Below are 56,156 nucleotides of genomic sequence, written 5' to 3' on the forward strand. Positions count from 1 at the left end.
GCGCTCGTCGGCGGTGGCCTTGCGCTTCTCGGCCTCCCGCAGCGCGCGCCGCGCGGCCTTCAATGCCGCGCCGGTGCCTGCGAGCTGCTGCCGGGCGTCCTCGGAGTTCGCGCGCTGCTGCTGCAGCACAGCCGGTTCGGGGACGTTCTCGAGCTTCTTCTTCAGCCGCCGCTCGGCGAGCTGCAGTTCGGTGAGCCGCTCCTCGTAGCTCTCCAGTTTCGTCTGGAGCGCGACCACGGCGGCCTGCGCATCCCGGAACTCCACTGTGGCCGTACGGGAGGCCTCTTCGGCCTGGTGCATCGATTCCGACAGGTCGTGCTCGGGCACGTCCTCGACCGGGCGGTCGCAGACCGGGCACTCGTCGCCCACTTCGAGCCCGGCCCTGAGGGTTCCGGCGAGTTCGGCCATGCGGATCTTGTGGAGCACCGCGTGCTGGATCTCGACCTCTTCCGAGGCGGCCTCTTCGAGCTCCTTGGCCTCGGCGAACTGGTCGCGCAGCTCCTCGGTGAGCTCCAGGCCGGTCTTGAGCTTCGACTCGGTCTCGCCGAGTTCGGCCCAGGCCTTGAGGTCCCGTTCGAGCTTCGCCAGGTCGAGACCGTCCAGTTCAGACCGCAGCCGCTCGTCCTCGGCCTCGGTGGCCTCGACCTCGGCGCCCTTCTCGGCGACGGCGGCCGAAGCGGCGGCGACCTGCGCGGCGATGTCCGCGACCCCGGACGGCTGCTTGATGTACGTGAGCGAGGCGAGGTTCGCCTCCGCCTCGGTGAGCCTGCGCCGGGCCGTCTCGACGGCCGCCGCGAGCCCGTCGAGCGCGTTCGACTTGTCCCGCACCGGCTCCGAGAGCTTCTCCAGGCGCTCGACGCGTTCGGCGGCGTGCCCGATCTGCTCCTCGGTGACCGGCGCGATGCCCGCCAGCTGCGTCTCGTACGCCTGCCGCTTCGCGTCGGCGTCGACGAACCGGGTGCGGGCGCGCTGCTGGATCGCGCGGTAGACGCTGTGGCCGAGCAGGTTCTCCAGGATGTTCCGCCGGTCAGCCGAGGACGCGCGCAGGAACTCCGCGAACTCGCCCTGCGGCAGCAGCACGCACTTGGTGAACTGCTCGAACGGCAGGCCGATGATCCGCTCGGCGGCGGCGTTGACCTCGTTCGGGCTGCCGCCCAAGGCCTTGCCGAGCCCTTCGACCAGCTCGGTGTCCTCGGCCGGGTTCACGCCCTCCGGCAGCTGCTCCAATGCGGCCGTGGTGGTCTTGACCTTGCCGTTGCGGTCGCGCCGCAGAATCCGGGTCGCCACGTAGTGCTGGCCCGCCGCGCCGAACACCAGCCGCACCCGTCCCTCCACAGCGGACGGCGCGAGGGAGTTCTGCGTGGCCGACTTCGGCCAGCGCGGCGTCCTGCCGTACAGCGCGAAGCAGATCGCGTCGAGCACCGTGGACTTGCCCGCGCCGGTGGGCCCGGTGAGCGCGAAGAACTCCGCGTCGGTGAAGTCGAAGGTCTCGCTCCCGGTGTAGGAGCCGAAGCCCTGGAGGTCCAGTCGGACGGGCCGCATCAGGCCTCCTCGGTGACGGTCTGGGTGTCTTCGTAGAGCTCGGCGAACAGCTTCGTGACGGCGGGGTCGTCGTGCTGATGCTCGTGGAGGTACGCGGTGAAGAGGTCGCCGGGGCTGCGCCCGGAGCGCCGCTCGCGCGGTTTCGCGTCCTCGGCGCGCATGACCGGGTCGATGTGGATCTGGACGGCGCGCGGGAAGAGGTCGGCGACCTCGCCGCGCAGGCCGGCGCGGGCGGGCTCGGTGACGAAGACCCGCAGCCATGCCCGTTCGTCCACTTTGGCGCTGGCGAGCTGTTCGAGGGTGCCACGCACGGTCTGCAGCGGCACGGCGGCGGTGAGCGGGACGGTGCGGGTGCGGGCGGGCACGCCGGGCGCGACGTCGACGATCGCGACGCTCGGGGTGTGGTCCTCTTCGCCGAAGTCGACGGCGAGCGGGCCGCCGGAGTAGCGGATCGGGCAGGGCCCCTGGATTGCTTGCGCCTTGTGTAGGTGTCCTAGGGCCACATAGGAAGTGGTGGGCGGGAAGATCGCGGCGGGCACGGCGTAGTCGGCCACGGTGTGGACCTCCCGCTCGCCGCCGCCTACTTTCCCGCCGACGACGGTGAGGTGCCCGGTGAAGAGGTTCACGGTGTCGGCGGTGAAGTCGTGCGTGAGCGCGGAGACGAGGCGGCGCAGGTGGTCGGCGTAGTTCGCCTCGGCCCCGGCCGCGCCGAGCTCGAACAGCTCGGCGGCGCGCACGGCGTGCCGCTGGGCGATGAACGGGAGCGCGGCGCAGCGCCAGCGCTCGCCGCTTTCCGTGGTGCCGGTGACGAGGTGGTCGGAGGCCTTCCCGAGCGACCCGCGCAGGTGGATTCCGGCGGCGTGCGCCCAGTGCCGAAGGGCCTCAAGGGCTTTGCCGTTGTCGTGGTTCCCGGCGATGACGACGACCTCGGCGCCGGTGCCGCGCAGCGCGGACAGCGCCGAGAACAGCAGCCGCTGCGACTCGGCCGAAGGCGAGGCGGTGTCGAAGAGGTCCCCGGCGACGATCACCAGGTCGACCGCCTCTTCCCGCGCCACGTCGACCATCTGCTTGAAGACGGCGCGCTGCTCGTCGAGGCGCGAGCGTCCCTTCATGGTGACGCCGACGTGCCAGTCGGACGTGTGGAGAATCCGCAAGGCCTGCTCCTCTGTGTCCTTGAAAGTCGGTGCGGTGCTGTGGACCCGTGTCTAGAACGGGATGTCGTCTTCGTCGTCCCCGGCGAGGTCGAACGGGTCGACCTTCGCGGTGGGGGACATGGCGCGGCCGGACCGCGCGGTGGGGGCCGGGGCGGACCCGGCCTCGGCGGGGCGGGTGGCCCAGGCGGGGAACGGGAAGTTCACCACCAGCGGGACCGGGAGTTCGGGCTGGGCCACGAACATGGTGCCGGGCTTGGCCATGAGCACGCGCATGCGCTGCGCCTGCGTCAGGAACCCGTACTCGGGGCGCGTGGCCTCGGCGGCGTCGAGGCGGCCGACCACCCGGATAGCGGAGTTCGACGCGATGCGCCGCTCCACTTCGGACGCGGTCTGCTGGGCGCCGATGAGGATGACCCCGAGGGAGCGTCCGCGCTCGGCGATGTCGAGCAGGATGTCCTTGATCGGGCTGGTGCCCTCGCGCGGCGCGTACTTGTTGAGCTCGTCGAGGACCACGAACTGGAGCGGCCTGGCCGTGCCGGCCTTCTCCTTGCGCTCGAACTCGGTGCGGAGCACGACGCCGACGACGAAGCGCTGCGCCCGGTCGGGCAGGTTGTGCAGGTCCACGACGGTGACCTGGGCTTCGGAGGTGAGCACGGCGCCCTTGGGCGGCAGGTCGCCGCGGATGAGCCGCCCGATGTCGCGCCCGGAGGCGATGAGGCGGCGGATGAACGCGTTCACGGTGCCGAGGCCGATCGCCGACCCGGCCCACTCGGTGCGGGTCTCGTCGTCGGAGAGGCGCTCGCAGATGAGGTCGACGAGGTCGCGGTAGCTCGTGAGCAGCTGCCCGTCGACACTGATGGCGCCGTTGTCCTTGGGTCGGGCCTCCTTGCGGAGCCGGGCGGCGACCTGGTGGACGACCATCGTGTACTGCTGGCGGTCGTCGTCGCCGTCGGCGAACACGAACGGCAGCAGGCTGAGCTGGCAGAACTCGGCGAGGGTCCAGTAGAACGCGTCGACACCCGTGGACCGGCACGCCACGTCCGGGACGCCGTTGGAGTCGCCTTCGCGCGGCGGCGCGAGCACTTCCACGGACTTGAACGCGCCCGGTTCCATGCCCAGGCGCCGGTACGAGTCGCGCACGGTCTCGTCGATCTTCGTGTTGTCGTGGTCGAGGAGCAGCAGGTCCTCGCCCTTGACGTTGAAGATGAGCGCCTTCGTGTTCGCGGCCTCGGCGCCGAGCGCGCCGGAGTGCAGGAGCGAGTAGAGCATCCACGTCGCGAACGAGGTCTTCGTGGCCACACCCGAGATACCGGAGATGGAGACGTGCGCGCCCCTGGTGCCGTCGAGGAAGTCGGGGTTGAGGAACACCGGCTGGCCGTCGCGCGAGAACCCGAGGGGCACTTGGCGGGCCATGCCGTCGAAGTACAGGGCCCGGTCGCGGTCCTCGCCGGAGGCGCGCTGGACCTCGGCGCCGGGGCGCGGCGGCACGAACACCTCGGGTTCGACGCGGGTCACGGTGACCTCGGCGGCCTCCTGCACCTGCGCGGGGAGCAGGCCCCCGGCGATGTCGAACACGTCCGAGTCGAACTGGGCGCCTTCGTGGCGCGAGCGCACGGCGGTGACGACGCCGGAGATGCGGACCGTGCCGACCCCGGGCACCTGCCGCTCGGTGGTGAGCACGTCGTCGAGCTGGGCGTACGCGTCGGGGCCGACGCCGACCCAGAACGCCAGGGGCGTCGCGTCCTCAGTGCCGAGCACGCGGCCGACCGATTCACTCATCGGTTGATCCTCGCAGATAGCGCAGGATGAGGTTCCCCCCGGCTTCGAGGACGTGTCGCAGCTCCAGGGGCCTGGCCTCCGGGGACGCGGGGCCCTCGGCGATGCGCACGGGACCGGCCCCGACCAGGAGCGGCGAGAGCGTCAGGTCGAGTTCGTCGGCGAGGTCGGCGGCGATGAGGTCGCCGAAGACGCGCGGCCCGCCCTCGCACAGGATCTGCCGCAGCCCGCGCTCCCGCAATGCCGCGATCGCGGCGGCGTAGTCGACTTCGCCGGTGCCGACCGCGATCACGTCCGCGACCTTCCGGAACGGCCCGACCTGCGCTTCAGGCAGGTCGGCCGGGACGACGAGGACCGGGCGCCGCGGCGCGAGCGTGAAGATCCCCATGTCCGGGTCGAGCCCGGCGAGGCTGCGCGAGACGACCGCCATCACGGGCACCTCCGGCAGGCCCTGGGCCTTGCGCCAGGCCATCCGGTCGGGGGAGAGGACCAGCGGCCCGTACCCTTCCGCCGCCACCGTCCCGGACCCGGTCAGGAGCACGTCGCAGCGCGCCCGCAGGACCTTGAACACGCGCTTGTCCTCTTCACCCGAAAGGGGACCGGACAGGCCCTCCAGGGTCGCCGCGCCGTCGGCGCTGGCGACGAAGTTGACCCGCAGCCAGTCGGGGGCGGGCGGCGCGTACGCCGCGTAGACCTCGTCGTCGGTCAGTTCATCGAGTTTTCGGTACCGCACCTCTGCCACGGCTGAAAGGTAGCCCACGGCCCCGACAACCGGCCCGGTGGACGCTCAGTCGCCGAGGACGCGTTCCAGGTACGGGTTCGAGAAGCGCCTGTCGGGGTCGACTTCCTTTCGCACCGCGAGGAAGTCGTCGAAGTGCTCGTAGCGCTCGCCCAGGCGCTCGGCGTCGAGCGAGTGCATCTTGCCCCAGTGGGGGCGCCCGTCCGCGGCGTCGAAGATCGCCGCGCAGTCCTTGAAGTACGCCTCGTGGTCGTGCCGGTGGTACTGGTGCACCGCCACATAGGCGGTCCGGCGCCCCTGCGCGGTCGAGAGCCAGATGTCGTCGGCGGCCGCGAACCGCACCTCCACGGGGAACGACACGAGGTGCCTTTCGCGCTCTACGGTCGCGTGCAGCTCCCGCAGCACGTCGGGCAGTACCTCGCGCGGCAGCGCGTACTCCATCTCGCGGAACACGACCGAGCGCGGGGACGCGAAGACCCGGTGCGACACGTCCGTGTACTCCCGGGCGCTCCACACCCGCCCGGCGATCCGGTTGAGGCCCGGCACCATGCCGGGGAAGCGCGCCCCGACCCGGTTGCTCGCCTCGAACAGGGTGTTCTCGGTGAAGCCCTCGCTCCACCAGTACGACAGGCGGCTGGGTGCGCGGCTCGGCTCGGACATCGCGTACCGGTTGTTGCGTTTCGTCAGCGTCCTGGAGGTGTGCGGGAACCAGTAGAACTCGAAGTGGTCGTTCTCGGACACCAGCTCGTCGAGGTTGTCGAGCACGGTGTCGAGCCGCTCGGGCTTCTCGACGGCCTTCAGCCGGAACGCCGGGACGCACTGCAGCGTCACCTCCGCGATGACCCCGAGCGCCCCGAGCCCGAGCCGCGCGGCCGCGAACAACTCCGGCCGCTCGAACTCCGTACACTGTACGATCGAGCCGTCTGCAAGAACGAGCTTCAATCCCTTGACCTGCCAAGCGAACCCCCGGTACCGGTCCCCGGTGCCGTGCGTCCCCGTCGAGATCGCCCCCGAGATCGTCTGCCGGTCGATGTCGCCCATGTTCTCCAGCGCCAGCCCGTGCGCGTCGAGGACCTCGTTCAGCCGCCACAGCGGCATGCCCGCCTCCACGGTCACCAGGCCCGACCGCTGGTCGACCTCCACGACCTGGTCGAGACCGCCCATGTCGACCTGCACGCCGTCGGCGACCGCGATCCCGCTGAACGAGTGCCCGGCCCCGACCGCCTTCACGCGCAGCCCGTCCGAGGCCGCTGCGGTGACCGCCGCGGCCAGCTCCTCGGCGCCCGCGGGCCTGACGGTGCGGGCGGGGTCGGCGCTCTCGGTGCCCGACCAGTTCTGCCAGATCGAGGTTCCCACGGCAGCTCCCATAGCTACTCCGGTTGAATGTGAGGCGAACTTCACGGTAGCTTTCATCTAACCCCAATTGAGCTGCCGAAGGGAAGTCGGATGGGCTACCAGCGAGTTACCGGGGTCGATGCCCCCGCCGCACTCGAACACCGGTTCGCCGAGCTGGGCCGCGCCACCGCCGGGCTCCAGCCGCCGTTCGCGGTCGTCGACCTGAACGCCTTCGACACCAACGCGGCGATCCTGCGCCGCAACGCCATAGGGAAACCCCTGCGCCTCGCCAGCAAATCCCTGCGCTGCCGCACCCTCATGCGCAGAGCACTCAATCAGCCCGGCTTCAAGGGCATCCTCGGCTTCACCCTGCCCGAAGCACTATGGCTCGCACAGGAATTCGACGACATCGTCGTCGCGTATCCGACAGCCGACACCGACGCCCTCCGCGCCCTCGCCGCCGACGACGAGCTCGCCCGCCGCATCACCCTCATGGTCGACTCCGTCGAGCACCTCGACTTCCTGCGCCGCCACATCGAGCCCGACCCGAACCGGACCCTGCGGGTCTGCCTCGAACTCGACGTCTCCCTCGAACTCCTCGGCGGCCGCATCCACATCGGCGCCCACCGCTCCCCGGTCCGCACCCCCGAGCACGCCCTCGACATGGCCCACGAGATCGACAAGCGGCCCGGCGTCGACCTCGTCGGCATCATGGCCTACGAAGGCCAGATCGCGGGCGTCCAGGACGCCTACTCCGCCGCCGCCCTCAAATACCCGCTCGTGCGGCTCATGCAGCGCGTCTCCCGCCTCGAACTCGCCGAACGCCGCGCCGAGGCCGTCGCCGCCGTCCGCAGCGTCGCCGACCTCGAGTTCGTCAACGGCGGCGGCACCGGCTCGGTCGTCTCGACCGCCGCCGACCCCTCCGTCACCGAGATCGCCGCGGGATCGGGCCTCTACTCGCCCGCGCTCTTCGACGGCTACCGCTCGATCCGGCCCATCCCCGCCGCGTTCTTCGCCCTGCCCGTCGTCCGCCGCCCCCGCCCCGGCATCGTCACCGCCCTCGGCGGCGGCTGGGTCGCCTCCGGCGTCCCCGGCCCCGACCGCCTCCCCAAACCGACCTTCCCGGCAGGTATGCGCTTCTCCAAGACCGAAGGCGCAGGCGAGGTCCAGACCCCGCTCAAGGGCCGCGTCGCCGACGGCCTCGCCATCGGCGACCGCGTCTGGATGCGCCACGCCAAAGCCGGTGAACTCGCCGAACGCGTCAACACCCTCTACCTCGTCCGCGGCGGCGAACTCGTCGACGAGGTCCCCACCTACCGCGGCGAAGGCCACGCCTTCGCCTGACACACAACGCGAAAGGGCCCGGCGGGAAATCCGCCGGGCCCTTGCTCATCTTGGATCAGTCGTCGCCGCGGCCGTTGCCGCGGTTGTTCTCACCGGGCTCGCACAGCCCCAAGAACTCCGACATCGCGTCGCACGTCTCCTGCCCCGGCGGCGGCGTCGCAGCGACGCACTTCGTATCGCCCGGGTTCGCAACGCAGTACGCGCTGCTCGCGTCGATCATCCCCTGGTCGTTCAGGATGTCGTCCACGATCGCGCTGCCCGCGTGCGAAGACGCCTCCGTCCAGTTCTGCGACTCGTACCCCTCGGACTCGATCGCGCCGTTCATGAACTGGATCCACACCGGGTAGCTCAGCTTCGAACCGTAGACGCCGTCAGTGCCGCCGTCCTTGTTCAGCAGCGGCGCCGACTCCGCGGTCGCGTTGCCCACCCACGCGGCGATGCTCAGCTGCGGGATCGCGCCCACATACCAGGTGTGCGCGTTCGCGTCCCCGTACTCGTCGGCCGCCTGCCACGTACCGGTCTTACCGGTGAGCTGGCGGCCCCCGTCGATCGTGTCGCCCTCACCGGTGATCGTCGAACCCACCCACTGCAGGTTCTGCGCGATCGTCGAGTCCAGCGCCTGGTACGACTCCAGCTTCCGCTGCTCCGGGACCGGGTTCCCGTCGCGGTCGTACACCGCCTCGACGTAGTGCATCTCGTTGTAGACGCCGTCGGCCGCGATCGTCGCGTACACGCTCGCCATGTACGCCACCGAAGTCGGGTACTGGCCGAAGCTGATGTGGTAGTAGAACGGCGAGTTCTTCGAGCTCAGGTCCAGCGGCGTCTTGATCGGCGTCACCTTGTCGGACTCGTAGCCGTCGAGCGAGGCGTCCGTGTCGATGTTGCCCGTGACCGGGTCGGTCACGAACGAGCCGTCGTCGTTCTCGATGATGCCGTGGCGCGAGTACGTGATCGCCCCCTCGCTGTCGCGGTAGAACCGGTACGTGACCTCCTGGCCGTCCTCGGTCTGGGTCATCTGACGCATGCCCATGTTGACCGCGGTCTCCAGGATCGCCGTCGCGCCCCACTTCTCGGCGATCGCGTACATCGGCGTGTTCTTCGACTGCCGCACCGCCTCAGTGAGGGTCATGTGGTCCGCGCCGCCAGTGTTCGACCCCGAGTTCGAGATCGTCGGGTCGTCGAATGTCTCCAAGGAGTCGAACTCGCGCGGCGACTCCGCGTTCCACCACGAGTCGATCGAAGCGCCGTTCTCGATCGCCGTAGCCGCCGTGACCATCTTGAACGTGGACGACGGCGGGTGCGGGTTCTCCAGGCCGGCCTTGTCGATACCGAGGCCGTTGTCGCCGCCGTAGTAGCCCAGGACCCGGCCGGTGCCCGGCTCGACCGCGACGACCGCGCTGGCCATCGACTTGTTGTAGTCGTGGAGCGCCGCGTTGTCGTTGCTGTTGACGAACTCGAAGTAGCCGTCCTCGTTCACGTACTCGGCGGCGGCAGCGGCGTTCTCCTCGGTGACGACCGCGCCGTTGTCGTCGATGAGCTCGTCGTTCTCGTTCCTCTGCCGTTCGAGGTCGCCGCGCGAGGCGGTGCTCACGGCCGCGGCCTGGACGTCGGGGTCGAGGGTCAGCTCGACGGTGTAGCCGCCGGTGTTCTCTTCCTTGCCGTAGAACTCTTCCTGGCTGAGGCCGTAGCGGCTCTCCAGCTCGGCCCAGATGTAGCCGTCGGTCGGGTTGGTGATGAAGCCGGTGGTGGTGTCGTGGCCCCACGTGCCCGGGTTCTGCAGCGCTTCGAGGGTCTCGGGCATCCCGGCGTCGAGGTCCGCCTGGACCTTGGCGAGTTCGTCGGCGTTGAGGTCCTCGGTAAGCGTGAGCAGCGTGTTCATGCCGTGCGTCCAGCGGTCGAGCGGCGCGGTGCTGCCCTCCTCGGCGACCCGCGGGTCGAACGAGCCGTCACCGGCCTTGACCTGCATGACGAGCATCATGCCCTCGCCCCAGGACAGCTCCTCGACCTTCTTGCCGAACCAGACCTCGGCGGCGGCCTCGATGCCGTAGGAACCGCGGCCGTAGAAGTTGAGGTTGAGGTAGTGGAGCAGGATCGTCTGCTTGGAGTTGTCCTGCTCCAGCTTCATGGCCATGACGGCCTCGCGGGCCTTGCGGCCGTAGGTGAGGTCGTCGCGGATGTCGGAGACCATGCCCGCGTACTGCTGGCTGATGGTCGAGGCGCCCTGCGTGTCGCCGCCCTTGAGGTTGTTGACCAGCGCGCGCATGGTGCCCTTGTAGTCGACGCCCTCGTGCTCGAAGTAGTCCTTGTCCTCCAAGGCGAGCAGGGACCAGACGACCGAGTTCGGCAGCTGCTCGTACTCGTCCACGAGCTTGCGCGTGTACTCGCCGTACCCGGCGATCGGGGTCTCGCTGCCGGCGAGCGTGAAGGTGGTGGACTCGCCGAACTTGAGGTCCTCGGGGGCGGGGACGTTCTGGAAGAACCAGGACCCGGCCACGGTGATCGCGCCGAGGAACATCAGGCACACCATGATGAGCGCCGCGTAGACGCGGCGGCGGCGCACCGACATGCGCTTCTTCTTGCGGCCCTTCTTCGCGGCACCGGGGACCGGCTTGGGCTTGGCGGCGCTGACGACCGACGCGCGCCCCATGTTGCCGCCGCCCGCGACGGAAGGCTGGCCTACCGGCGGGCCGCCCATCGGCGGGCCTGCCGGGGAGCCGCCCATCGGGGGGCCGACCGGGGGTCGCATCGGCGGACCCATCGGCGGGCCTGCAGGGGGACCGGCCTGGTGGCGCGGGGCAGGGTGCTGAAAGTCGCTCATGCTCAACCATCCACGAGTTGTGAGGTGCCGATCCGCGGCGTGTGGCCTGCGACCGGCTTCGGCGAGCGCTGCTGAGGAGCAGTAAGGCTGGCGCCCGCAGAACTTTGGATGTTAGCGGACCACGCCCGGTAGGCGAGGGGTGCTCGGTTTCGCGGGTGAGGAAGGCCGCTTAACGACCACCTTAGACCTCCACTGCCACCACGCGACCGGCATGCCGGTGACGAACCGGCACACACCGTCACGACCCGGATGCGACTACTTCGCGACGCCGCGCGCGGCCTGCCTCCCCGAGAACAGGCACCCGCCCAGGAACGTCCCCTCCAGCGACCGGTACCCGTGCATCCCGCCCCCGCCGAACCCCGCCGCCTCACCGGCCGCGTACAGCCCCGGCAGCGGCTCCCCGTCGGCCCTCAGGACCCGCCCGTCCAGGTCGGTCTGCAAGCCGCCCAACGTCTTCCGCGTCAGCAGGTTCAGCCGCACCCCGATGAGCGGCCCGGCCTTCGGATCGAGCAGCCGGTGCGGCGACGCGACCCGGATGAGCTTGTCGCCTCGGTAATTCCTGGCCCCTCTCAAGGCCGTGACCTGCAGGTCCTTCGTGAACTTGTTGTCCATCTCGGCGTCCCGCGCCTCCACGGCCGCCCGCACGGTCTCGTAATCGAGCAGGCCCTCGCCGGTGATCCCGTTCATCTTCGCGACCAGCTCCGGCAGCGTCGCCGCCACGGCGAAGTCCGCACCGTGCTTCTTGAACGCCTCCACAGGCCCCGGCGCGCCCGGCAGCACCCGCTTGAGCAGCAGCTTGATGTCCTTGCCCGTCAGATCCGGGTTCTGCTCGGACCCGGAGAGCGCGAACTCCTTCTCCAGGATCTTCTGCGTGAGCACGAACCACGTGTACTCGTGGCCCGTGGTCATGATGTGCTCCAGCGTGCCCAGCGTGTCGAACCCGGGGAACAGCGGCGCGGGGAGCCGCTTCCCGGTCGCGTCCAGCCACAGCGACGACGGCCCCGGGAGAATCCGGATGCCGTGGTGCGGCCAGATCGGGTCCCAGTTCTCGATGCCCTCGGTGTAATGCCACATCCGGTCGCGGTTGATCAGGTTCGCCCCGGCCTCCTCGGCGATCCCGAGCATCCGCCCGTCCACGTGCGCCGGCACGCCCGAGATGAGCCGCTTGGGCGCCTTCCCCAGCCGCTCCGGCCAGTTCTGCCGCACGAGGTCGAAGTTCCCGCCGATCCCACCCGACGTAACGACGACCGCCTCAGCGCTGATCGCGAACTCGCCAAGAGGCTCCCGAGTGGTCGCCACCCCGCGCTTGGACCCGTCAGGAGAAAGCAGCGTCCCGGACACCCCGGTCACGACACCATCGGTCACGGTCAGCTCATCAACCCGATGCCGGAACTTGAGCTGCACCTTCCCCTCATGGGCGGCCTGCCGGACCCGCCGCGCGAACGGCTCCACGATCCCCGGCCCGGTGCCCCACGTGATGTGGAAGCGCGGCACCGAGTTCCCGTGGCCCTGCGCCGTATAGCCCCCGCGCTCGGCCCACCCGACGACCGGGAAGAACCGGACCCCCAAGGCGTGCAGCCAGGCCCGCTTCTCCCCGGACGCGAAGTCCACGTACGCCTCGGCCCACTTCCGCGGCCACTCGTCCTCGGGCCGGTCGAACCCGGCCGTCCCGAGCCAGTCCTGCCACGCGAGGTCGTGGGAGTCCTTGATCCCCATCCGCCGCTGCTCGGGCGAGTCGACCAGGAACAGCCCCCCGAACGACCAGAACGCCTGGCCCCCGAGCGACTGCTCGCCCTCCTGCTCCAGCACGGTCACGCTCTTCCCGAGCCTGACCAGCTCCGCAGCAGCGGCCAACCCGGCCAACCCCGCACCGACCACGATGACGTCACTGTCCATCGCCCGAGCCTCCCCAGCAGCAGTTCCGACGCCTACTGGCGCGTAGCGTCAATATGCCAGTACCGCGACCTGCGGTCAACTGACTGGAGACTTCTCCTTCAGGACCCCCTGATGCGGCATCCGCCAAGCCGCGGCAAGCGTCGAAGGCCGCAGGTTCTCCGCCCCGCCGAAGAACTCGCAGAACTTCATGATGAGAGGGTCCCACCCGACCGGGTCCACATAGTCCGTCCCCGGCACGAGCAACCCCTCCTCGATATGCGCCCGGACAACCCGAACCTCGAAAGCAGTAGCGGTCCCTCCGAACCCATGAGCAGCCTCAACCACGCACTCCAGCTGAATAGGACTCTCCAGAACCCGAGGCGCCCCGACAACCTCCGACGGCTGCGGAGTCAACCCGGCAGCAGAGAACTTGTCGGCCTCAAACCGATACCCCTTGGCCACCTTCGTATCCGGCACCGGGTTAGCCCCGGTCAAAGGAGCAAGCAAATCCACGGCATCCACGAGGTCCGCGGGAACCATGTTCAGGACACACTCCCGCTCCCGCAGCATGTTCTCCGTCGTCTTCGACCGGTTCCCCATCCCCAACATCGCCGACTGCCCCAACCACCACGCCGAAGACATCGGCGCCACATTCCCCGACCCGTCAGCATTCCGACTGCTGATGAGCACCACCGGAGTCCCGAAGTACAGCACCTTCAGATCCGCCTTCACATGCATGACAACCCCTCTCAACCAACCTGACCCACCCAACTAAACCCGCCCCACCCCCACCCAAGCTGGCCAAAAACCGACCTCGCATTCACGAACCCCCGCAACGGTGTCAGCCGCATAGACTGAAACCCCTCTTTGTGCCCACCCCCGCGAGGTGACGACATCCCATGACCGAAGTACCAGAGTTCGAACTCGGCCGGGTCTACGGCCGCGACGAAATCTTCGACAACTGGGGAGGCTCTCGCTACAGCGGGATCGTGCACTCCAGGAAGACCCCAAACGTCATGATCTTCTCCGATCCCCTCAAAGGCGAACCGTACGGTTACATCGATAACCTTGATCTCTACGACGATGTCGGCCCGCTCGTCCTCTACACCGGAGAAGGCCGTGTTGGCGACCAGAAGCTGACGAACGGAAATGCCGCAATCCTCAACCATCACGAGGACGGTCGAGCAATCCGACTCTTTGAGGCAGTTGGCTACGCGAATGGTTCGGGTGGTGCGCGGCTCCACAAGTACCTCGGTGAATACGAGGTAGATCTGCCGACAACGCACGATTTCTCAAGTGCGCCCGATGAGAACGGTGACCTCAGGAAGGTCATCGTCTTCCAGCTACGGCCGGTCGGGTCGACGGCAGAGCCGTCGGTCGAAGAAAAGCTGGTGCTGCCTGGCATCACCTACATCGACTTCCATGCCACCGCGGAGGTCGACCCGGCCGAGCCGGTCGTGAGCAAACTTGTCGAGCCCGAGAGCAACATCGCTTCCATCATCGTGCGCAGAGCAATCGAGCAGACCGAGGTTCGACGGAGGGAAGCGGATCTGGTCGATCGATTTCGAGCCACGCTCGAGTCGAATGGCCACGAGGTCAAGCGGTGCAAGATCTCCATCACAGAACTACGCACCGTGTTGCTGAGCGATCTTTTCGACGTCTCCGACAACATCCTCTACGAGGCCAAAGGGCGAGCCGACCGAAACTCAGTTCGGCTGGCGATCGGGCAACTTCTCGACTACCAGCGCCACATCGATCCCAAGCCTTCAGCCCTTGCGGTTCTACTTCCAGAGCCTCCGCAGGAAGACCTGCGGGGCTTGATCGAGTCCGTTGGAATCGAGCTGGTCTACGAAGAAGACGGACAGTTCGTGGGCTGGCCGGTGGCCGGGAGCTAGCTATGTCTTGTCGCCCACCCATCATGCTACTGTCGGGTAACTTGTTGGGTGGGTGATCGCGCCCGCGGGACTTCGGTGGTGCTTTGATGAACCTCTACTTCCGGTTGCTGCTGCTGTGGATGCGTTCGCGGCGGCGGGGGGCGATTGGGTTGTGGGATACGGCTGCGACTCCCTTCAGGGTTGTGCCGACGGACCTTGATCCGTTCGGGCATATGACCAACAGCCGGTACCTGACGATCATGGACGTGGGACGGATCGATCTGATGATGCGATCCGGGTTCTGGTCGAAGATGAAGGAAAAGGGCTGGTACCCGGTCGTGGCCGGGCAGACCATCACCTACAAGAAGTCGTTGCAGCCGTGGCAGCGGTTCGAGCTCCGGACGAGGGTGCTCGGGTTCGACGAGCGGTGGGGTTACACCGAGCAGACCTTCTGTGTCGGTGATGTGGTGTACGCCCAGGCCTTCGTGCGGACCCGGTTCCTGAAGCGGTCCGGGGGATCGGTTGAGCACGATGAGCTGGAGAAGGTCGCTGGAGGATTCCCGATCGATCGGGAAGTTCCCGAGTGGTTGGTGGAGCTGACGGCCGCGACCCGGATCGGCGATTCGGCGAAGTAGGCGGCGGCCGTTGTTGTCGGAACTGCACGCCCTCGCCGAAGGCTTGACCCTCAGGTAACCAGAGCTCATAACGTGGTCGCCATGAGTCACCGCGAACTGCTCAGCATCGGCGAGTTTTCCGTCAAGACGGGCCTGTCGATTCCGGCGCTGCGCCACTACGACGAGGTCGGACTGTTGCGACCGGCCCGAGTCGACCCCGGCACGGGATATCGGCGTTACCGGGTCGACCAAGCGCCGCAAGCGAAGCTGATCCGCCACCTGCGTTCGGTGGACCTACCCATCGACCAGATCCGTACGGCACTCGCCGACCAGAGCGGGCAGGAGACTGCAGCAGTGCTGCATCTGCACCGTGAACGAATCCTGAAGCGGGCTCATGCCATCGCACAGCTGGCTGACGCTGTCGGCCGGCACTTTGCAGAAGGGACTGAAATGAATATCGTCAAGGAGGACCGGGTGGTCCAGGTGACGGTTCCGGCGCGGAACTTCGACAAAACAGTCAGGTTCTACACGGAGGCCTTCGGCCTCGAATACGACCAGAGCATCTCCTCGTTCCAGTTCGGCGCGTGGGAGACGGACTCGTTCTTCCTGCTGACGCTCGACCGGTCGGCGGGAACGACTACGGATGGCGGGGTGAACCCTGCGAAGTTCGGCTTCTACGTCGATGACTTGGACGCCGCGCACGCGGCCGCGATCAGCGCGGGCGCCACGCTCGTCCAGCCGCCCGAGGAGTCCGACTACGCCCCTCGGCGTTGCGTGATCGAAGACCCCAGCTCCAACCAGATCTCGCTCTACCAGCGCTGACCCATTGCTCTGGAGGAAGATTGATCCCCTTCCTCCAGAGTCCTAGCGCCCTGGTGGCAGTGACCGCGGGGGAGTGCCAGGGCTTGGCGGGCTAGGCGATGGCTGTTCCGGTGGTGGCGACGGGTCGGGTGGCGAGGGTGCTTCGATCGGAGCCGGGATCGGGAGTTCCCATGCGGCATGGCGGAACTGGGTGATCAGGTGGTCTGTAGCTGACTCGATCTCCTCGCGGCGGAGCCGGTCTTCGAGACGGTTCGACGCGATGCGGGAGAGTATGAGGATGTTCAGCGCGGTCTCGCGGAGCAGGTGATTGAGCGGGATTCGCTTGCGGGCTCCTGCGAGCGCGGTAATGGATTCGGCGAGGTTGTCGAGTTCGGGTGCTGAGGTTGGTGCGGACATCGATGCCTCCAGTTGTTGTGAAGTTGTCGGGGCGAAGCGCCTCGTTGCAAAAAGTGTAGAGGTGACCACCGACAGTTTCTTTGCTCGAGCCGCGAGCAGGGTGCGAATCGAAGGACTTGGGGCGGCCGCGCCCGGGACCCACCATCGCGGGCGCGGCCAGTCGGTGCCGGGCGCTTGCTGCCTGGGAGGAGCGCGCTCGGCGGCACCGATTCGGGTTAGGTCCTTGTGGGTGGGTGTTGGATTTGATATGTGCCGCAAGGGAACTTGATCGGGCAGCGGTAGTGCTTGCTGCAGGTCTGGCACCAGGGAGGCGTGCCGCCGTCTGACTTGTGTTCGCCGGGGACCGGGGTCGGGGTCGTGTTTGGAGATGGGTTCATCGCCCGGCCCGCCAGTTCTGGTAGAGGGCGAAGACGGTTTGGCGGAGGACTTCGCGGAGTTCGGGGGTCGGGAAGCGCCAGCGGGATTCCGACACGAGGTGGAGGTTGGGGGAGTTGGTGTCGGGTCCGGTGAGGACTCCGAGGTAGTCGGAGAGTTCGCCTGGCGCGATCCGGAAGCACATCACGGAGCCCCAGTCGGGGTCCAGGATGCAGCGGACACGGGTTGAGCCGACGAGGGCAATGCCGATCTCAAGTTCCTGGGCCACAGGCGAAGGTGGTTTCTTATGATCGACGCTCGGGTACTGCATGTTGCCTCCGGTTCGCTCAAGCCATTGGTCTGGCACCTGCGATGCATCGAAGGTAGGCCGGGTCGTATTGCCGGATCAATAGCAAAACCCCAGGTGGCGGCCTGGCTGTGAAGTATCGCGGCGTTGTACGCCATGCGCGCATGGCGCGGTGTCGCGCCAGGATGCCATGTGGAATGCCGCGCGTTGTGGAGGTTTTACAGTTCGCGATTTTTGTGATACTTGTTCGATGGCAACAGGAACGGCGCTACGCCGACAGGTGGGGCGCGAGACTGAGAAGCTACGTCTCGCAGCCCAGATTCCCGTAACTGATTCGCGCATCGTGCGGATTGTCGGATCGACTCGCACGTATCAACGGTTCGCCAACGGCCACAAGACGGGTCTGACCTTTCCGGTAATCGGAGCCCTCGCCCGGCTATTCAATGCTCCGATCGAGAAGCAGGCCGAGCTGGAGCGGTTGTGGGACCTGGTTGACGAGACCTCATGGCTGCAGTCGATCGATGCGATGACGAAGTCCGGTTTCCACGCCTACATCGAGTTGGAGCGACTTGCCAGCCGAATCGACTCGAACGAGACGATGTTCGTGCATGGCCTGCTGCAGCGCGAGAGCTACATGCGCATGCTGTTCGAGCGGAATAGGAGTCTTTCGCCCGCAGACATCGAGGAACGAGTAGAACGGCGGCTTCAGCGTCAGAAGGGCTTCGAGAGCCGGGGCGCTTCGGTGACCCTGAACGTGGTTATGGGGGAGGGCGTCCTGCGCTCGGGATGTCCCGAAGATCAGTTGGAGTACCTCGTCGAGAAGGATTCCGAGCCGCACATCACCGTGAGCTACGTGCCCTTCGAGGTCGGGCCAGTGCTGGGCTTGGATGTTCCGTTCCACGTACTATCCTTCACCGAGGATGACGACCCGGACCTCGCCTACTTCGACGCTCCTGATGGTGCTCGCTATATCGAGCTGCCCAGAGCGGTCGCCGAGTTCCGCGCGGCGGTTGATGGCGGCCGCTCGCTAGCGAGGTCGATTAAGGAGATCAAGCTATGAGGCAGAGCAAATGGCGGAAATCCAGTCGCAGCGGTGGGGATGACAACGCCTGTGTTGAGGCGCGTACAGGCGAGACGGGTTTCCAGGTTCGGGACAGCAAGCTTGGCGAGGATTCCCCGATTTTCGAGCTAGCGGCGCTTGACTTCACCGGTCTGCTCCGCGCAGCTGAGCGGTCCTAGCGGTGTAAAGCCCGTGGGGCGGAAGGCTTTGCCTTCCGCCCCACGGGCTTCTGTCTGTTTAGACCCTTGCCAGGATTTCTCCGTGGGGGATCATCAGCCAGCTTTCGCGATCCCTGGCCCAGGCCTTCCAGGCCTCCGAGATGGCTTCCAGCTCCTCCTGCGTCGCGTGGTTGCCGCCAACTGCTTGCTTCGCGAAATCTGAGTGCAGGGCTCGGTCAGCCCACAGGGTGCCCCACCAGTTTCGGTCCTGCTCGTTGCTGAAGGTCCAGGTGGTCGAGGTGGCCTGGACCGACTTCTCTTCGAAGCCGGCTCTCAGCGCCCAGGCCTTCAACATGCGACCCGCATCCGGCTCGCCCCCGCCAGCCCGAGCAACCTCTTCGTAGAGATCCAGCCACTTGCTCAGGCCCTCGGACTCCGGGAACCACGTAAACGCCCGATAGTCGCTGTCGCGCACCGCGACTACGCCACCAGGCTTGGTTACCCGTCGCATCTCTCTCAAGGCCTGGACTGGGTCGCCCACATGCTGGAGAACCTGATGTGCATGCACCACATCGAAGCTGTCATCCGCGTACTCGAGGCCATGAACATCCGCGACCCCGAAGGTCATGTTCGTGATGCCCCGAGCCTCGGCTTCGTGCTCGGCCTGCTCGATGATGGCCGGTTCGTAGTCGACCGCCGTGACATGTCCGTCCGGAACCAGCGCAGCGAAGTCGGCCGAGATAGTGCCTGGGCCGCAGCCGATGTCGAGGATCTTGCTGTCCGGTCGCAGCTCGGCCAACAAGTAGGCCGCCGAGTTCTCGGCGGTTCGCCAAGCGTGAGAACGCAGCACCGACTCGTGGTGGCCGTGGATGTAGGTCGCAGTCTCTTTCGCCATGAGGAGACCCTACCGATCGGTGCCTAATATATGGGAGGCGTTTCCTGAATAATGGAACCAACTGGAGATGAGGGCTGGGATTGTCGTGAACCTGACAAGCGACACCAAGCTGCGATTCCAGGTCCAGGTTCGCTTGCCGCCTAACGTGATGCCATGAGGAACATCTCAATGGAACGTCGGGCTGAGGCCCGAGAAGCCGGGCGGGAGACGGTCCGGGCTGAGACTCGGGCGCGGCTGATCAGGGCGATCCTGGCCTTCCTCGACGGGAACGGCGTGCGGCTCACCGACGAAGAGCGTGAACGCTGTGCCTCGTGCACAGACGATGCACAGGTCGAGTCGTGGCTGTTCAAGGCCCCGTTCGTATCGAATGCGTCGGAGCTGTTCGAAGAGGACCGGCCGCGACCCTGAGCGGACTCACCATCCGCGCCGCTGTGCGAGCCAGTCGGCCGCAGCGCCTGCGGCCCAGCGCATGAGGTCGTTGATCGCAGGGGCGACGATCCGGCTCGGAGCGTCCTCCCATCCACGGACTAGAGCGCCCGTGATCGCGGTGAGTGCGGTGTCGAGTTCGTTGCCGGTGACGCCGTCGGTGGTTGGGTGCGCCCAGAAGAGCCGGTCGGCGTCGTGATCGTCGCCGTTCGCGATGACCAGCAGCATCGCCGTGTCGACCCAGGGCGGTGTGTATCGAGGTTTGGTCCAGTCGCAGATCCAGGCCCGATCGGGGCCCAGGAAGAAGTTGTCGGGTCGTAGGTCGCCGTGGGTCACCTGATCGGTGATGAAGATCTGGTCGATGCCGGTTTCGATGTGCGCCAGTTCGTCCCAGCGGCCTTCAAGCGTCGGCGGTAGCGCGATCGGGGCAGCGGTGCCGGCAACGACGTTTTGGAAGTAGCTGAGGTTGTCGGCGGTCTTGGGGCGGATGCCGCTCGCGACGAGTTCCGGCGGGGGAGGGTTGAGGGCATCGGCGGTGAGCGCCCAGGCGTCGAGCATCCGGCGGAGGTCATCGGGGTGCAGGGGGAGAGTTACCGGCTTGCCTTGGAGGGCTTGGAATCCGGTGACGGTCCAGTCGTCGATGTCGGCGTGGAAGCGGACCTTTGCGGCCGGGATCTCGGGCGGGAGGGCGCCCGTTACGCGGGCTTCGTCTCGGTAGGCGTCGCGGATCTCGGGGGTGAGCGGGCCTGCGGCTTTGATGAAGAGTTCGGTGCCGGAGGTGGACCGCACGCGGCCTGCGAAGCCGGCGGTGAAGCCGCCTCCTGCGATCGAGATGGCGATCGGTTCGCTGCCGAGTTCGGTGGTGATGCGGGCGCGGACGGGGTCGGGCAGTGTCTCGTATGCGGGTCGGATGGCCGTGGCGGCGAAGTCGGGTGGCGTGCCCGGTCCCGCTGGTCGGGGACCGGGCGATGCGGCATTCGGGGTCACGTCCAGCCGCGACGCAGGCTCCCCGGTCACGTCCAGCCGCGGCGTTGGGCGAGCCAGTCTGCTGCGGCGAGGCCGCTCCAGTGCTGGTGGGCGCGCAGGTGCGGAGAGATGTCCGGGATCGGAGGTTCGACGGATCGGGACAGGTAGTAACCGGTGATCGAGGCAAGCCCGGTGTCAAGCTGATCGGGGGTGACCCCAGCGGCGGTCGGGTGGGACCAGAAGAGGGCGTCCGCGTCATGGCCGTCGCCGTGGGCCGCAACGAGGAAGCAGGCGGTGTCGAACCAGGTCGAGTGCACCTGGACCCAGTTCCAGTCGCAGATCCAGGCCTGGTCGGTGCCGACGATCATGTTGTCCGGGCGAAGGTCGAAGTGCATGACCGCATCGGCGGCCATGGCCTCGTCGATGCCGCTCTCAATCTCAGCGAGTTCACTAAGGCGGCCTCGCAACGCGAGCGGGACCGGGAACGAGTCCGCCTCTCCGGCGGCGATCCGGGCGAAGAGTCGCAGGTCCTCATCGATGGGGACGGCGGTGACGCCGAGGTCGAGCAGGGCTTGCGGGGCCGGGGTGAGGGCCGCAGCAGCCTGGGCCCAGGCGTCGAGCATGAGGTCGAGGTCGCGGGGGTTCATGGGGAGGGTCGGGGCGCTGCCGTCGACGGCTTCGAAGCCGAGGACGATCCAGTCCTCGATGTCGGCGGCGAACTCGAGGCGCGGGGCCGGAACTTCTCGGGGGAGAGCGGCGCTGACGCGGGCCTCTTGGCGGCAGGCGGCGAGCGAGAAGGGCCGGTCGGGGCCCGCGGCCTTGATGAAGAGTTCGGCGCCTGATTCGGCGCGGACGCGGGCGGCGAAGGCGCCGCTGAAGCCGCCGCCTGCCATGCGGATGTCTGTGGGCTTGCCACCGAGCTCGGCGATGATGCGCTCTTGGATCGACGCCGGAAGGGTCGACCAGGAGTCGCGGACGGCGGTGGCGTCGTAGGGGACCGTGGGTCCGAAGCGGGACATGGGGATGAGTGTGGCTGGGCTCCGGCGGCGCCGCAACGGGTTTAGGCGCGCGAGCGGCCCCCGCTGCCGTGGTGGGGACGGCGGCGAGGGCCGGGGTTCATTCTAAGCGTTGGCGAGCAGGGAGGGAATCACCACCGGCAGCACGTAGCAGCCGATGTCGCCGACGGCGCTGTAGGCGAGCGCCCAGTTCGCGGTCTTCGCGTCGCGGCACAGCACTACGAACACCACCATGCAGCTCAGTGCGCGCTGCGCGTCGGTCATGAACCGCAGCCACGACTCGGCCTGCGCCGGATCGGGTTGCAGCACGGCGTCGAACAGGAGGGCGATCACCCGGTCGTCGCCTTTGGAGTAGGCCGCCGCGACGCAGACGCGGAGGCGCCCGGGCTGCTCGGGGAGGGTGATCGTCCTGCGGGAGACGGTGATGGCGTCGTATTCGGGGAGGTCGGGCCCGTCGGTCCAGTTGTACAGTTCGGTCGCGAATTCGGGGCGTGTCTCCATCAACATGGCGAGGAGTTCGTTGTACTCGATCGACATTCGAGTTCCTAACTTCCGCGTGGGGTCACAAAAGGTGGGTTGTAGGAACAACGAGGACACGCTTTGCCGGTTACGGGTAGGTGTCGCGACTTGTGGAGACCGCCTGCAGATGCAGGAGTGCGGCAATTGCATGCAGAAGGGGGGGGGGGGGGGGGGGGGGGGGGGGGGGGGGGGGGGGGGGGGGGGGGGGGGGGAGGGGGAGAGGGGGGGGGGGGGGGGGGGGGGGAACCCCCCCCCCCCCCCCCCCCCTTCAGGAGCTTCCAGCCGTCCTTACAGGCCCAGCTGGTGTTCGAAGTTGCCTTCTTCGATGCGCTTGGTGACCGCTTCGAGGTAGCGGGCCGCGTCGGCGCCGTCGATGAGGCGGTGGTCGTAGCTCAGCGTCAGGTGCATGACCGAACGCACCGCGATGACCTCGCCCAGCTCGGGGTCGTTGATCACGCGCGGGCGCTTGACGATCGCGGCGGTGCCGAGGATCGCGGACTGCCCGACCGGGACGATCGGCGTGTCGAACAGCGCGCCCACCGAACCGGTGTTGGTGATCGTGAACGTCGCGCCGAACAGGTCGTCGGGCGCCAGGCCGCCGTCGCGGGCCTTCTTGGCGATCTCGGCGATCCGCTTGGCCAGACCCGGGATGTTCAGGTCGCCGGCGTTCTTGACGACCGGGACGATGAGGCCCTTCGGCGTGTCCACCGCGAAGCCCACGTGCTCGGCCTCGGGGTAGTTGATCGTCTTCTCCTCCATGTTCATGGTGGCGTTGACGATCGGGTACTGCTGCAGGGCCTCGATGGCGGCGATCGAGAAGAACGGCAGGAAGGAGAGCTTCACGCCGTGGCGGGCGAGGAACTCGTCCTTCTTGGCCGCGCGGAGCTTCGCCACCTTCGTGACGTCCACTTCGCGCACCGTCGTCAGCTGCGCCGTGGTCTGCATCGACTGCAGCAGGGCCTTGGCGGCGGCCTGACGGAGGCGGCTCATCTTCTCGGTGCGGCCGCGCAGCGGGCTGATCTCGGCCGGGGCCGGAGCGGCCTTGGCCGGGGCGGCAGCGGCTGCCGGAGCGGGCTCCGGAGCCTTCTTCGCGTCGATGACGGCCTGGACGTCCTCCTTGCGGATGCGTCCGCCCACACCGGAACCGGAGACCTCGGCGAGGTCCACGCCGTTCTCGGAGGCGAGCTTGCGCACCAGCGGCGTCACGTACGAGCCGGACGGCTTCGACGCGGCCGGAGCCGCGACGGGAGCCGGAGCGGACTCGACCTTGGCCGGGACCGGAGCGGTCGGCGTCGCAACGGCCGGGGCCGCAGGGACAGGCTCGGACTTCACAACCGGGGTCGGCTCGGCGACAGGTGCCGGAGCTGCGGCAACGGCGGCACCGGAACCGATGATCGCGAGCACGGAACCGACCTCGGCGGTCTCGTCCTCGGCGACCCGGATCTCCAGCAGCGTCCCCGCAGCCGGGGACGGGATCTCCGTGTCGACCTTGTCAGTCGAGATCTCCAGCAGCGGCTCGTCCACCTCGACGGTGTCGCCCACGGCCTTCAGCCACGACGTCACCGTGCCCTCGGTGACCGACTCGCCCAGCTCGGGGAGCAGGACCTCGGTCCCCTCGGCGGCACCCGCGGAGGGAGCGGCCGGGGCCTCGGCGACGGGAGCCGGAGCGGCGGCGACCGGAGCGGCCTCGGGCTCGGGCGTGGGCAAAGGCTCCTGGGCCGGAGCGGGCGCCGCGGGGGCGTCGCCGGCGGCCTCGGACGGGTCGCCGATGATCGCCAGCTCGCCGCCGACCTCGACGTCCGTGTCCTCGGGAACCACGATCTTCAGCAGCACACCGGCGACCGGCGAAGGAACCTCGGTGTCGACCTTGTCGGTCGAGACTTCAAGGAGCGGCTCGTCGATCTCGACGGTGTCGCCTTCCTTCTTGAGCCACTGGGTGACAGTGCCCTCGGTGACCGACTCACCGAGCGCGGGCATCGTTACCGATGTCGGCATCGTTCGTTCAACTCCTGCGGTTGTGGATTAGTCGTGGACGTGCAGCGGCTTGCCGGCCAGCAGCATCGCCGCTTCGCCGATCGCCTCGTTCTGGGTGGGGTGCATGTGGATCAGCTTCGCGACGTCGTCCGCGTAAGCCTCCCAGTTGAAGATCAGCTCCGCTTCGCCGACCTGCTCGGAGATACGCGATCCGACCATGTGGACGCCGACGATCGGGCCGTCCTCGACCGACACGAGCTTGATGAAGCCCTGGGTCTTGAGGATGATCGACTTGCCGTTCCCAGCGAGGTTGAACGACACCGACTTGATCTTGTCGGCCCCGTACTTCTCCTTCGCCTTGTCCTCGTTGAGGCCCACCGAGGCCACCTCGGGCTCGGTGAAGGTGACGCGCGGGATGCCGGTCTCGTCGATCGGGGTCGGGTTCAGACCCGCGATGTGCTCGGCCACGAAGATGCCCTGGGCGAAGCCGCGGTGCGCGAGCTGGATGCCGGGGACGATGTCGCCGACGGCGTACACGCCCGGGATGGCGGTCTGCAGGTGCTCGTTGACCGGGACGAAGCCGCGGTCGAGCGTGATGCCCTGCTCCTCGTAGCCGATCCCGGCCGTGACCGGGCCGCGGCCGACGGCCACGAGCACGATGTCGCCCTCGACGACTGTGCCGCCCTGGATCGTGACCTGCACGCCCGTGGCGGTCTTCTCGACCTTCTCGAAGAACTTGCCGGTGTGGAACTTGATGCCGCGCTTGCGGAACGCCCGCTCCAGCTGCTTCGACGAGTCGGCGTCCTCGGCCGCGATGAGGCGGGGGAGGCCCTCGATGATCTCGACCTCGACGCCCAGCGACTTCCAGGCGGAGGCGAACTCGACGCCGATGACGCCGCCGCCGATGACGATGGCCTTGTTCGGCAGCTCGGAGAGTTCGAGCGCGTGCTCGGAGGCGATGATCTTCTCACCGTCGATCTCGATGCCCGGGAGGGTCTTCGAGTAGGAGCCGGTGGCGAGGATGAGGTTCTTGCCGGTGACGGTCTGGCCGTTGTCTACCGCGATCGTGTTCGGTCCGACGAGCGTGCCGGTGCCGTTGATGAACTCGACCTTGTGGGCCTTGACCAGGCCCTGGAGGCCCTTGTACAGGCGGGAGACGACGTCGTCCTTGTACTTCTTCACCGCGCCCATGTCGACGCCCTTGAACTCGGCCAGGATGCCGAACTGGTCGGACTCGCGCGTCGTGTCGGCGACCTCGCCGGCGTGGAGCAGCGCCTTGGTGGGGATGCAGCCGCGGTGCAGACACGTGCCGCCGACCTTGTCCTTCTCGATCAAGGCCACCGACAGGCCCAGCTCGGCCGCCCGGAAGGCCGCAGCGTAACCGCCGCTGCCGCCGCCCAGGATGACGACGTCGTATCCTGCGTTCGGGTCGCTCATTGCTCTCCCCACTTAACGATGCTTAGGTTCGGAGCCCATCCTTCCACCGGCGGCGACTCGTGGTCGTCCAGACCCGGTGGTTGGAGTGTGCAACACCATTCAACCGCTTGCTGCGAGCATTCGGAAAGTCCCCTTCGTGTGCGGCTGGACACAGGTGTCTTAGGGCATGTGTACGCTTGGAAATCACGCCTCGAGTGGTGCGGGAGGATTCGGCCGTGGGCTTGTTCGGACGCAAGAAGAAACAGGGCAAGGGGACGCTGGACCGGGCCTCTGACAACGCTGACCAGCGGCATCTCATCGATTTCATCAAGTCGCGCGTGGGCGTCGAGGCCTACCTCGAGCCCAAGACCACCGTCACCGAGACGACGGTCATGCTCATCGCGCACGACGGCGAGTGGACGCGGCGCCGCGTCGACGGCCCGGCGGGCGCGTTCGCCCTGGGCCGCAAGTACAGCACCCCGGTCTATGAAGTGGCGAAGACGGGGTATCCGCAGCGTAAACGCGATTACGACGCCCGGCGCAAGCTCGAGCAGCAACGCCGCCAGTAGCGTTTTCGACCCCAGTTTTCACAACGATTCCGCAATATTCACCGCACTGTCCCGCCACTTGGTGGTGAGGGAGTGACGGCATGCGAAAAGGGCCCGGCTGCTGCCGGGCCCTTATTGCACGGTTGTGATTACGCGGCGAACTCTTCGAGCAGCGCCACGAGCGTGCGCACCGGGAAGCCGGTCGCGCCCTTCGCGATGTAGCCGTACGTCGAGTCCGAGTCGGCCGGGCCCGCGATGTCGAGGTGCGCCCACGGCAGCTCCTCGGGCACGAACTTCGACAGGAACACCCCGCCCTGGACCATGTGGCCGTCGCGCTTGAGGCCCGTGGCGCACTGCGAGACGTCGGCGATCGAGGACTCCATGAGCTTCACGATGTCCTCGGGGAACGGCATCGGCCAGCCGTGCTCGCCCGTGGTCTCGCCGATGCGGCGCAGCCGCTCGGTCTCGGTGTCGGTGCCCATGAGGCCCATGGTTCGCCGCCCCAGCGCGATGAGCTGGCCGCCCGTGAGCGTCGCCACATCGTAGAGCGCGTCGGGCTCGTCCTCGAGGGCCCGCGAGATCGCGTCGGCGAGCACCAGGCGGCCCTCGGCGTCGGTGTTCAGCACCTCCACGGTCATGCCGTTGCGGATCGTGATCACATCGGACGGGCGGAACGAGGAACCGGAGAGCATGTTCTCGGCCAGCGCCACCGTGCAGGTCACGTTCACGTTCAGGCCCAGTTTCGCGGCGGCCACGGTGGCGCCGACGACGGCCGCGGCTCCGGCCATGTCGCCCTTCATGTCCCACATGCCCGCGCCGGGCTTGATGTTGATGCCGCCCGAGTCGAACGTGATGCCCTTGCCGACGAACGCGACGTGCTGCGTCGCGCCTTCGGGCCGGTAGGAGAGGCGCACCAGGCGCGGCTCGGCCGAGGAGCCGCCGCCGACGGCGAGGACGCCGCCGTAGCCGCCCTCGGAGAGCGCCTCGGCGTTCAGGATCTCGACCTCGATGCCCGCCGAGGTCGCGGCCTGCTCGATCTCGATGGCGAACGTGGGCGGGCGCAGGAGGTTCGCGGGGGTGTCGGCCCAATCCTTGACGAGCGCGACGCTGTCGGCCAGCACAGTGGCCTTCGCTACCGCGGCCTCGCTCGCGCCGTAGACGCGGACCTCGGCGGGGGCGGCGTCGCCGTTGCCCTCGGTCTTGTAGCCCTCGAACTTGTAGGCGGCGAGCGCGGCGCCGACGGCCGTGGCCTCGGGGTCGCCCTCGAACACGATCGCGGCGCTGGCCTTGCCGAACGCGGCGCGAACGGCGGTCCCGGCGGCGCGGCGGAGGGTCTCGTCGTCCAGGTCGTCGGCGTCGCCGAGGCCCACGGCGTAGACCAGCTTGGCGGCGAGCGCGTCAGGCGCGGGCAGGCGGGTGAGCGACGAGGCCGACCCGGTGTTGCCGAGGACCGCCAGCTGCTCGGCGAGGCGGCCGCCGAAAGCAGCGTCGACGCCCGCGAGGCTCTCGGGGAGCACGGGCGCGTCCTCGCCGGAGAAGACGCCGACGACGAGCACTTCGGCGTCGCTCGCCGTGATGTCGCCGGAAGCGTTGATCAGAGCTGTCACGATCCATCCTTAGCTGTGGTGGGGACCAAATGCTCCGATCCTAGTGGCTGGGACGGCCGCGATAGTCTCTGTCCCATGTCGGAGACACTGCTCACCTCGCCCCTGCACGAACGCCACCTCGCCCACGAAGCGAAGTTCGCCGAGTTCGCCGGATGGGACATGCCGATCCAGTACCCGAGCGGCGTCCTCGCCGAGCACCAGGCGGTGCGCACCGGCGTGGGCGCGTTCGACGTCTCGCACCTGGGCAAGGTCTGGGTGACCGGGCCGGGCGCGGCGGCGTTCGTGAACCGGTGCCTGGCGAACGACCTCGACCGGATCGGCGCGGGCGGCGCGCAGTACACGCTGTGCCTGGACGGGAACGGCGGCGTGGTCGACGACCTCATCGCGTACCGGTTCTCCGACGACGCGGTCTTCCTGATCCCCAACGCCGCCAACACGGCCGAGGTCGCGCGCCGCCTGGCCGCGGCCGCGCCGGAAGGCATCGAGGTGCGCGACGTGCACCGCGACTTCGCAGTGATTGCCGTGCAGGGCCCCGAATCGCCCCGCGTCCTGGAGTCCCTGGGCCTGCCGCACGACCACGAGTACATGACCTTCCGCGAGGTCGCGGACGTGATCGTCTGCCGCTCGGGCTACACGGGCGAAACCGGGTTCGAGCTGGTCGTCCCCAACGCGGCCGCTCCGGAACTGTGGGACCGCATCCTCGAATCGGGCGCGTCCCCGTGCGGGCTCGGCGCGCGCGACACGCTGCGCCTGGAGATGGGCTACCCGCTGCACGGCCAGGACCTGAGCCTCGACATCACGCCCGTGCAGGCGCGCCTGAACTGGGCGATCGGCTGGGACAAGCCGGAGTTCTGGGGCAAGGCCGCCCTCGAAGCCGAGCGGGCCGAGGGCCCGAAGCGGAAGCTGTGGGGCCTGGAGGCCACCGGCAAGGGCGTGCCGCGCGCCCACATGTCCGTCATGGACGGCGAGGAAGTGGTGGGGGAGACCACATCCGGGACGCACGCGCCGACCCTGAAGAAGGGCGTCGCGCTGGCGCTGCTCGACGCGGCGTACAAGCCCGGAGCCGAGCTTGAACTCGACGTGCGTGGCCGCCGGTTGCCAATTCGAGTTGTCAAGCCCCCCTTCACGAAAGCCACGCCGAAGTAAGCGCAGCCAGACCCGGCTCTTGATTGCGGCAAGTTTCTCCGATAGCGTTTACCAAAACTCGCCGACGAAGGAGTCACATGCCTGGCACGCCGCATCGCTATGCCCTCGTGGGGACCGGTTCACGCGCCACGATGTACCGCAAGGCCATCACCGAGCGGAGTGACAAAGCCCGCCTCGTCGCCCTCGCGGACACCAACCCCAAGCGCATCGCCCACCACGTCGAGGCCGTCGAAGCGGCGGGCCAGCCCGCGCCCGCCGCCTACGCCGCCGCCGACTTCGGCAAGCTCCTCGCCGAGACCGACCCCGACACGGTCATCGTCACCTCGGTCGACGCCACGCACCACGAGTACATCCTCGCCGCGCTCGCCGCCGACAAGGACGTCATCTGCGAGAAGCCGCTGACGACCACCGGCGAGCACGCCGCCGCGATCCTCGCCGCCGAAGCCCAGTCGGAGGGCACGGTCACCGTCACCTTCAACTACCGCTACAACCCCTTGCACGAGAAGGTCGCCGAGCTCCTGCGCGACGGCGCGATCGGCGAGATCACCTCGGTCGGCTTCGACTGGCTCCTCGACACCCGCCACGGCGCCGACTACTTCCGGCGCTGGCACCGCGAGGCCGAGAACTCCGGCGGGCTCCTCGTCCACAAGTCCGGGCACCACTTCGACCTCGTCAACTGGTGGCTCGACGCGGCCCCCGTGCGCGCCTTCGCGAAAGGCAAGCTGGCCTTCTACGGCGAGAACGGCAAGCGCACCGGCCACGACCGCGGCTACGACCGCGTCAACGGCTCCGCGCTCGCCTCGGACGACCCGTTCGCGCTGCACATGGCCGACAGCCCCGGCCTGAAGAAGATGTACCTCGACGCCGAGGACGAGGACGGGTACATCCGCGACCGCTCCGTGTTCGCGCCCGGCGTCACCATCTACGACGACATGATGGCCCTCATCGACTACGACTCCGGGGTCACGCTCTCCTACCGGCTCACCGCCTACTCCCCTTGGGAGGGCTACCGCGTGCACTTCAACGGCACGAAGGGCCGCCTCGAACTGCTCGTCGTCGAGAACGACCACGTCAACCCGGCTCTCAAGGGCCCCAACGGCGCCAGCCTCCACGGCACCGACGCCGCCGCCGAAGAGGGCTGGTACGAGCTCACCCTCCATCCCTTCTGGACCAAGCCCACGAAGATCGACCTCGGCGACTACCAGCGCTCCGGGCACGGCGGCGGCGACGTGCGGATGCTCGGCGTCCTCTTCGACGGCGACACCGACCCGCACGACCGCTCCGCGAACGCCCAGGACGGCGTGAACGCCCTCGCCGCGGGCATCGCCTCGAACGCTTCGATCGCCACCGGTCAGCCGGTGGAAGTCGCTGATCTGCTCAAATAGGACAACACTGATGAGTCTCCACCCCGACCGGTTGTTCCCGGCCGATGAGCGCACGCGCGCCATCGCCCGGGAACTCCACCAGCGCACCGCCGACCTGCCGCTGGTCAGCCCCCACGGGCACGTCGACCCGCGCCTGATGTCGGAGAACCGGCCGTTCCCCGACCCGGCCCGCCTGTTCGTCGTCCCCGACCACTACCTGACCCGGATGCTCTACAGCCAGGGCGTGACCCCGGCTGAAATGGGCGTCCCGTCCGTCACGGGCGAGCCCTCCGAAGTGGACGGTCGCACGATCTGGCGGCGCTTCGCCGAGCACTACCGCCTCTTCCGCGGCACTCCTTCGAAACTGTGGCTCGACTACACGTTCGCGGAGGTCTTCGGGATCTACAAGGAGCTCGGCCCCGACACCGCCGACGAGTTCTATGACCACCTCTCGGCGCGCCTGGCCGAACCGGCCTACCGGCCCCGGGCCCTGTTCGACCGCTTCAACATCGAAGTGCTCGCCACGACAGAGTCCCCCGTGGACTCGCTGGAGCCGCACGCGGTGCTCTCCGGGATGCCCGCAGGGGGCGGCCGCAGGTGGGGCGGCAAGGGCGGCAAGGTCGTCACCACGTTCCGGCCCGACAACATGGTCGAACCGGGCTGGCCCGGCTGGCTCGAACGAGTCGAGCAGCTCGCCGAGCTCACCGGCCAGGACACGTCCACGTTCGACGGGTTCCTCGCCGCGCTCCGCCAGAGGCGCCAGGACTTCATCGCCGCCGGGGCCACCTGCACCGACCACGGGAACCTCACGGCGGCAACCGAAGACGACCCGAAGGCCGCCGCCGAGATCTACACGAAGGCCCTCAAAGGCGAAGCGGATGAGGCCGAGATCCTGCGCTTCCCGGCGCTCATGCTCACCGAGTTCGCGCGCATGAGCGTCGACGACGGCCTGGTCATGCAGCTCCACCCGGGCGCGAACCGCAACCACAACCAGTGGCTGTACCAGGGCTGGGGCCGCGACGTCGGCGGCGACATCCCCGACGCCACCGAGTACACGCGGGGGCTCAAGCCGCTCCTGGACGCGTTCGGCAACCACCCGCGCTTCCGCATCGTCCTGTACACACTGGACGAGACGGTGTTCAGCCGCGAGCTCGCCCCGCTCGCGGGCGGCTACTCCTCGGTGTTCCTCGGCGCGCCCTGGTGGTTCCTCGACTCGCCGGAAGGCATGCGCCGCTTCAGGGAAGCCGTGCACGAGACCGCCGGGTTCTACAACACCGCCGGGTTCGTCGACGACACGCGCGCGTTCTGCTCCATCCCCGCCCGGCACGACGTGGCCCGCCGCATCGACGCCGCCTACCTCGCCCGCCTCGTCGCCGAGCACCGGATGACCGAGCAGGAAGCCGCCGAGGTCGCGATCGACCTCGCCTACCACCAGCCCCGCAAGATCTACGGATTGGATGCCCAGTGACCCGCATCGAACGACTCGAAGTCCACGACGTGCGGTTCCCGACCGCGACCGCCGGCGACGGCTCCGACTCGATCAACCGCGCCGACTACTCGGCCTGCTATGTCGAGCTGTTCACCGACGGCGGCCCCACCGGCACCGGCTTCACCTTCACCGGCGGGCGCGGCACCGAGATCGTCGCCCAGGCCGTGAAGGCCTTCGCGCACCTCGTGGTCGGCAAGACCATCGAGGCGATCTTCGCCAACCCCGTCGAGTTCTCCCGCTCGATCATCCAGGAGCCGCAGATCCGCTGGCTCGGCCCCGAGAAGGGCGCCACCCACATGGCCGTCGGCGCCATCGTCAACGCCGTGTGGGACCTGCGCGCCAAGCTCGAAGGCAAGCCCATGTGGCAGCTCCTCGCCGAGATGGACTCCGCCGAGCTCGCCGCCCAGATCGACTACCGCCACATCGAGGACGAGCTCACCCCCGCCGAAGCCGAAGCGATCCTCGACGAGGGCCGCATCGGCTACGAGGACCGCCTCAAAGTTCTCCAGAACGACGGCTTCCCCGCGTACACCACCTCCGTGGGCTGGCTCGGCTACTCCGACGACAAGGTCCGCGCCCTCACCGAGCAGGCCGTCGCCGAAGGCTGGACCGCCGCGAAGATGAAAGTGGGCTCGCCCGACGTCGCCGACGACGTGCGCCGCGCCGGGATCATCCGCGACGTCCTCGGCCCCGACCGCCTGCTCATGATGGACGCCAACCAGATCTGGTCCGTCCCCGAAGCCATCGAGAACATGAAGCACCTCGCGGCCTTCGACCCCTACTGGATCGAAGAACCCACCCACCCCGACGACATCCTCGGCCACGCCAAGATCGCCAAGGCCGTCGCCCCCATCCGGGTCGCCACCGGCGAGGTCGCCGCCAACCGTGTCATCTTCAAGCAGCTCCTCCAGGCCGAGGCCATCAAGGTCTGCCAGATCGACGCGTGCCGCGTCGGCGGCGTCCCCGAAGTCCTCGCCACCCTCCTCATGGCCGCCAAGCACGGCGTCGACGTCTGCCCGCACTCCGGCGGCGTGGGCCTCTGCGAATACGTGCAGCACCTCGGCATGTTCGAATACCTTCGAGTGGGGAAGACACTGGAGGGCCGCATGATCGAGTACGTCGACCACCTGCACGAGCACTACACCGACCCGGTCACGGTCGTGGACGGCCGCTACCGGCTGCCGACCCAGCCCGGCTACTCGGTCACGTTGAAGGACGAGTCCATCGCCGAGTTCTCGTTCCCGAACGGGCCCGCATGGAACGCCTAAGTAATTCGGTCTTGAAGCGGCTCCCCGGGGACGTGCAAGTCCCCGGGGACCGCCCCCAGACCTCCGGCGTCCTCCACCTCGGCGCGGGCGCGTTCCACCGCGCCCACCAGGCCGTCTACACCGACGACACCGACTGGGGCATCACCGTCGCCGCGCCCAACTCGCGCGGCGTCATCGATGCGCTGGCTGAGCAGGACGGCCTGTTCTCCGTGGCCACCCTCGGCCCGGGCGGCGCCTCCATGCGCGTGGTCGGCTCCATCGTCGACACCGTCCACATCGCCTCCGAACGAGAGCGCGCCGTCGACCTTGTCGCCGCCGAGACCACCCACGTCATCACCCTCACCGTCACCGAGAAGGCCTACCGCGACCCGCAAGGCGTCCCCGGCCTCCTCGCCGCAGGCATTGCCAAACGCGCCGCCCAGAGCGGTCCGCCCCTCACCATCCTGTGCTGCGACAACCTCCCCGACAACGGCAAGACCACCCGCGCCGCCGTCGAACCCCTCCTCGACCCGGCCTCCCGCGCCTGGGCAGAGGAGCACGTCACCTTCCCGTCCTCGATGGTCGACCGCATCGTCCCGGCCTCCACCCAGGCCACCTACGAACGCGCCCTAGGCGAACTCGGCGTCACCGACCTCGCCGCCGTCGAAGCCGAACCCTTCACCCAATGGGTCATCGAAGACGACTTCGCCGGGCCCCGCCCCGCCTGGGACGCCACCTACACCCACGACGTCGCCGGCTGGGAGCGCTTGAAACTGCGCACCCTCAACGGCGTCCACTCCACCCTCGCCTACCTCGGCGCCCTCGCCGACGTCGAGACGATCAGCGAAACCCTCGCCCTGCCCGGCGCCGAGGAGTACGCGCGCTGGCTCATCAGCGAGCAGATCGCCCCCAGCTTCACCCCGCCCGACGGCAAGGACACCGTCGCCTACGGCGAAGCCGTCCTCGACCGCTTCCGCAACCCCGGCATCCGGCACCGGTGCCTCCAGATCGCCATGGACGGCTCCCAGAAGCTCCCGCAGCGCCTCTTCGCCACCATCGCCGACCTCGCCGAAGCGAAGGTCGACCTCGACCTGATCGCGCTGCCGCTCGCCGCATGGACCCGCTTCTGCGCGGGCACCTCCGACTCGGGAACCGAACTGCCCCTGGACGACCCGATGAAGGACGCCATCCGCCAGAGCCTCACCGCCGCCGGGACGAATCCCGCCGCCCGCATCGACGCTATCCTCGGTCTCCACCAGATCGTCCCCGAAACCGTCGCCGACAACCACCAGCTGCGCCGGGCCGCCGCCAAATGGCTGCGCGAACTCGACCGGCACGGCGTCGCCACCACACTGGAGCACCTGTGACCGAGACCCGCACGCCCCGCATCGCCCTCGTCGGCGCCAACGGATACGGCCTGCACCACCGCCACAACCTCGAACCCCGCCGCCGCACCGGCGAACTCGACTTCGTCGCCCTCTGCGACACCGCCGAGATCTACGAGGACAGCGACATCCCCGTCGGCGACCTCCCCGTCTACGACGACTACCAGGCCATGCTCGACGCCACCGACCCCGACGTCGTCATCATCGCCACCCCGCCCCCCACCCACCTGCCCATCGCGAGCGCCGCGATGCGCCACGGCGCCGACGTCTACCTCGAGAAGCCCCCGGTCGCGAACCTCGCCGAATACGCGCAGCTCTACGCGGTCATGACCGAGACCGGCCGCAACGTCCAGGTCGGCTTCCAAGCCCTCGGCTCCCACGCGTTCAACGCCCTCCGCGACGCCATCGAAGCCGGACAGCTCGGCGAAGTCGAAGCCGTCGCCGTCGCCGGGTCCTGGCGCCGCCCCGACTCCTACTACCGCCGTTCCCCTTGGGCCGGAAAGCGAGAGGCAGGCGGCACCCTCATCGCCGACGGCGCCCTCGCCAACCCCTTCGCGCACGCCTCCCAGGAGGCCATCGCGCTGGCGGGGGACTGGCCGCTGGACGGCGAGATCGAGCTGGAGCGCCTGCGGACCCGCGAGAACATCGAAGTCGACGACACCGCGGTCTGGCGCGCCACCAACAAGAACGGCGTGCAGATCACTGTCGCGGTGACCCTCTGCGGCGACACGAAGCTCGAAGGTGACGTGTACGTGCGCGGCACCAAGGGCGAGGCCTGGTTCGAGTACCCGACCGACCGCCTCATCCTGCCCGGTGAGTCCGAACCGAAGCAGTACGGCCGCACGGACCTCCTCGACAACCTTCTGGCCCACCGCAACAAGGGCGTCGGGCTCATCTCCGGCCTGCGCCGCGCGAAGACCTTCACCGGCGTCCTGGAACGCGTCCTCAACGACCCGATCCCGCGCCTGGTCGACGCCGAGCACCTGGAGCGCGTCGGCGACGACCCCGTCACCATCCTCAAGGGAGCGGACAAGGCCGTCGAGGCCGCCGCCAAGCAGGGCAAGCTCTTCTCCGAACTCGACCTCCCCTGGGCCTGACCCCGGCGTAGGCCGCCAGCGGACCCCAGCTCCGGGTCCGCGGCGGTCCTCTCCGCACGGAACCGCATTCGCGCTGCTATCTTCCGTGTCCCCCTATATAAGAGGTCCAATATGATCGAACGCCTGCCCAAGCCCCTGCGCGCCGTCTACCTGGGTTTCGTCGCCGAGTTCGGCGGAGTCAACGCGAAGCAAGCCGCGATGCGACCCTTCCTCGGCTGCTACCCCGCGAGCCTGCCCGCGACCTATGAACCTCGCCGACTGCGTGACTTCGCCCGCCTCCGCGATCTCGACGCGGAACGGCTCCTGCCGCCCGCTGCGATCGACGCCGAGGTCGACGAAGCGGTGGACAGTGGAGACTGGAAGCGCCCCGCGGCCCTGCTCGCCGGAACCCTGGGCGAGTGGGACCGGAGGTCGCACATGGTCGCGCTGCTCGTCAAAGCGTCCCTGAAGAACCAGGGCTGGCTGATGGAATGGGAAGCATCCCAGCCGGAGGACCCTGGTGCACTGCTCATCCGCGCCGAGCGGACCGTCCGCCACGCCTGGCTGCTCCGCGGCGCGACCCGCGCCCGGTACCTTTCCGACCGTCAGGTCAGCGGGTTCATCCACTACATCGCCGACGCCGAGAAGCTCATGCAGCAGGCGATCGACGCCGCCCCCGAAGACCCGACTCCGTACGAGTTCATGATCACCGTGGCCAGGGGTCGAAACTGGCGGAACTCGCGGCTGGAATCGCTCTGGGCCGATTACACCGCGCTGAATCCGCACGGTTTCGACGGACACTGGGCCGCGCTCCAGTACTGGTGCGCGAAATGGCACGGCTCGGACGGCCAGGCCCGCGAGTTCGCGGAGCGCGCCGCGGTGGGAGCTCCGAACGGCGCGTTCCTCAGCGTCCTGCCCTTGATCGCCGCTGTCGAAGCGACGGACCTCGACATGTACGCGGACTACCGGACACCGGCGATGAACGCCTTCGCGGACTCTTGCCTGGAGGATCTGGCGTCCTTCCCGGACGTCTACCCGCGCATCGCCTACCGGGTCCGGCACGTCTTGGCGTACATGCTGAACCGTCTCGGCCGGTACGAGGAGTCGGTAGAGCAGTTCCGTGTGGTCGACGGCTGCATCGATGCGCTCCCCTGGCAGTACTTCCCCAACACGGTTCAGGAGTACGGCTGGTTCCGTCGCGACTCGATGAAGCGCCAGCGCAACAAGAGCGCGTAGGCATCCGAAAGCGGCCCCGGTCGGGGGACCGGGGCCGCCGTCTGCTGCGGCAAGCGTTTGCACTGAACAGTTTCGCAGGTTGCGGGGATTCGTTTGGTCGTGCTACAAACTCTCCATGGCTCTTTTCGACCTTCCCCTTGAACAGCTCCGCGAATACCGACCCGACGTGCCCGAACCGGCCGACTTCGACGAGTTCTGGAAGTCCACCCTCACCGACGCCGCCGGACACGACCTCGACGTGCGGCTCGAACCGTTCGCGACCGACCTGACGACCCTGGACGTCCACGACGTCGTCTTCGCCGGCTTCGGCGGCCACCCGATCAAGGCCTGGCTGGTCAAGCCCAAGGGCGTCGAAGGCCCCCTCCCGTGCGTCGTGGAGTACATCGGCTACTCCGGCGGCCGCTCCTACCCGTGGGCGCACACCACGTTCCCCGCCGCGGGATGGGCCCACCTCGTCATGGACACCCGCGGCCAGGGCTACGGCAACTGGCAGCCCGGCGACACCGGCGACCCCTACGGCACCACCGGACCCACCAACAAGGGCTGGATGACCCAGGGCCTCGAAGACCCCGAGCACTACTACTACCGGCGCGTGTTCACCGACGCCTACCGCGCGGTCGACGTCGCGAAGGGCCTCGACGGGATCGACCCCGACCGCATCGTCGTCGCGGGCGGCAGCCAGGGCGGCGGCATCGCCCAGGCCGTCGGCGGCCTGCGCGACGACCTCGCGGGCGCCATGATCGACGTCCCGTTCCTCACCTACTTCCGCCGCGCCACCACCATCACCGACTCCTACCCGTACCGGGAGATCGGCGAGTTCCTCTCCGGCCAGCGCCTCAGCGAGGAGCGGACGTTCGCGACCCTCGACTACTTCGACGGCGTCAACTTCGCCGCCCGGGGCACTGCGCCCGCGCTCTACTCGGTCGCCCTGATGGACGACATCTGCCCGCCCTCCACCGTGTTCGCGGCGTACAACCGCTGGCAGGGCGAGAAGCGGATCACCGTGTGGCCCTGGAACGGCCACGAAGGCGGCGGCATCCTCCAAAAAGGCGAGCACCTGAAGTTCCTCGCCGAACGCTAGAGACGACGAAGGGGCGCTACCGGACCGGTAGCGCCCCTTCCCCTCTGCTTTACGGTTCGCGGATCTTCAACCGCTCCAAGGCCTGCTCGTGCAGGAGCCCGTTCGTGGCGAGCGCGCTGCCGCCATCGGGGCCGGAGCGGCCGCGCAGGTCGGTGAAGGTCCCGCCCGCCTCTTCGACGATGAGCGCCAGGGGCGCCAGGTCCCACAGGGCCACTTCCGGTTCGGCCGCGATGTCCACCGAGCCCTCGGCGAGCAGGCAGTACGAGTAGAAGTCGCCGAAGCCGCGCTCGCGCCACGCCTCGTGGAGCAGCGCGAGCATCGCGCCCTGCCGGTCGAGCTTCGCCCAGCCCGTGATCGACGAGATGCTCACCGAGGCGTCGGAGAGCTTGCCGACCTTCGACACGTGGATTCGCTTGCCCGCGCGCTGGTCGCGCCCGGCGAACGCGCCCGCGCCCTTCATGGCCCACCAGCGGCGGCCGAGCGCGGGGGCGCTGACGACGCCGACGACAGGCTCGCCCCGGTCGAACAGGGCGATGAGCGTGGCCCAGATCGGTACGCCGCGAACGTAGTTGCGGGTGGCGTCGATCGGGTCGATGACCCATTTGCGGCCCGAGGCCCCGGGGTTGTCGCCGTACTCCTCGCCGAAGATCCCGTCGCGGGGGCGGGCGCGCGCGAGCGTCGAGCGCAGCACCTCCTCGATCGTGGTGTCCGCGTCGGAGACCTCGGTCATGTCCGGCTTCGAGGAGACCCGCAGGTCGGAGGAGCGGAACCGGCTGTTGCCGATCTGCGCGGCGCTGTCCGCGAGCAGATGCGCGAGGCCGAGATCGTCGTTGTAGCTGGAGGTGGGCATGGCCTCATCTTACTGAGCCCGCGCAGGAACCCACGGACCAGCGAGGCAACGAGCAGGTGAACGACCCCGCTAGTTCTTCGAGTCGGCCTCGTGGAGCGACGCGAGGACGCGTCGGAACGAGGCGAGGCGGCCGGCCCGGGGGTCGTCGGGGCCGATCGCGGCGTCGAGGGCGCAGTCGCCGATCTCGGGCGTGTGCGTGCACCCGCGCGGGCAGTCCTGCGCGACCTCCGCGAGTTCGGGGAAGGCCTTGATGATCGAGTCGGCGGTGACGTGCGCGAGCCCGAACGAGCGAACGCCGGGCGTGTCGATGACCCAGCCGCCCGCAGGCAGCGGGAACGACACGGTGCTCGTGGACGTGTGCGAGCCCTTGCCGATCGAGCGGACCTCGCTGACGGCGCGCCCGGCCCCGGGCACGAGCCGGTTCACCAGCGTCGACTTGCCGACGCCGGAGTGCCCGAAGAACACGTTCTCCTTGTCGCGCAGCAGCTCCACTAGCTGGTCGAGCGGCGCGTCCGGTTCGGTCGTGGTGATCGTGAGGTCGAGCTGGGAGTAGTAGGCACGGGCCTCTTCGACGAGCTCGGGCGCGAGGTCGTGCTTGGTCAGGCACAGCACCGGCGCGACCCCGGCGTCGAAGGCGGCGACGAGGCACCGGTCGACGAACCCGTACCGCAGCGGCGGGTCGGTGAGGCTGGCGACGACCACGAGCTGGTCGACGTTGGCGACGACGACGCGTTCTTTCGCGTTCTCGTCGTCGGCTGAGCGGCGCAGCTCTCCGTGGCGCGGCTCGATCCGCACGGCCCGCGCGAGCGTGCCGGGGTTGCCGGAGCGGTCGCCGACGAGCCCGACGCGGTCGCCGACGACGATGGACTGCTTGCCGAGCTCACGGGCCTTCATGGCCATGACGGTGACGCCGTCGACCAGGCACGTGTAGCGGCCGCGGTCGACCGCCGTCACGAACCCTTCCTGGGCGCTCTCGTGCTTGGGGCGGATCTTGGTGCGGGGCCGCGAGCGGCGGTTCGCCCGTACCTTGACGTCGTCCTCGTCCCACTCTTCGTCGTCGTCCTTGTCGACGTCCCAGTCCGGCTGCGGCACTAGGCGTCACCCCGGATCGCGCGTTCCCAGACCTCGGCGAAGTCCGGCCAGGTCTTGGAGACGCAGGCGACGTCGTCGAGCACGAGGCCCGGGATCACCAGGCCCGCCACGGCGCCCGCGTGGGCCATGCGGTGGTCGGCGTAGGTCGCCCAGGTGCCGGTGGTGTGCCCGCCGCTGTTGATGCGGAAGCCGTCCTCGAACTCGTCGACGTCGGCGCCGATCTTGCGCAGTTCGGTGACGAGCGCCGAGACGCGGTCGGTCTCGTGCCCGCGGATGTGGGCGACGCCGCGGATCGCGAAGGGGCCCTTGCTGACACCGAACAGCGCGGCCAGCGCGGGCGTCAGTTCGGCGGCGTCGGCGAGGTCGAGTTCGGCCGGGAGCACCGAGGGCGAGCCGATGACGGTGAGGCCGCCGCGGCTCCACTCGACGCGCGAGCCGAGCTGCACGAGGAGGTCGCGGATCTTGTCCCCGGCCTGCGTGGTCTCGGTCGGCCAGCCCTCGATCGTGATCCGGCCGCCGACGGCGGCGGCGGCGATGAGGAACGGCGCGGCGTTCTGCAGGTCCGGTTCGATGACCCATTCGCGGCCCTGGAGCTCGCCGGGCGCGACGCGCCAGCGGTTCGGCTCGGAGTCGTCGACGTCGGCCCCGGCCTGGCGCAGCATGTGCACGACCATGTCGAGGTAGGGGCGGCTGGGCACCGGCTTGTCGCCGACATGGCGCAGGTCCAGGCCGTTCTCGAAGCGCGGCGCGGCCATGAGCAGGGCGCTCACCAGCTGCGAGGTCTTGGACGCGTCGACCTCGAGCTCGCCGCCCTTGACGTTCCCGGTGGCGTTCACGGTGAACGGCAGCGCCATGCGCCCGCCGTCCTCGATCGCGACGCCGAGGTCCCGCAGGGCCTTGATGACGCCGTCGTTGGGGCGCTTGCGGGCGTGCGGGTCGCCGTCGAAGCCGACCGGGCCGTCGGCGAGCGCCGCGACCGGCGGCAGGAACCGCATCACGGTCCCGGCGAGCCCGCAGTCGACCTCCGTGCCGCCCTTGAACATGCTCTGCGAATTTACGGCTCGCAAGCTTCGCCGAGGGGGCGTAACGGTCCAGGTGTCGTCGTCGCCCGTGTCGACCGCGACGCCGATGGACCGGAGCCCGTCGACCATGAGCAGCGTGTCGCGGGCGATGAGGGGCCGCCGGATCGTGGAGGGGCCGGAAGCGAGCGCGGCGAGGATCAGGGCGCGCGCCGTCATCGACTTCGAGCCGGGCACGCGGACGACCGCGTCGAGCTCGGCCCCGGCGTACGGGGCCTCCCAGCGGCGCTTCTCAGGGGCGGCGGTTGCGTTCATGCCGCCATTCTAGAAGCCCGCGAGCTGCGGACCCGAAGGTCGGCGTACGGGGTGGCGCGCGCGCCTGGAATTGAGGAGCCGGAATGTCGGTGGCGGGGGTTACCGTGAGGGCATGTGCGGAAGGTACGCCAACAGCAAGTCGAGCCCGAGCATGGCCGCGCTCTTCGACGCCGAGGACCTCATAGCCGGAGCCTGGGACCCGAAGTACAACATCGCGCCCACGACCCCGGCCCCGCTCGTGCGCCGCTCGAAGTCGAAGGACGAGCGCGTGGTCGAGCTCGCCCGCTGGGGACTCGTGCCGCCGTGGGCCTCCGACCCGGGCATCGGCACCCGCATGTTCAACGCCCGCATGGAGACCGTCGCCACCTCCCGCGCCTACAAGCGGCCGTTCGCCTCGCGCCGCGCGCTCGTCCCGGCCGACGGCTGGTACGAGTGGCTCAAGCTCCCCGGCGGCGGCAAGCAGCCCTACTTCTTCACCCGACCGGGTGGACTCGTCTTCGCCGGCCTCTGGGATACCTGGCACATTGACGTCTCGCACGCTTCGACGAGCCTGCACCAGGGCGACCTCAACCTCATGACCTTCACGATCCTCACCTGCCCGGCCATGGGCGAGGCCATGGAGACCGTCCACGACCGGATGCCCTACGTCCTCCCGCCCGAGCGGTTCGCCGCCTGGCTGGGGGAGGAGGACGCCGACGTCGGCGAGCTGCTCGCGGGCCCCGCCCCGTCGCTGCCGGACGACATCGAGATCCGCAAGGTGGGCCGCGCGGTCGGCCGCGCCGACAACGAGGGCCCCGAACTCGTCCGTCCCGTCGACGCCGAGGAGGGCCCCACGACCATCCCAGGATTGTGAACTCAATCACTGTCGTTCCTAGGTATCTGTACCCCATGTCGTCGGTCTTTCGTGTACAAGCCGCCGCTGGCTGTAGGGAATCGCTTCCCGCGACGAGCCCAATCGCACGGGAAGGGCCTGCGGCGGAGAGATAGAGGGAGGCAGCAATGCGGCGAATCCGCCCCGATGAGGTAGCCCGAGCCCGGAGAGACCCCCGGCTGCTCGATGCCGCCGAATACCGCAACGAGATCATCAGAGGCGCCTACCGGATGAGCGGCGACGCCTGGCTCCGCCAGGGCAACTGCGCCGACGCCGAGCCCGACGTGATGTACCCCGAGCCCCGCGAGCCCATCGAGGAGGCGCTCGCCATGTGCGCGTCCTGCCCGGTGCGCACGCCCTGCCTGGTCCGGGCCCTCGAAGCCCGCGACCGCCACGGCGTCTGGGGGGCCACCGCGCCCCGCGAGCGCCGCGCGATGATCGAAGTCTGGAAGGACATCAACCCCTTGGCCGTCGGCGCCTAGCCGAACCCGCCGAATCGAAAGCCGCGACCGCTGGCCCCAGCGAAGGTCGCGGCTTTTCGCCGTCCAAGGGCGTTGCTTCGGGGGAGGTCTCCAGCCTCCCCGGACCGGCGACGGTGTCATGTTCGCCGGCCCGGGGCAGGTACTGGGAGTTCACGCGCCGGTCTCCCGACGCGATCAGGACCCTTCCGGGTCCACACACGATAACGACTGCGCGCACCGAAAGTTACCGTTTCTATCCACTAAGTAATAATTTCGGGTGATATTCCGAATTTCGCACACTTCACCCGTATTTACGGCCCCGCAGTCGCCCCTGCCTCCGGTGTGGCGGATACGACTCCCGCCGTTTCGCCGAGGGCGGAATGAAGCCGCACGCCACGCTGTTGTTCGGGACGAGTCTCCCGCCTCGGAGCGCCGGCCACACGCTGTGCGGACTGCGGCGGAGGATTCGCGGGCCACGAAGTCTGTCTAGCAAGGAGCCCAACGCATGACCACTACCCTCCGCGGTCGCGAAGACGAGCGCGTCGCCGCTCTTCTCGGCGGCCCCGAATGGTCGCCTTCGCCGAACGGCGTCTCCCCGGTCGGCGGCGTCACGACCGCCGGTATTTCCTCCGCCCCCTCCAAGACCGCTGCCGTAGGCTCGGAACTGGTCGGCTACGAGAGGGAGACGGTGACCGAGGCAGGCAGCGAGAACTCCGAGGAGCGGCGCGTGCGTTTCGAGCGCGACGCCATGCCCCTGATCGACCAGCTGTACGGTGCCGCGCTGCGCATGACGCGCAACCCCGCCGACGCCGAGGACCTGGTGCAGGAGACGTTCCTCAAGGCCTACTCGAAGTTCCACCAGTTCCGCGAGGGCACGAACCTCAAGGCGTGGCTGTACCGCATCCTCACCAACACGTACATCAACTCGTACCGCAAGAAGAAGCGCCAGCCGCTGACCTCGCCCACCGACGAGATCACGGACTGGCAGCTCGCGGACGCCGAGTCGCACTCCGCCTCCGGGCTGCGCTCCGCCGAGACCGAGGCGCTCGACCACCTGCCGGACTCGGACGTCAAGGACGCCCTCCAGCAGCTCGGCGAGGACTTCCGCCTCACCGTCTACCTCGCCGACGTCGAAGGCTTCTCCTACAAGGAGATCGCCGACATCATGGGCACCCCGATCGGCACCGTCATGTCCCGCCTCCACCGGGGCCGGCGGCAGCTGCGCCAGCTGTTGAGCTCGTACGCCGCCGACCGCGGCCTTTCGCCCGCACGGGAGGTACAGCAGTGACCGCCGAACCGGAGAAGCCCAAACTCGACTGTCGCGAGGTCCTCGAAGAGGTCTACCTCTATCTCGACGAAGAGTGCTCCGACCGCCGCCGCGGCGTGATCCGCGACCACCTCGAAGACTGCTCGCCCTGTCTCTCGGAGTACGGCATCGAGCAGGAGGTGCGCGCGATCGTGCACCGCTGCTGCAGCCAGGAGAAGGCGCCCGACGAGGTGAAGGCGCGCCTGCGCCAGAAGCTCAGCGCCGTCGAGCAGGTCAGCGAGATCTTCAGCGAAGTCGCCGAGCGCGACCGCCGCATCCGTTGAGCGCCGATCGGGCCCGCCCGCTGAGCCGCTGATCGGGCCCGCCCGAGTCCGGGCCCGACAACTCGTTCCTCAACCGCTCGCGCTCGCGGACATCCGGGTACCGCGTGCGCCAGGCGGTACCGTTCAGGCCGACTCGGCCGCGTTCGCCCGGACCATCCCGATCGAGATCTGCAGCGAGGCTTCGCGCAGGTCCTCCTCGGAGTCGTCCACGCGCGGGTACGTGATCCAGTTGCTGAAGAGCGTCGTGATCGCGTCCCAGGCCCGCAGGCGGTGGATGAGCGGCGCGTCCGACTCGACGAGCAGCGCGTGCAGGCGCCGCTGGCGCAGCCTGAAGACCGACATGCGGTCGAGGCGCGTGAGCGCGGCCTGGTTGTTCTGCATGAACCTGAGCACCGGCACGTGCGACCGGATGACCTCCGCGTAGCGGCGGAGGAGTTCGGTACGGGTGTCGAGCCCCCGCGGCTGGGTGTCGCCCCAGTCGCAGATGCGGTCCAGGTCCACCGCGTAGGAGTCGAAGAAGCTCGCCGCGATGTCTTCCTTGGTCTTGAAGTGGTAGTACAGCGCGGCCTTGGTGACGCCGAGCTGTTCGGCGATCTCCCTGAGAGAGGTGTGCTCGTAGCCGTGCTCGCTGAAGAGCGCGATCGCGGTCTGCTGGATCCGCTCTCGGGTGCTCGGCTGTTGCTGCTCGCGCGCGTCGCGCGGCGCTTCGGTCATGTGGGCAATTCTCGTTCTGCGCCGGGTGTCCAGTGCGATCTGCGGGGCAGTCGCGGCCTCGGCCGCCTGCCCCGCCACGCGCTAGCTGTTCGGGCGCTTCCCGTGGTTAGCGGCCTTCTTCTTACGCGACTTGCGCTTGCGGGCTGCTTTAGCCACAGCTCCTCCTTGGTGGTCGGGAATTCAGGGGTCAACCTTACCGGCACCTGCGCGGGTGTACGGAGGGCAGTGGACACACTTCATTGACGAGTCACCCGAGTCGTAGCAGGGTTGGAGGGGAGGACACGGGAGCTCGGGAAGGTCCGACTGCGGTGGACGAGCGTGGTGACGGTCGACTACGCTTCATTATAAAGGTTTGTTTAATATTTTAGCGGTACCCGTTTCACAAGGAGCGTCAAGTGAACCAGCCCCAGGTCGGCGCCACCGACAACGCCAGCGCGGAGGACCAGCCCGGTAAGGGCATGGCCGCCGACATCAGCGAGCAGCCCGGCGTCTACGCGGACGTGCTCGACCACGGCACCGCGGAGATCGCCCGCATCGCCGCGATCATCGCCGAACGCCGCCCGCGCTCGGTGGTGTTCACCGCCCGGGGCACCTCCGACCACGCCGCCCTCTACGGCGCCTACCTCACGGAGATCCGTCTCGGCCTGCCCGCGAGCCTCGCCAGCCCCTCCGTGGTCACCGTCTACGACGCCCGGCCCGACTGGTCCGACTCCCTCGTGATCGCCGTCTCCCAGTCCGGCGGCTCGCCCGACCTCGCCCAGGTCGTCGCCGCCGCCCGCGCCTCCGGCGCCCTCACCCTCGCCGTCACCAACAACCCCGACTCCCGCCTCGCGGGCGAGGCCGAACTCCACCTCGACGTGCGCGCCGGGCACGAGCGCGCCGTCGCGGCCACCAAGACCTACACGGCCGAGCTGCTCACCCTCCTGCTCCTCGTCGAAGGCATCCGCACCGGCACCGGCCGCCTCGACACCGCCGAGGCCACCGCGATCGGCAAACTGCCCGAACTCGCCCGCGGCGTCCTCGCCAACACCGGCGCCGCCGAACTCGCCGGCCGGTACCGCTTCGCGTCCAGGTTCGTGACCACCGGCCGCGGCTACGCCTACCCGACCGCCCGCGAGACCGCGCTCAAGCTCATGGAGACCTCCTACCTGCCCTCGCTCGCGTTCTCCGGCGCCGACCTGCTCCACGGGCCCCTCGCCATGGCCGACCCCGGCGTGCCCGTCCTCGCCGTCGTCGGCTCCGGCCCCGGCGGCCACGCAATGTGGAACGTCCTCACGCGACTCGAGAAGCAGCGCGCCGACGTGGTCGTCGTCGGCGCCGCCGACGTCCCGGGCCAGACCGCCCGGCTCGCCACCCCCGCGGTCGACGAGCGCCTCGCCGCGCTCCTCGACATCCTTCCGCTGCAACAGGTCGCGCTACACCTCGCTATCGAGCGCGGCGAGAACCCGGACGCTCCGCGCGGTCTCAAAAAGGTCACGGAGACGGTGTGATCCCAGCTCGGCGGTGGTAGAGAAACGGGTGTTCACCTTCGGTTCACCAAGATGTTCACCCGTTTCCGTAAACTCTCCGTCATGCAGGCACCACCAGCCGCGCCGACCGGCACCACTGAAATCGTCTGGCACGAACGGCGATACCCGGCGCGAGCGATCGCGGGCGGCGCCGCATTCGAGCTCTACTCCGACGTCCGCGAAGACGGATTCCACCCCAGCGGCAGCACCTTCCACCGGTACGTCCACGCCTCCGAAGTGACCAGCTCCGGCGGAGAACTCCTCCTCACCGGCATTGCGCCCCTGGCGATCCCGATCATGCCCGGGCTCGACGCCGCCACCGTCCACCGGTACAGCCAGAACCCGCGCATCGGCCCCGCCGAACGCGCCCTCGTCTCCGCCGTGCGCGCCACCGCGTTCGTCACCGTCGGCACCCGCATGGTCAAACCGCTCAGCCGCCACCAGGTGGCCCGGCAGCTGACCTCCGCGCCCGTCGTCAGCGGCGTCTGCTTCCGCGAGTTCGACGTCGCCCACCTGCGCACCCCCGACGACCGGGTCGTGCTCTCCGGCGATCCCGACGACGCCCGCGACACCGCGTTCGCCTTGCGCTGGAAGGCGATCTGCGCCTGCGACTACCAGAGCACCGAGGCCGCGAACTTCCCCGGCCTCGTCGGCGTCCCCGGCCGCGAGCGCCGCGGCTCGATGATCCTCGGCACCGGGTTCCTGCCCAGCGGCACACACCTCATCCCCGAGTTCGCGACCACCGGGTTCGCCGACCTGCCGCTGACCGCGCGCGCGGAGATCCTGGCGTACACGCCCGACGGGGCCGAGATCTCGCTGTTCCAGTACCAGCCGCAGACGAACGTGTGGGACCGCATGGCCGGCGCGCGGCACCGCGACCTCGTCAGCCGCATCCCCGGCCTCGAGACCGGGCGGGCGCTCTTCCGCACCGACCCGTCCGTCCACGCCGGACTCGTCGGCGAACACGAGGGCGAACGCGTCCCGGTCAGCGCCGATCCCGGCCACGGGTTCAGCGTTTACGCGCGCGGCGCCGCGAGCCGGAGCCCCGTGACCCGCCCGCAGCGGTTCCACACGCGGGCGCGCTGGCGCGACATCGAAGTGCTCGCGCTCGGCCGCAACGAGGACTGGGTGCGTGTGCGCCTGAGCCAGCCCGACCTCGAATCGGTCATGACCACCGACGCGACCTGCGTTGAGCGCGGCATCTACGAATGCTGGGCCCCGCTCGCCGAGCTCGAGAACCCGCGCATGGTCGTGGTCGACTACCCGAAGGACGAACACCCGGCCCCCTGCTAGTCAGGTCAGGAGCGGCCTCCTCTCGCTAGGCGCCAGCGGTTGTCGATGCGGTCCACCCAGCCGGTGCGGAGGAGGCGGTCCAGGGTTTCCGCTGCGGTCCCGGCGGGGACGCCCGCGGCGGCGGCCAAGCGGTTCGTCTCGACCACGTAGCCCCTCGGCAGGGACTCGACCAGGCGGGCCTCGATTTCCGTCAGCGAATCGAAGGGCCGGCGCTGCGGCGGCGGTGGCGTCGCCAGGGGGCCGCCGATGCCGGTCAGGTCCTCGATGACCTCCTCTGCGCGGGTTACCAGGCGGGCCTCCCATGGCTCCCTTGCGAGTTGGTGGGCCCCGGCCGACATCGACGATGTCACCGGCCCGGGCGTGAACATCAGGACCCGGCCGAGTTCGGCCGCGTACCGGGCCGTATTGCGCGCTCCCGAGCGGTGGGCCGCCTCGATGACCACCGTGCCCGCGGTCAGGGCCGCGATGACGCGGTTGCGAGTCAAGAAGCGCTGCTTCATGACATTGGTTCCCGGCGGCCATTCGCTGACGATCAGGCCTTTCTCGGCGATGAGGTTGAACATCGAGTGGTTCGCCTTCGGATACGGGAGCTCCACCCCGCAGGCGAGCACCGACACTGTCGAACCGCCTCGCGCCAGGGCCCCGAGATGGGCCGCCCGGTCGATGCCGAAAGCGCCGCCCGAGACGATCGTCCAGCCCGCCTCGGTCAGATCGGCCGCGAGGTCGTCGGCGAGGTGCTGCCCGTACTCGGTCGCCGCCCTGGACCCGACGATCGACACCGACCGGCGGCACAGTCGGTCCAGGTTCCCCTCGCCGCGCACCCAGAGACAGCGCGGCGGCCGCACATGCGGTTCGTCGGCGTCGCAGACCAGCATCAGATCGCGGAGCTGGTCGGGCCAGTCGGGGTCTCCGGGGATCAGCACCCGTGCGCCGCTTTCCTTGGTGGCGGAAGCGATATCGGCGGCGCGGGCGGCCGGATCGCGGGTGCACGAGATGGTCGCGCCGGTGATGCGCTGGAGGCGATCGGGTACCTCGCCTTCCCAGAGGCGCTTCACGATCTCGATGGGGCCGAACTCGCCGAGGAGGTCGTCGAGGTCCGCATCGCCCGGCTCGATCAGCGAGGACAGGAGCATCAGGGCGAGACGTGGATCGTCGGGGAGATTCGTCATGGGTCCTCCTCTTATATGGATGTGCCGTTGTGGTCGGTCAGGTGAGCGTGTAGCCGATACGCAGTTCGCTGGCGATCGTGATGTCCTCGGCGGTGGGGCGGTCGTGCTCCCGCAGGTCGGCGATCGTCCACGCGAGCTTCAGGATTCGGTCGTAGCCGCGGGCGGTGATCCGCTCCTTCAACAGGAGGTCGTCGACGCTCTTCCGCACCGGCGGCGGGAGCCGCCAGCGCTCTGACCGCAGCGCCGGGCCGGGAACATCGCTGTTGCACTGCCAGCCTTCGCCCGCTTCGGACCACCGGGCGGTCGCCGCTTCCCTTGCCCGGGCCACCCGCTTCGCGACCTGTTCGGAGGGTTCGGCTTCGGACAGCTCGGCGAGGATCGCCGAGGGCGGCACCGCCGGGAGGTCGACCCGGAGGTCGATCCGGTCCATCAGCGGCCGCGAGATCCTCGGCAGGTAGCCCCGCTTCACCTGCGGTGTGCAAGTGCAGTCGTAGGGCTTGTTCGGCGCGCACGGGCAGGGGTTCGCTGCGAGGACCAGGATCACCTTGGCCGGATAGCAGATCGAGGTGTTGGCCCTCCTGATCCGCACCTCGCCGCATTCCAACGGCTGCCGCAGCGAGTCCAGGACCGACCGCTTCCACTCCGGGGCCTCATCGATGAAGAGCACTCCTCGGTGCGCGAGCGCCAGGGAACCCGGGCCCACGAGGCCGCTACCGCCGCCTACCAAGGCCTGCATGGTCGTGGAATGGTGCGGCGCTTCGAACGGCGCATGGCGCATGAGCGTCGCCGCGCCACCCGAGAAGCGTCCACGGAGCGAGTGCAGCGAGGTCACTTCGACAGCTTCTGCGTCTGAGAGGGGCGGAAGGATTGACGGCAGCCGTTCCGCCAGCATCGTTTTGCCTGCTCCTGGGGGACCCACCATCAGCATGTGGTGGCCTCCGGCTGCCGCGATCTCGAGTGCACGGCGGGCGGTCGGTTGCCCGCGCACGTCGGCGAGGTCGGGGAGGGGCGGTGGTGCGCCCGGTGCCGTCGGCATGACCGGGTCAAGCGCGGTCTGGTTGAACAGCCAGGCCACGAGCGTGGCGAGGTCTCGCGGAGCGTAGACCACGAGCCCGTCGACCAGCGATGCCTCTGCGGCGTTCTCTGGGGAGACGATCGCCGTCCGCATCCCGGACTTCCGGGCTTCGATGAGCGCGGGGAGCGTGCCCGGAACCGCCCTGAGGCTGCCGTCGAGGCCGAGCTCGGAGAGGAGGACCGTGTCGTTCAGCTTCTCCATGGGCAGGGTGTCGTCGGCGCACATGATCGTGAGCGCCAGCGCGAGGTCGGCCGCCGACCCGGTGGTCGGTATCGAGGCCGGACCGAAGTTCACGCTCACCGACTTGTCCGGGAACCGCAAGGCGGAGTTGGCCATCGCGGAGCGGACCCGGGTTTGCGCTTGGTTGACGACGTTGTCGGGCAGGCCCGACATGCGGACCGTGTCAGTGCCTTTCGCCGTGGACTTGAAGACCGAGGCTTCGACGGTGACCGCGACGGCGGTGGCGCCGATCATGCAGACGGTGTTGGTGCGCGCGTAACCCATGGCGGTTCCCCCGGTGGTGTTCGAGTGCGAGGCGCTGGCGGCCGGTGACCGTGAGGGCGAGGCGGTCGATGCGCCAGGGCTGGTCGGTGCGGCAGTGCTGTTTGAGCCAGGCGCGGGCGAGCCGTTCGATGCGGTGGAGCTTCTCGCCGTCGACGGCTCCGAGGGGGCCTCCGTACCGGTTCGAGCGGCGGGTCTTGACCTCGCAGAAGACGACGGTGCCGGCGGAGCGGGCGATGAGGTCGAGTTCGCCGAGGCGGTGCCGCCAGTTGCGGGCGAGGATCTGCATCCGGTCGCGTTGGAGGTGGGTTGCAGCGAGCTGTTCGCCGAGGCGGCCCAGTTGGTGCGGGGTGAGGTGTCGCAGGTTGACGGGGTTCGGAGCGGACGGTGGGGGAGGGAGTGGGGGTGGAGTCGGGGGCGGCGGGGGTGCGGGCGCCGTTCGGGTCATGACCGGGCCTCCTCATGGGCGGTGCCGGGGCGGGGGAGGAGGCGGACTTTGCCTTTGCCGAAGAGGAGCATCGGGTCGAGGTAGAGCGGGCCGTGTTTGAGGCCGAGGTGGAGGCAGGCCTGGCCGGGGCAGGAGGCGTGGCCGGGTTGGAGGTGGCCGATGGTCTGGCCCGCGGTGACTATTTCGCCTGCGGCGACGAGGGGTTCGACCGGTTCGTAGGTGGTGCGGAGGCCGTTGGCGTGGAGGACGCTGACGACGCCTCGGCCGGCGAGGTCGTCGGCGAAGACGACGGTCCCCGGGCCTGCGGCGGTGACAGGGAGATCGGTGCCCGCTGCGAGGTCGACGCCGCGGTGGCCCGGGAGCCAGGGTTCCGGTGGCGGGTCGAAGCGGGTGAGGAGGTCGAGGGTGCCGACCGGAGAGTGCCAGGGGCCGGAGGCGGGGGTGTGCGGGGCGGTGGCCTGTTCGGGGGCGGGTGGTGCGGCTTCGGCGATGGTGGGTGTGATGATCGCGGCGGCGGCGAGGAGCGATGCGGTTATGAGGCTGATCGTGATGGCGTTGTGTAGTTGTCGCATAACTCAATGCTGACCTGGGTGCCCGGTATCGTCAACAAAAAGTTTTCTGCCTGTGGATAACGTTGTTCGTATGGTTGCTGCCTGGGGTTCCGGTTCGTGTTGTATCGAAGCTGGTGAGTGTTTTCGCGGGCGTGGGTTCGGGCGGGCGTCCATTGCGTCTGTCACTGCGGTCCACCGCGTTCGTGGTGCGCAAGGGGGCCTGAGTACACTGATCGGAGCGGTACGGAGCCCTTGTGCCCCGAACCGACTTCGCGCGCTCGCCGCGGCCCGACCTCCATCGCACGCCCTACCGGGGCGCATTGCGACGGATGCGGTCCGGCCCTAGCGATCTCCCAGGTCCGGGACTATCCCGGTTGCAGATCGCCGGAGGTGAGTGCCAGGCGCGGGACGCCCGGACTTCGGGCGGCTCCCGCGAATGAACCAGGGAACGAAAGGAATACAACCGTGTCGGTTGTCACTATGCGTCAGCTCCTCGAGAGCGGCGTGCACTTCGGTCACCAGACCCGTCGCTGGAACCCGAAGATGAAGCGGTTCATCCTCACCGACCGCAACGGCATCTACATCATCGACCTGCGCCAGTCGGTCGACTTCGCGGTCAAGGCGCACGACTTCGTCAAGAACACCGTCGCCGAGGGCGGCGAGGTGCTGTTCGTGGGCACCAAGAAGCAGGCCCAGGAAGCCGTGGCCGAGCAGGCCCAGCGCGTCGGGATGCCCTTCGTGAACCACCGCTGGCTCGGCGGCATGCTCACCAACTTCCAGACCATCCAGAAGCGCCTCATGCGCCTCAAGGAACTCGAGATCATCGAGGCCAACGGTGCGGCCAACCGCACCAAGAAGGAAATGCTCCAGCTGATGCGCGAGAAGGACAAGCTCGAGCGCACGCTCGGCGGCCTCCGCGACATGGAGAAGACCCCGGCCGCGATCTGGATCGTGGACACCAAGAAGGAGCACATCGCGGTTGACGAGGCCCGCAAGCTCGGTATCCCGATCGTCGCGATCCTCGACACCAACTGCGACCCCGACGAGGTCGACTTCCCGATCCCCGGCAACGACGACGCGATCCGCTCCGTCGCCCTGCTGACGAAGGTCATCGCCGACGGTGTCGCCGAAGGCCTGCTGGCCCGCTCCGGCGGCCAGGTCGCGAAGGGCGAGGGCGAGCCGCTCGCCGACTGGGAGAAGGAACTCCTCTCCGCCGATGTCGCCGAAGCCGCCGTCGAGGCCGCAGAGACCACCGAAGACTCCGTGAAGGTCGTCGAGCCGTCCGGCGAGAAGACCGTCGAAGACGAGAAGTAAGAAGGGGAGCAATGGCCAACTTCACGATGGCTGACGTCAAGAAGCTCCGGGAAGCCACCGGCTCCGGGATGATGGACGTCAAGAAGGCCCTCGAAGCGGCTGACGGCGACTACGACACCGCTCTTGAGGCCCTGCGCATCAAGGGCGCCAAGGACGTGGGCAAGCGTGCCGAGCGCACCACCGCCCAGGGCCTGGTCGCGCAGTCCGGCAGCACGCTGCTCGAGCTGCTGTGCGAGACCGACTTCGTCGCCAAGAACGGCGCGTTCATCGAGCTCGCCCAGACGCTGGTCGAGCTGGCCGACGAGGTCCGCCCCGCGGACGCCGAGGCGTTCGCGAAGGCCGAGCTCAACGGCAAGGCCGTCGCCGAGGTCGTCGCCGAGGAGTCGGTGAAGCTGGGCGAGAAGCTCGCCCTCGGCCGCGTCGGCTCGCTCCAGGGCGATGTCGCGGTCTACATGCACCGCAAGGCCGCCGACCTCCCGCCGGCCGTGGGCATCATCGTCGAGTACACCGGTGACGCCGAGGCCGCCCGCCAGGTCGGCATGCAGGCCGCCGCGATGCGACCGAAGTACCTCACCAGCGACGAGGTCCCGGCCGAGATCGTCGAGGCCGAGAAGCGCGTGGCCCTCGAGACCGCCAAGGAAGAGGGCAAGCCCGAGCGCGCCTGGGACAAGATCGTGGAAGGCAAGGTCAACGCCTACTACCGCGACTTCGTCCTGCTCTCGCAGAACTCGGTCATCGACAACAAGAAGACCGTGTCCCAGGTGCTCGCCGAGGCGGGCACCGAGGTCACCGGCTTCATCCGCTTCGAAGTCGGCCAGGAGTAGCGAGTAGCCCGCACGCGCGGACTACACTGGCTCCAGCCGTAAGCCTTCTCGGCGAAGCTTGCGAGCTGTAAATTGGCATGGTAAGGGGCGGCGGCGCAGGCCGCCGCCCCGTTCCGTGCCCGGAGAAAGACGCGCCCGGAACCCGCGCCGCCGCACGCAGCGGCCGGAGCGGACCCGCCCGGGCGCGGGCAGTACGGTCAACGGCAGCGCAGCCACCGAGGGACACGTCAAGCAGGGGAGTGCCATGAGTCAAGACACGTACCGCCGGGTCGTGCTGAAACTGTCCGGTGAGGCCTTCGGCGGCGGCGCCGTCGGCGTCGACCCCGATGTCGTGCAAGCGGTCGCGCGCCAGATCGCGGCCGGTGTCGCCGCGGGCGTCCAGGTGGCCATCGTCGTCGGCGGCGGCAACTTCTTCCGCGGGGCCGAACTCCAGCGCCGCGGCATGGACCGCGCCCGCGCCGACTACATGGGCATGCTCGGCACCGTCATGAACTGCCTCGCCCTCCAGGACTTCCTGGAGAAGGAGGGCGTCTCCACCCGCGTCCAGACCGCCATCGCCATGGCCCAGGTCGCCGAGGCCTACCTGCCGCTGCGCGCCATCCGCCACCTCGAGAAGGGCCGCGTCGTCATCTTCGGCGCCGGCGCGGGCATGCCCTACTTCTCCACCGACACCGTCGCCGCCCAGCGCGCCCTCGAGATCGGCGCCCAGGAGGTCCTGGTCAGCAAGAACGGCGTCGACGCGGTCTACACCGCCGACCCCAAGGCGGACCCCGACGCGCAGCGCCTCGACGACATCACCTTCGACGAGGCCCTCAAGCGCGAGCTGATGATCCTCGACCAGGCCGCGTTCGCCCTCTGCAAGGACAACGCCCTGCCCATGCGCGTCTTCGGCGCCGAAGGCGACGGCAACCTCCGCCGCGCCATCGTCGGCGAGAAGATCGGCACCTTCGTCCACGCCGCCGAGGACTGACCCGCCCGGACGGCGGCCGCGAGAACGGCCGCGTCCGAAGACCTCCACGCCACCTAGCCACGCCGCCGGGACGGTACGGTCAGAAGTGCTGTCAGGCCGCGAGAGAATGTGAGAAAGCCGTGATTGACGACACCCTCCTCGAAGCCGAGGAGAAGATGGAGCGGGCCATCGAGCACGCCAAGGAGGAGTTCGCCGCGATCCGCACCGGCCGCGCCTCCTCCGCCATGTTCAACCGGATCACCATCGACTACTACGGCTCGCCGACCGCCATCCCCCAGGTCGCGTCCGTCGCGATCCCCGAGCCCCGCATGGTCATCATCAAGCCCTTCGACGCCTCCCAGATGAAGCAGATCGAAGACGCGATCCGCAACTCGAACCTCGGCGTCAACCCCTCCAACGAGGGCACCCAGCTGCGCCTGAACCTGCCTCCCATGACCGAGGAGCGCCGCCGCGAGATGATCAAGGTGGCCAAGACCAAGGGCGAGGACGCCAAGATCGCCATCCGCAACGTCCGCCGCAAGGCCAAGGACGAGATCGGCAAGTTCGTCAAGGACGGCGAGGTCTCCGAGGACGAGGGCCGCTCGGGCGAGAAGGAGCTCGACGACCTCACCGGCCGCTTCACGGCCAACGTGGACGAGCTCGTGAGCTCCAAAGAGTCCGAGCTGCTCGAAATCTGATGAGCGCCCTTCCCGACGGTTCGCCCGGCCGTCGCCCGCACCCGTCGCCGGACGGGCGAGGGCCCGGCGCCGCCGAGACCGACCCCGACGACCGCAAGGCCAAAGCCGGTCGCAACCTGCCCGTCGCCATCGGCGCCGGGCTCGGCATGGCCGCGGTCGTCCTGGCCTCGCTGCTGATCTGGCCGACCGCATTCCTCGGCGTCGCCGTCATCGCCGTCGCCGTCGCCTGCTGGGAGACCGGCACGGCGATGCGCAAGGGCGGCCGGAACGTCCCCGTGATCCCGCTGGCCGCCGCCGGCGCGCTCATCGTGGTCCTCGCCTGGTTCGGCGGGGCCACCGGCCTCCTGCTCGGCACCGCAGTCGGCGTCGCCGCCCTGTTCGTGTGGCGCCTCTCCGAGGGCGCCACCGGCTACCGCACCGACACCGCCGCCGCCGCGCTCCTGCTCGTCCAGGTCCCGTTCCTGGCCGGGTTCATCATGCTGCTGGCGAACGCCGACAACGACTCGGCGCGCTGGATCGACGGCGCCGCCGCGCAGGTCATCATCGCGCTGTTCACCGTCGTCTGCTCCGACACGGGCGGCTACACCGCCGGCGTCCTGTTCGGCCGCCACCAGATGACCCCGCGCATCAGCCCCAAGAAGTCCTGGGAGGGCCTCGGCGGGTCCGTCGTGGCCGCCGCCATAGGCGGTTCGGTCACCCTCCTGGTGTTCTTCGACGTGCCCCTGCTGATGGGCGTGGCGTTCGGCGTGTGCGTGGCACTGGCCGCTACGTTGGGGGACTTGTCGGTCTCGCTGCTGAAGCGGGACCTCGGCATCAAGGACATGAGTAATCTCATTCCCGGCCACGGCGGGGTCATGGACCGGCTCGACTCGATCCTCATGGTCGCCCCCGTGGCTTACGTGTGGTTCCGTTACCTGCTCGGGTGATGTGTCCTGATTGGTGTATCCGGTGAAGGAGGGCCCGGGGTGAATTCCATGATCCGGGGTTGGCGGGTTCCGGTCCTGTCATGCGAGACTAGGTCGTGACATGTCTGTAGCACTCACGTTGACCGAACCGCGCCCCCGCAAGGCCGCGCCGCGACACCTCGCCGACCTCGACCTGGCCGGGTGCCAGTCCGTTCTCTCCGAGATCGGGCAGCCCGCCTTCCGCGCCAAGCAGCTGCGCCAGCAGTACTTCGGCCGCCACGTCGGCGACGCGTCCCTCATGACCGACCTGCCCGCCGCCGCGCGCGCGTCCATCGGCGAGGCGCTGCTCCCGCAGCTGCTGGCGCCGGTCCGCGTCGACTCGTGCGACGACGGCCAGACGCTCAAGGCCGTGTGGCGCCTGTACGACGGCGCGCTCGTCGAGAGCGTCAT

53 protein-coding genes (2 of these 53 cut by a window edge) are annotated in these 56,156 nt (G+C 68.8%); 28 read left to right on the plus strand and 25 right to left on the minus strand.

What is annotated here, in order from left to right:
- The 5 genes in view from ACZ60M_RS02660 to ACZ60M_RS02680 are tightly spaced (at most 51 nt apart) and all read right to left on the minus strand, a layout consistent with a single transcriptional unit that may run on beyond the window.
- Window positions 1-1,542, minus strand: partial view of an AAA family ATPase gene (locus ACZ60M_RS02660; protein ID WP_465413997.1) — the 5' portion only. It extends 891 nt beyond the left edge of the window; only the first 1,542 of its 2,433 coding nucleotides appear in the window; the start codon lies at window positions 1,540-1,542; its stop codon lies off the left edge, out of view.
- Complete coding sequence (locus ACZ60M_RS02665) at window positions 1,542-2,696, minus strand: exonuclease SbcCD subunit D (RefSeq protein WP_465413999.1); 1,155 nt, start codon at window positions 2,694-2,696, stop codon at window positions 1,542-1,544. Before ACZ60M_RS02665 ends, ACZ60M_RS02660 begins: the two co-directional genes overlap by 1 nt.
- Before the next feature lie 51 nt (window positions 2,697-2,747).
- Window positions 2,748-4,475, minus strand: a complete 1,728-nt coding sequence (locus ACZ60M_RS02670) for an ATP-binding protein (protein ID WP_465414001.1) — start codon at window positions 4,473-4,475, stop codon at window positions 2,748-2,750.
- Window positions 4,468-5,214 carry a pyrimidine reductase family protein gene (locus tag ACZ60M_RS02675; protein WP_465414003.1) on the minus strand — a complete coding sequence of 249 codons (747 nt, stop codon included), beginning with the start codon at window positions 5,212-5,214 and terminating at the stop codon, window positions 4,468-4,470. Before ACZ60M_RS02675 ends, ACZ60M_RS02670 begins: the two co-directional genes overlap by 8 nt.
- 45 nt (window positions 5,215-5,259) lie before the next feature.
- On the minus strand, window positions 5,260-6,579 hold the full coding sequence (locus tag ACZ60M_RS02680; RefSeq protein ID WP_465414004.1) for a D-arabinono-1,4-lactone oxidase: 1,320 nt from the start codon (window positions 6,577-6,579) through the stop codon (window positions 5,260-5,262).
- 78 nt (window positions 6,580-6,657) lie between these two features.
- Between ACZ60M_RS02680 and ACZ60M_RS02685 the strand changes: the two genes are divergently transcribed.
- Window positions 6,658-7,890 carry an amino acid deaminase/aldolase gene (locus ACZ60M_RS02685; RefSeq protein ID WP_465414006.1) on the plus strand — a complete coding sequence of 411 codons (1,233 nt, stop codon included), beginning with the start codon at window positions 6,658-6,660 and terminating at the stop codon, window positions 7,888-7,890.
- A gap of 55 nt (window positions 7,891-7,945) precedes the next feature.
- Here the strand turns inward: ACZ60M_RS02685 and ACZ60M_RS02690 are convergent, their stop codons facing one another.
- The 3 genes from ACZ60M_RS02690 to ACZ60M_RS02700 form a co-directional block, all read right to left on the minus strand.
- Window positions 7,946-10,636 carry a transglycosylase domain-containing protein gene (locus ACZ60M_RS02690; protein ID WP_465414008.1) on the minus strand — a complete coding sequence of 897 codons (2,691 nt, stop codon included), beginning with the start codon at window positions 10,634-10,636 and terminating at the stop codon, window positions 7,946-7,948.
- Between the two features lie 327 nt (window positions 10,637-10,963).
- Window positions 10,964-12,604 (minus strand): FAD-binding dehydrogenase, encoded by a 1,641-nt coding sequence (locus ACZ60M_RS02695; RefSeq protein ID WP_465414010.1) that lies wholly within the window; start codon window positions 12,602-12,604, stop codon window positions 10,964-10,966.
- A 75-nt stretch (window positions 12,605-12,679) separates the two neighbouring features.
- Window positions 12,680-13,321, minus strand: a complete 642-nt coding sequence (locus ACZ60M_RS02700; protein ID WP_465414011.1) for a flavin reductase family protein — start codon at window positions 13,319-13,321, stop codon at window positions 12,680-12,682.
- Window positions 13,322-13,482: 161 nt separating this feature from the next.
- Here ACZ60M_RS02700 and ACZ60M_RS02705 point away from each other — a divergent pair, with 161 nt between their 5' ends.
- From ACZ60M_RS02705 to ACZ60M_RS02715, 3 genes are all read left to right on the plus strand, one after another.
- Window positions 13,483-14,478 (plus strand): SRA domain-containing endonuclease, encoded by a 996-nt coding sequence (locus ACZ60M_RS02705; RefSeq protein WP_465414013.1) that lies wholly within the window; start codon window positions 13,483-13,485, stop codon window positions 14,476-14,478.
- Window positions 14,479-14,564: 86 nt separating this feature from the next.
- A complete protein-coding gene (locus ACZ60M_RS02710; RefSeq protein ID WP_465414014.1) occupies window positions 14,565-15,092 on the plus strand; it encodes an acyl-CoA thioesterase in 528 nt (175 codons plus the stop codon).
- Between the two features lie 81 nt (window positions 15,093-15,173).
- Entirely contained in the window at window positions 15,174-15,893 is a 720-nt protein-coding gene (locus ACZ60M_RS02715; protein WP_465414016.1) for a MerR family transcriptional regulator, read from the plus strand.
- Between the two features lie 769 nt (window positions 15,894-16,662).
- Here ACZ60M_RS02715 and ACZ60M_RS02720 read toward each other — a convergent pair.
- Complete coding sequence (locus ACZ60M_RS02720) at window positions 16,663-16,932, minus strand: hypothetical protein (protein WP_465414018.1); 270 nt, start codon at window positions 16,930-16,932, stop codon at window positions 16,663-16,665.
- A gap of 268 nt (window positions 16,933-17,200) precedes the next feature.
- On the opposite strand from ACZ60M_RS02720, the gene ACZ60M_RS02725 reads away from it, so the two are divergent.
- Together ACZ60M_RS02725 and ACZ60M_RS02730 are read left to right on the plus strand one after the other, a co-directional pair.
- Window positions 17,201-18,010 (plus strand): DUF5753 domain-containing protein, encoded by an 810-nt coding sequence (locus ACZ60M_RS02725; protein ID WP_465414020.1) that lies wholly within the window; start codon window positions 17,201-17,203, stop codon window positions 18,008-18,010.
- The gene (locus ACZ60M_RS02730; RefSeq protein WP_465414022.1) at window positions 18,007-18,189 is read left to right on the plus strand and encodes a DUF397 domain-containing protein; all 183 of its coding nucleotides are present in this window, start codon (window positions 18,007-18,009) and stop codon (window positions 18,187-18,189) included. The genes ACZ60M_RS02725 and ACZ60M_RS02730 overlap by 4 nt, the downstream gene beginning before the upstream one ends.
- A 58-nt stretch (window positions 18,190-18,247) precedes the next feature.
- Here the strand turns inward: ACZ60M_RS02730 and ACZ60M_RS02735 are convergent, their stop codons facing one another.
- Window positions 18,248-19,063, minus strand: a complete 816-nt coding sequence (locus tag ACZ60M_RS02735; RefSeq protein WP_465414023.1) for a class I SAM-dependent methyltransferase — start codon at window positions 19,061-19,063, stop codon at window positions 18,248-18,250.
- A gap of 168 nt (window positions 19,064-19,231) precedes the next feature.
- Here ACZ60M_RS02735 and ACZ60M_RS02740 point away from each other — a divergent pair, with 168 nt between their 5' ends.
- Window positions 19,232-19,471: a hypothetical protein gene (locus ACZ60M_RS02740; RefSeq protein ID WP_465414025.1), complete on the plus strand. Its 240-nt coding sequence runs from the start codon at window positions 19,232-19,234 to the stop codon at window positions 19,469-19,471.
- A gap of 6 nt (window positions 19,472-19,477) precedes the next feature.
- Here ACZ60M_RS02740 and ACZ60M_RS02745 read toward each other — a convergent pair whose 3' ends face one another.
- The 5 genes from ACZ60M_RS02745 to lpdA form a co-directional block, all read right to left on the minus strand.
- Entirely contained in the window at window positions 19,478-20,506 is a 1,029-nt protein-coding gene (locus ACZ60M_RS02745; protein WP_465414027.1) for a phosphotransferase, read from the minus strand.
- Entirely contained in the window at window positions 20,503-21,474 is a 972-nt protein-coding gene (locus ACZ60M_RS02750; protein WP_465414029.1) for an aminoglycoside phosphotransferase family protein, read from the minus strand. The genes ACZ60M_RS02745 and ACZ60M_RS02750 overlap by 4 nt, the downstream gene beginning before the upstream one ends.
- A 102-nt stretch (window positions 21,475-21,576) precedes the next feature.
- Entirely contained in the window at window positions 21,577-22,008 is a 432-nt protein-coding gene (locus ACZ60M_RS02755; protein ID WP_465414031.1) for a hypothetical protein, read from the minus strand.
- A gap of 270 nt (window positions 22,009-22,278) precedes the next feature.
- The gene (gene sucB, locus ACZ60M_RS02760; RefSeq protein ID WP_465414033.1) at window positions 22,279-23,985 is read right to left on the minus strand and encodes a 2-oxoglutarate dehydrogenase, E2 component, dihydrolipoamide succinyltransferase; all 1,707 of its coding nucleotides are present in this window, start codon (window positions 23,983-23,985) and stop codon (window positions 22,279-22,281) included.
- A 27-nt stretch (window positions 23,986-24,012) separates the two neighbouring features.
- Entirely contained in the window at window positions 24,013-25,401 is a 1,389-nt protein-coding gene (gene lpdA, locus ACZ60M_RS02765) for a dihydrolipoyl dehydrogenase (RefSeq protein WP_465414034.1), read from the minus strand.
- 215 nt (window positions 25,402-25,616) lie between these two features.
- Between lpdA and ACZ60M_RS02770 the strand changes: the two genes are divergently transcribed.
- Window positions 25,617-25,949: an oxidoreductase gene (locus ACZ60M_RS02770; RefSeq protein ID WP_465414036.1), complete on the plus strand. Its 333-nt coding sequence runs from the start codon at window positions 25,617-25,619 to the stop codon at window positions 25,947-25,949.
- 128 nt (window positions 25,950-26,077) lie between these two features.
- Here ACZ60M_RS02770 and ACZ60M_RS02775 read toward each other — a convergent pair whose 3' ends face one another.
- A complete protein-coding gene (locus ACZ60M_RS02775; RefSeq protein ID WP_465414038.1) occupies window positions 26,078-27,535 on the minus strand; it encodes a leucyl aminopeptidase in 1,458 nt (485 codons plus the stop codon).
- Between the two features lie 75 nt (window positions 27,536-27,610).
- Here ACZ60M_RS02775 and gcvT point away from each other — a divergent pair, with 75 nt between their 5' ends.
- From gcvT to ACZ60M_RS02815, 8 genes are all read left to right on the plus strand, one after another.
- Entirely contained in the window at window positions 27,611-28,681 is a 1,071-nt protein-coding gene (gene gcvT, locus ACZ60M_RS02780) for a glycine cleavage system aminomethyltransferase GcvT (protein ID WP_465414040.1), read from the plus strand.
- 77 nt (window positions 28,682-28,758) lie between these two features.
- Window positions 28,759-30,066 carry a Gfo/Idh/MocA family oxidoreductase gene (locus tag ACZ60M_RS02785; protein ID WP_465414042.1) on the plus strand — a complete coding sequence of 436 codons (1,308 nt, stop codon included), beginning with the start codon at window positions 28,759-28,761 and terminating at the stop codon, window positions 30,064-30,066.
- Between the two features lie 10 nt (window positions 30,067-30,076).
- Window positions 30,077-31,513 carry a glucuronate isomerase gene (gene uxaC, locus ACZ60M_RS02790; protein WP_465414044.1) on the plus strand — a complete coding sequence of 479 codons (1,437 nt, stop codon included), beginning with the start codon at window positions 30,077-30,079 and terminating at the stop codon, window positions 31,511-31,513.
- On the plus strand, window positions 31,510-32,802 hold the full coding sequence (locus ACZ60M_RS02795; RefSeq protein ID WP_465414045.1) for an enolase C-terminal domain-like protein: 1,293 nt from the start codon (window positions 31,510-31,512) through the stop codon (window positions 32,800-32,802). The genes uxaC and ACZ60M_RS02795 overlap by 4 nt, the downstream gene beginning before the upstream one ends.
- Before the next feature lie 11 nt (window positions 32,803-32,813).
- The gene (locus ACZ60M_RS02800) at window positions 32,814-34,148 is read left to right on the plus strand and encodes a mannitol dehydrogenase family protein (protein ID WP_465414046.1); all 1,335 of its coding nucleotides are present in this window, start codon (window positions 32,814-32,816) and stop codon (window positions 34,146-34,148) included.
- Complete coding sequence (locus ACZ60M_RS02805) at window positions 34,145-35,263, plus strand: Gfo/Idh/MocA family protein (protein WP_465414048.1); 1,119 nt, start codon at window positions 34,145-34,147, stop codon at window positions 35,261-35,263. The genes ACZ60M_RS02800 and ACZ60M_RS02805 overlap by 4 nt, the downstream gene beginning before the upstream one ends.
- A gap of 111 nt (window positions 35,264-35,374) precedes the next feature.
- Window positions 35,375-36,478, plus strand: a complete 1,104-nt coding sequence (locus ACZ60M_RS02810; RefSeq protein ID WP_465414050.1) for a hypothetical protein — start codon at window positions 35,375-35,377, stop codon at window positions 36,476-36,478.
- Between the two features lie 115 nt (window positions 36,479-36,593).
- Entirely contained in the window at window positions 36,594-37,559 is a 966-nt protein-coding gene (locus ACZ60M_RS02815) for an acetylxylan esterase (protein WP_465414052.1), read from the plus strand.
- 49 nt (window positions 37,560-37,608) lie between these two features.
- Here the strand turns inward: ACZ60M_RS02815 and hisN are convergent, their stop codons facing one another.
- The 3 genes from hisN to aroA form a co-directional block, all read right to left on the minus strand.
- Window positions 37,609-38,409 carry a histidinol-phosphatase gene (hisN, locus tag ACZ60M_RS02820; protein ID WP_465414053.1) on the minus strand — a complete coding sequence of 267 codons (801 nt, stop codon included), beginning with the start codon at window positions 38,407-38,409 and terminating at the stop codon, window positions 37,609-37,611.
- A gap of 69 nt (window positions 38,410-38,478) precedes the next feature.
- Window positions 38,479-39,501 (minus strand): ribosome small subunit-dependent GTPase A, encoded by a 1,023-nt coding sequence (gene rsgA, locus ACZ60M_RS02825; protein ID WP_465414055.1) that lies wholly within the window; start codon window positions 39,499-39,501, stop codon window positions 38,479-38,481.
- The gene (gene aroA / locus ACZ60M_RS02830; protein WP_465414057.1) at window positions 39,501-40,835 is read right to left on the minus strand and encodes a 3-phosphoshikimate 1-carboxyvinyltransferase; all 1,335 of its coding nucleotides are present in this window, start codon (window positions 40,833-40,835) and stop codon (window positions 39,501-39,503) included. Before aroA ends, rsgA begins: the two co-directional genes overlap by 1 nt.
- 112 nt (window positions 40,836-40,947) lie before the next feature.
- On the opposite strand from aroA, the gene ACZ60M_RS02835 reads away from it, so the two are divergent.
- The 4 genes from ACZ60M_RS02835 to rsrA all read left to right on the plus strand — a co-directional run bounded on the left by ACZ60M_RS02835 (window position 40,948) and on the right by rsrA (window position 43,757).
- On the plus strand, window positions 40,948-41,688 hold the full coding sequence (locus tag ACZ60M_RS02835; RefSeq protein WP_465414059.1) for an SOS response-associated peptidase: 741 nt from the start codon (window positions 40,948-40,950) through the stop codon (window positions 41,686-41,688).
- A gap of 146 nt (window positions 41,689-41,834) precedes the next feature.
- On the plus strand, window positions 41,835-42,188 hold the full coding sequence (locus ACZ60M_RS02840) for a WhiB family transcriptional regulator (protein WP_465414061.1): 354 nt from the start codon (window positions 41,835-41,837) through the stop codon (window positions 42,186-42,188).
- 484 nt (window positions 42,189-42,672) lie between these two features.
- Entirely contained in the window at window positions 42,673-43,455 is a 783-nt protein-coding gene (locus ACZ60M_RS02845; protein ID WP_465414063.1) for a sigma-70 family RNA polymerase sigma factor, read from the plus strand.
- Window positions 43,452-43,757, plus strand: a complete 306-nt coding sequence (gene rsrA / locus ACZ60M_RS02850; RefSeq protein WP_465414064.1) for a mycothiol system anti-sigma-R factor — start codon at window positions 43,452-43,454, stop codon at window positions 43,755-43,757. The genes ACZ60M_RS02845 and rsrA overlap by 4 nt, the downstream gene beginning before the upstream one ends.
- 123 nt (window positions 43,758-43,880) lie before the next feature.
- Here rsrA and ACZ60M_RS02855 read toward each other — a convergent pair whose 3' ends face one another.
- Window positions 43,881-44,471 (minus strand): TetR/AcrR family transcriptional regulator, encoded by a 591-nt coding sequence (locus tag ACZ60M_RS02855; RefSeq protein WP_465414066.1) that lies wholly within the window; start codon window positions 44,469-44,471, stop codon window positions 43,881-43,883.
- Window positions 44,472-44,552: 81 nt separating this feature from the next.
- Window positions 44,553-44,627 carry a 50S ribosomal protein bL37 gene (locus tag ACZ60M_RS02860; RefSeq protein WP_374209694.1) on the minus strand — a complete coding sequence of 25 codons (75 nt, stop codon included), beginning with the start codon at window positions 44,625-44,627 and terminating at the stop codon, window positions 44,553-44,555.
- A 302-nt stretch (window positions 44,628-44,929) separates the two neighbouring features.
- On the opposite strand from ACZ60M_RS02860, the gene ACZ60M_RS02865 reads away from it, so the two are divergent.
- A complete protein-coding gene (locus ACZ60M_RS02865; protein ID WP_465414211.1) occupies window positions 44,930-45,961 on the plus strand; it encodes an SIS domain-containing protein in 1,032 nt (343 codons plus the stop codon).
- Between the two features lie 81 nt (window positions 45,962-46,042).
- Window positions 46,043-47,272 carry a hypothetical protein gene (locus ACZ60M_RS02870; protein WP_465414068.1) on the plus strand — a complete coding sequence of 410 codons (1,230 nt, stop codon included), beginning with the start codon at window positions 46,043-46,045 and terminating at the stop codon, window positions 47,270-47,272.
- 5 nt (window positions 47,273-47,277) lie between these two features.
- On the opposite strand, the gene dprA is transcribed toward ACZ60M_RS02870, so the two are convergent.
- Genes dprA through ACZ60M_RS02890 form a run of 4 tightly spaced genes read right to left on the minus strand, consistent with a single transcriptional unit; the run spans window position 47,278 to window position 51,037 of the window.
- Window positions 47,278-48,441 carry a DNA-processing protein DprA gene (gene dprA / locus ACZ60M_RS02875; protein WP_465414070.1) on the minus strand — a complete coding sequence of 388 codons (1,164 nt, stop codon included), beginning with the start codon at window positions 48,439-48,441 and terminating at the stop codon, window positions 47,278-47,280.
- A gap of 37 nt (window positions 48,442-48,478) precedes the next feature.
- Complete coding sequence (locus tag ACZ60M_RS02880; RefSeq protein WP_465414072.1) at window positions 48,479-50,020, minus strand: YifB family Mg chelatase-like AAA ATPase; 1,542 nt, start codon at window positions 50,018-50,020, stop codon at window positions 48,479-48,481.
- Window positions 49,920-50,465, minus strand: coding sequence for a YraN family protein (locus ACZ60M_RS02885; RefSeq protein WP_465414074.1), 546 nt, complete (start codon window positions 50,463-50,465; stop codon window positions 49,920-49,922). The genes ACZ60M_RS02880 and ACZ60M_RS02885 overlap by 101 nt, the downstream gene beginning before the upstream one ends.
- Window positions 50,462-51,037, minus strand: coding sequence for a murein hydrolase activator EnvC family protein (locus ACZ60M_RS02890; RefSeq protein ID WP_465414075.1), 576 nt, complete (start codon window positions 51,035-51,037; stop codon window positions 50,462-50,464). The genes ACZ60M_RS02885 and ACZ60M_RS02890 overlap by 4 nt, the downstream gene beginning before the upstream one ends.
- 444 nt (window positions 51,038-51,481) lie before the next feature.
- On the opposite strand from ACZ60M_RS02890, the gene rpsB reads away from it, so the two are divergent.
- From rpsB to rlmN, 6 genes are all read left to right on the plus strand, one after another.
- Window positions 51,482-52,330: a 30S ribosomal protein S2 gene (rpsB, locus tag ACZ60M_RS02895; RefSeq protein ID WP_465414077.1), complete on the plus strand. Its 849-nt coding sequence runs from the start codon at window positions 51,482-51,484 to the stop codon at window positions 52,328-52,330.
- Window positions 52,331-52,341: 11 nt separating this feature from the next.
- Window positions 52,342-53,154 carry a translation elongation factor Ts gene (tsf, locus tag ACZ60M_RS02900; RefSeq protein ID WP_465414079.1) on the plus strand — a complete coding sequence of 271 codons (813 nt, stop codon included), beginning with the start codon at window positions 52,342-52,344 and terminating at the stop codon, window positions 53,152-53,154.
- A 244-nt stretch (window positions 53,155-53,398) separates the two neighbouring features.
- Window positions 53,399-54,124 carry a UMP kinase gene (gene pyrH / locus ACZ60M_RS02905; protein ID WP_465414081.1) on the plus strand — a complete coding sequence of 242 codons (726 nt, stop codon included), beginning with the start codon at window positions 53,399-53,401 and terminating at the stop codon, window positions 54,122-54,124.
- A 119-nt stretch (window positions 54,125-54,243) separates the two neighbouring features.
- On the plus strand, window positions 54,244-54,801 hold the full coding sequence (frr, locus tag ACZ60M_RS02910) for a ribosome recycling factor (protein ID WP_465414083.1): 558 nt from the start codon (window positions 54,244-54,246) through the stop codon (window positions 54,799-54,801).
- Complete coding sequence (locus ACZ60M_RS02915; RefSeq protein ID WP_465414085.1) at window positions 54,801-55,727, plus strand: phosphatidate cytidylyltransferase; 927 nt, start codon at window positions 54,801-54,803, stop codon at window positions 55,725-55,727. Before frr ends, ACZ60M_RS02915 begins: the two co-directional genes overlap by 1 nt.
- 100 nt (window positions 55,728-55,827) lie before the next feature.
- Window positions 55,828-56,156 carry the beginning of a dual-specificity RNA methyltransferase RlmN gene (gene rlmN / locus ACZ60M_RS02920; protein ID WP_465414087.1) on the plus strand. 820 nt of this gene lie beyond the right edge of the window, so 329 of the gene's 1,149 nt are visible here — the first part of the coding sequence; the start codon lies at window positions 55,828-55,830; its stop codon lies beyond the right edge, outside the window.

The sequence above is a fragment of the Glycomyces sp. NPDC050141 genome (assembly GCF_055586545.1).

Excerpts from the sequence above, each read along its gene's own strand:
- ACZ60M_RS02700 (WP_465414011.1), bottom strand. The coding sequence starts at position 13,321 with ATGCATGTGAAGGCGGATCTGAAGGTGCTGTACTTCGGGACTCCGGTG.
- ACZ60M_RS02915 (WP_465414085.1), top strand. The coding sequence starts at position 54,801 with ATGAGCGCCCTTCCCGACGGTTCGCCCGGCCGTCGCCCGCACCCGTCG.
- ACZ60M_RS02835 (WP_465414059.1), top strand. The coding sequence starts at position 40,948 with ATGTGCGGAAGGTACGCCAACAGCAAGTCGAGCCCGAGCATGGCCGCG.
- ACZ60M_RS02855 (WP_465414066.1), bottom strand. The coding sequence starts at position 44,471 with ATGACCGAAGCGCCGCGCGACGCGCGCGAGCAGCAACAGCCGAGCACC.
- ACZ60M_RS02845 (WP_465414063.1), top strand. The coding sequence starts at position 42,673 with ATGACCACTACCCTCCGCGGTCGCGAAGACGAGCGCGTCGCCGCTCTT.
- ACZ60M_RS02815 (WP_465414052.1), top strand. The coding sequence starts at position 36,594 with ATGGCTCTTTTCGACCTTCCCCTTGAACAGCTCCGCGAATACCGACCC.
- ACZ60M_RS02890 (WP_465414075.1), bottom strand. The coding sequence starts at position 51,037 with ATGCGACAACTACACAACGCCATCACGATCAGCCTCATAACCGCATCG.
- ACZ60M_RS02730 (WP_465414022.1), top strand. The coding sequence starts at position 18,007 with ATGAGGCAGAGCAAATGGCGGAAATCCAGTCGCAGCGGTGGGGATGAC.
- uxaC (WP_465414044.1), top strand. The coding sequence starts at position 30,077 with ATGAGTCTCCACCCCGACCGGTTGTTCCCGGCCGATGAGCGCACGCGC.
- ACZ60M_RS02695 (WP_465414010.1), bottom strand. The coding sequence starts at position 12,604 with ATGGACAGTGACGTCATCGTGGTCGGTGCGGGGTTGGCCGGGTTGGCC.
- tsf (WP_465414079.1), top strand. The coding sequence starts at position 52,342 with ATGGCCAACTTCACGATGGCTGACGTCAAGAAGCTCCGGGAAGCCACC.
- ACZ60M_RS02755 (WP_465414031.1), bottom strand. The coding sequence starts at position 22,008 with ATGTCGATCGAGTACAACGAACTCCTCGCCATGTTGATGGAGACACGC.
- aroA (WP_465414057.1), bottom strand. The coding sequence starts at position 40,835 with ATGAACGCAACCGCCGCCCCTGAGAAGCGCCGCTGGGAGGCCCCGTAC.
- ACZ60M_RS02840 (WP_465414061.1), top strand. The coding sequence starts at position 41,835 with ATGCGGCGAATCCGCCCCGATGAGGTAGCCCGAGCCCGGAGAGACCCC.
- ACZ60M_RS02710 (WP_465414014.1), top strand. The coding sequence starts at position 14,565 with ATGAACCTCTACTTCCGGTTGCTGCTGCTGTGGATGCGTTCGCGGCGG.
- ACZ60M_RS02810 (WP_465414050.1), top strand. The coding sequence starts at position 35,375 with ATGATCGAACGCCTGCCCAAGCCCCTGCGCGCCGTCTACCTGGGTTTC.
- dprA (WP_465414070.1), bottom strand. The coding sequence starts at position 48,441 with ATGACGAATCTCCCCGACGATCCACGTCTCGCCCTGATGCTCCTGTCC.
- ACZ60M_RS02740 (WP_465414025.1), top strand. The coding sequence starts at position 19,232 with ATGGAACGTCGGGCTGAGGCCCGAGAAGCCGGGCGGGAGACGGTCCGG.
- lpdA (WP_465414034.1), bottom strand. The coding sequence starts at position 25,401 with ATGAGCGACCCGAACGCAGGATACGACGTCGTCATCCTGGGCGGCGGC.
- ACZ60M_RS02680 (WP_465414004.1), bottom strand. The coding sequence starts at position 6,579 with ATGGGAGCTGCCGTGGGAACCTCGATCTGGCAGAACTGGTCGGGCACC.
- ACZ60M_RS02735 (WP_465414023.1), bottom strand. The coding sequence starts at position 19,063 with ATGGCGAAAGAGACTGCGACCTACATCCACGGCCACCACGAGTCGGTG.
- ACZ60M_RS02885 (WP_465414074.1), bottom strand. The coding sequence starts at position 50,465 with ATGACCCGAACGGCGCCCGCACCCCCGCCGCCCCCGACTCCACCCCCA.
- sucB (WP_465414033.1), bottom strand. The coding sequence starts at position 23,985 with ATGCCGACATCGGTAACGATGCCCGCGCTCGGTGAGTCGGTCACCGAG.
- ACZ60M_RS02690 (WP_465414008.1), bottom strand. The coding sequence starts at position 10,636 with ATGCGACCCCCGGTCGGCCCCCCGATGGGCGGCTCCCCGGCAGGCCCG.
- ACZ60M_RS02715 (WP_465414016.1), top strand. The coding sequence starts at position 15,174 with ATGAGTCACCGCGAACTGCTCAGCATCGGCGAGTTTTCCGTCAAGACG.
- pyrH (WP_465414081.1), top strand. The coding sequence starts at position 53,399 with ATGAGTCAAGACACGTACCGCCGGGTCGTGCTGAAACTGTCCGGTGAG.
- ACZ60M_RS02670 (WP_465414001.1), bottom strand. The coding sequence starts at position 4,475 with ATGAGTGAATCGGTCGGCCGCGTGCTCGGCACTGAGGACGCGACGCCC.
- ACZ60M_RS02725 (WP_465414020.1), top strand. The coding sequence starts at position 17,201 with ATGGCAACAGGAACGGCGCTACGCCGACAGGTGGGGCGCGAGACTGAG.
- hisN (WP_465414053.1), bottom strand. The coding sequence starts at position 38,409 with ATGCCCACCTCCAGCTACAACGACGATCTCGGCCTCGCGCATCTGCTC.
- ACZ60M_RS02865 (WP_465414211.1), top strand. The coding sequence starts at position 44,930 with ATGGCCGCCGACATCAGCGAGCAGCCCGGCGTCTACGCGGACGTGCTC.
- ACZ60M_RS02880 (WP_465414072.1), bottom strand. The coding sequence starts at position 50,020 with ATGGGTTACGCGCGCACCAACACCGTCTGCATGATCGGCGCCACCGCC.
- ACZ60M_RS02785 (WP_465414042.1), top strand. The coding sequence starts at position 28,759 with ATGCCTGGCACGCCGCATCGCTATGCCCTCGTGGGGACCGGTTCACGC.
- ACZ60M_RS02870 (WP_465414068.1), top strand. The coding sequence starts at position 46,043 with ATGCAGGCACCACCAGCCGCGCCGACCGGCACCACTGAAATCGTCTGG.
- ACZ60M_RS02750 (WP_465414029.1), bottom strand. The coding sequence starts at position 21,474 with ATGTCCCGCTTCGGACCCACGGTCCCCTACGACGCCACCGCCGTCCGC.
- gcvT (WP_465414040.1), top strand. The coding sequence starts at position 27,611 with ATGTCGGAGACACTGCTCACCTCGCCCCTGCACGAACGCCACCTCGCC.
- ACZ60M_RS02705 (WP_465414013.1), top strand. The coding sequence starts at position 13,483 with ATGACCGAAGTACCAGAGTTCGAACTCGGCCGGGTCTACGGCCGCGAC.
- ACZ60M_RS02685 (WP_465414006.1), top strand. The coding sequence starts at position 6,658 with ATGGGCTACCAGCGAGTTACCGGGGTCGATGCCCCCGCCGCACTCGAA.